The 57,671-nt window shown below is 64.3% G+C and carries 49 protein-coding genes (2 of these 49 running past the window's edge); 35 read left to right on the top strand and 14 right to left on the bottom strand.

Going from position 1 to position 57,671, the window contains the following annotated elements:
- The 5 genes from JN280_RS00765 to JN280_RS00745 form a co-directional block, all read left to right on the top strand.
- On the top strand, positions 1–1,514 hold the 3' portion of the coding sequence (locus JN280_RS00765; protein WP_202309647.1) for an AMP-dependent synthetase/ligase. The gene continues 328 nt to the left of window position 1, outside the view; the window shows 1,514 of its 1,842 coding nt (coding positions 329–1,842); its start codon lies beyond the left edge, outside the window; it ends in the stop codon at positions 1,512–1,514.
- On the top strand, positions 1,514–2,386 hold the full coding sequence (locus tag JN280_RS00760; protein WP_202309646.1) for a branched-chain amino acid ABC transporter permease: 873 nt from the start codon (positions 1,514–1,516) through the stop codon (positions 2,384–2,386). Before JN280_RS00765 ends, JN280_RS00760 begins: the two co-directional genes overlap by 1 nt.
- Before the next feature lie 29 nt (positions 2,387–2,415).
- Positions 2,416–3,435 carry a branched-chain amino acid ABC transporter permease gene (locus tag JN280_RS00755; RefSeq protein WP_244742754.1) on the top strand — a complete coding sequence of 340 codons (1,020 nt, stop codon included), beginning with the start codon at positions 2,416–2,418 and terminating at the stop codon, positions 3,433–3,435.
- 43 nt (positions 3,436–3,478) lie between these two features.
- A complete protein-coding gene (locus JN280_RS00750; RefSeq protein WP_202309644.1) occupies positions 3,479–4,648 on the top strand; it encodes an ABC transporter substrate-binding protein in 1,170 nt (389 codons plus the stop codon).
- Between the two features lie 61 nt (positions 4,649–4,709).
- Positions 4,710–5,654: an NAD(P)H-dependent flavin oxidoreductase gene (locus JN280_RS00745; RefSeq protein ID WP_202309643.1), complete on the top strand. Its 945-nt coding sequence runs from the start codon at positions 4,710–4,712 to the stop codon at positions 5,652–5,654.
- Positions 5,655–5,927: 273 nt separating this feature from the next.
- Here JN280_RS00745 and JN280_RS00740 read toward each other — a convergent pair whose 3' ends face one another.
- The 4 genes from JN280_RS00740 to JN280_RS00725 form a co-directional block, all read right to left on the bottom strand.
- Positions 5,928–6,875 (bottom strand): ring-cleaving dioxygenase, encoded by a 948-nt coding sequence (locus tag JN280_RS00740; protein WP_202309642.1) that lies wholly within the window; start codon positions 6,873–6,875, stop codon positions 5,928–5,930.
- A 186-nt stretch (positions 6,876–7,061) separates the two neighbouring features.
- Positions 7,062–7,946, bottom strand: a complete 885-nt coding sequence (locus JN280_RS00735; protein WP_202309641.1) for a carbohydrate ABC transporter permease — start codon at positions 7,944–7,946, stop codon at positions 7,062–7,064.
- A gap of 88 nt (positions 7,947–8,034) precedes the next feature.
- On the bottom strand, positions 8,035–8,922 hold the full coding sequence (locus tag JN280_RS00730; RefSeq protein ID WP_244743718.1) for a carbohydrate ABC transporter permease: 888 nt from the start codon (positions 8,920–8,922) through the stop codon (positions 8,035–8,037).
- A 202-nt stretch (positions 8,923–9,124) separates the two neighbouring features.
- Complete coding sequence (locus JN280_RS00725) at positions 9,125–10,447, bottom strand: ABC transporter substrate-binding protein (protein ID WP_202309639.1); 1,323 nt, start codon at positions 10,445–10,447, stop codon at positions 9,125–9,127.
- A gap of 395 nt (positions 10,448–10,842) precedes the next feature.
- Here JN280_RS00725 and JN280_RS00720 point away from each other — a divergent pair, with 395 nt between their 5' ends.
- Entirely contained in the window at positions 10,843–12,315 is a 1,473-nt protein-coding gene (locus JN280_RS00720; protein ID WP_202309638.1) for a hypothetical protein, read from the top strand.
- Between the two features lie 127 nt (positions 12,316–12,442).
- On the opposite strand, the gene JN280_RS00715 is transcribed toward JN280_RS00720, so the two are convergent.
- The 3 genes from JN280_RS00715 to JN280_RS00705 form a co-directional block, all read right to left on the bottom strand.
- Complete coding sequence (locus JN280_RS00715) at positions 12,443–13,816, bottom strand: aspartate aminotransferase family protein (RefSeq protein ID WP_202309637.1); 1,374 nt, start codon at positions 13,814–13,816, stop codon at positions 12,443–12,445.
- Positions 13,817–14,071: 255 nt separating this feature from the next.
- The gene (locus JN280_RS00710) at positions 14,072–15,565 is read right to left on the bottom strand and encodes an NAD-dependent succinate-semialdehyde dehydrogenase (RefSeq protein ID WP_202309636.1); all 1,494 of its coding nucleotides are present in this window, start codon (positions 15,563–15,565) and stop codon (positions 14,072–14,074) included.
- Between the two features lie 545 nt (positions 15,566–16,110).
- A complete protein-coding gene (locus JN280_RS00705; protein WP_202309635.1) occupies positions 16,111–16,608 on the bottom strand; it encodes an Lrp/AsnC family transcriptional regulator in 498 nt (165 codons plus the stop codon).
- An 86-nt stretch (positions 16,609–16,694) separates the two neighbouring features.
- On the opposite strand from JN280_RS00705, the gene ehuR reads away from it, so the two are divergent.
- The 27 genes from ehuR to JN280_RS00570 all read left to right on the top strand — a co-directional run bounded on the left by ehuR (position 16,695) and on the right by JN280_RS00570 (position 47,306).
- Positions 16,695–18,080 carry a MocR-like ectoine utilization transcription factor EhuR gene (ehuR, locus tag JN280_RS00700; protein WP_202309634.1) on the top strand — a complete coding sequence of 462 codons (1,386 nt, stop codon included), beginning with the start codon at positions 16,695–16,697 and terminating at the stop codon, positions 18,078–18,080.
- A gap of 122 nt (positions 18,081–18,202) precedes the next feature.
- Entirely contained in the window at positions 18,203–18,988 is a 786-nt protein-coding gene (gene ehuA, locus JN280_RS00695; protein WP_202309633.1) for an ectoine/hydroxyectoine ABC transporter ATP-binding protein EhuA, read from the top strand.
- 62 nt (positions 18,989–19,050) lie between these two features.
- Positions 19,051–19,908, top strand: a complete 858-nt coding sequence (gene ehuB / locus JN280_RS00690) for an ectoine/hydroxyectoine ABC transporter substrate-binding protein EhuB (protein ID WP_202309632.1) — start codon at positions 19,051–19,053, stop codon at positions 19,906–19,908.
- 159 nt (positions 19,909–20,067) lie between these two features.
- Positions 20,068–20,727 (top strand): ectoine/hydroxyectoine ABC transporter permease subunit EhuC, encoded by a 660-nt coding sequence (ehuC, locus tag JN280_RS00685; RefSeq protein ID WP_202309631.1) that lies wholly within the window; start codon positions 20,068–20,070, stop codon positions 20,725–20,727.
- 2 nt (positions 20,728–20,729) lie between these two features.
- Positions 20,730–21,389, top strand: coding sequence for an ectoine/hydroxyectoine ABC transporter permease subunit EhuD (gene ehuD / locus JN280_RS00680; RefSeq protein WP_202309630.1), 660 nt, complete (start codon positions 20,730–20,732; stop codon positions 21,387–21,389).
- Between the two features lie 5 nt (positions 21,390–21,394).
- Positions 21,395–22,168, top strand: coding sequence for an ectoine utilization protein EutA (eutA, locus tag JN280_RS00675; protein WP_202309629.1), 774 nt, complete (start codon positions 21,395–21,397; stop codon positions 22,166–22,168).
- Between the two features lie 8 nt (positions 22,169–22,176).
- A complete protein-coding gene (gene eutB, locus JN280_RS00670; RefSeq protein ID WP_202309628.1) occupies positions 22,177–23,163 on the top strand; it encodes a hydroxyectoine utilization dehydratase EutB in 987 nt (328 codons plus the stop codon).
- Entirely contained in the window at positions 23,160–24,146 is a 987-nt protein-coding gene (gene eutC / locus JN280_RS00665) for an ectoine utilization protein EutC (protein ID WP_202309627.1), read from the top strand. Before eutB ends, eutC begins: the two co-directional genes overlap by 4 nt.
- Positions 24,147–24,195: 49 nt before the next feature.
- Positions 24,196–25,377 carry an ectoine hydrolase DoeA gene (doeA, locus tag JN280_RS00660; RefSeq protein WP_202309626.1) on the top strand — a complete coding sequence of 394 codons (1,182 nt, stop codon included), beginning with the start codon at positions 24,196–24,198 and terminating at the stop codon, positions 25,375–25,377.
- 7 nt (positions 25,378–25,384) lie between these two features.
- Positions 25,385–26,392 (top strand): N(2)-acetyl-L-2,4-diaminobutanoate deacetylase DoeB, encoded by a 1,008-nt coding sequence (gene doeB / locus JN280_RS00655; RefSeq protein ID WP_202309625.1) that lies wholly within the window; start codon positions 25,385–25,387, stop codon positions 26,390–26,392.
- A 171-nt stretch (positions 26,393–26,563) separates the two neighbouring features.
- Complete coding sequence (locus tag JN280_RS00650) at positions 26,564–27,811, top strand: MFS transporter (RefSeq protein WP_446720706.1); 1,248 nt, start codon at positions 26,564–26,566, stop codon at positions 27,809–27,811.
- A 362-nt stretch (positions 27,812–28,173) separates the two neighbouring features.
- Positions 28,174–28,641 carry a 4-hydroxylaminobenzoate lyase gene (locus JN280_RS00645; RefSeq protein WP_202309624.1) on the top strand — a complete coding sequence of 156 codons (468 nt, stop codon included), beginning with the start codon at positions 28,174–28,176 and terminating at the stop codon, positions 28,639–28,641.
- Positions 28,642–28,693: 52 nt separating this feature from the next.
- The gene (locus JN280_RS00640; protein WP_202309623.1) at positions 28,694–30,232 is read left to right on the top strand and encodes a benzoate-CoA ligase family protein; all 1,539 of its coding nucleotides are present in this window, start codon (positions 28,694–28,696) and stop codon (positions 30,230–30,232) included.
- Positions 30,232–31,056, top strand: a complete 825-nt coding sequence (locus JN280_RS00635) for an alpha/beta fold hydrolase (RefSeq protein WP_202309622.1) — start codon at positions 30,232–30,234, stop codon at positions 31,054–31,056. The genes JN280_RS00640 and JN280_RS00635 overlap by 1 nt, the downstream gene beginning before the upstream one ends.
- Positions 31,053–32,606, top strand: a complete 1,554-nt coding sequence (locus JN280_RS00630; protein WP_202309621.1) for a 3,4-dehydroadipyl-CoA semialdehyde dehydrogenase — start codon at positions 31,053–31,055, stop codon at positions 32,604–32,606. The genes JN280_RS00635 and JN280_RS00630 overlap by 4 nt, the downstream gene beginning before the upstream one ends.
- Positions 32,607–32,638: 32 nt before the next feature.
- Positions 32,639–33,043 carry a DUF309 domain-containing protein gene (locus tag JN280_RS00625; RefSeq protein WP_210387829.1) on the top strand — a complete coding sequence of 135 codons (405 nt, stop codon included), beginning with the start codon at positions 32,639–32,641 and terminating at the stop codon, positions 33,041–33,043.
- Between the two features lie 170 nt (positions 33,044–33,213).
- On the top strand, positions 33,214–34,872 hold the full coding sequence (boxC, locus tag JN280_RS00620; RefSeq protein ID WP_202309619.1) for a 2,3-epoxybenzoyl-CoA dihydrolase: 1,659 nt from the start codon (positions 33,214–33,216) through the stop codon (positions 34,870–34,872).
- A 21-nt stretch (positions 34,873–34,893) separates the two neighbouring features.
- Complete coding sequence (gene boxB, locus JN280_RS00615) at positions 34,894–36,345, top strand: benzoyl-CoA 2,3-epoxidase subunit BoxB (protein ID WP_202309618.1); 1,452 nt, start codon at positions 34,894–34,896, stop codon at positions 36,343–36,345.
- A gap of 251 nt (positions 36,346–36,596) precedes the next feature.
- Entirely contained in the window at positions 36,597–37,778 is a 1,182-nt protein-coding gene (gene boxA, locus JN280_RS00610; protein ID WP_202309617.1) for a benzoyl-CoA 2,3-epoxidase subunit BoxA, read from the top strand.
- Positions 37,779–37,781: 3 nt separating this feature from the next.
- Positions 37,782–38,240, top strand: coding sequence for an acyl-CoA thioesterase (locus JN280_RS00605; protein WP_202309616.1), 459 nt, complete (start codon positions 37,782–37,784; stop codon positions 38,238–38,240).
- Between the two features lie 55 nt (positions 38,241–38,295).
- Positions 38,296–39,258, top strand: a complete 963-nt coding sequence (locus JN280_RS00600) for a helix-turn-helix transcriptional regulator (RefSeq protein WP_202309615.1) — start codon at positions 38,296–38,298, stop codon at positions 39,256–39,258.
- 186 nt (positions 39,259–39,444) lie between these two features.
- Positions 39,445–40,887, top strand: a complete 1,443-nt coding sequence (locus tag JN280_RS00595) for a 3-hydroxyacyl-CoA dehydrogenase (protein ID WP_202309614.1) — start codon at positions 39,445–39,447, stop codon at positions 40,885–40,887.
- Between the two features lie 162 nt (positions 40,888–41,049).
- Entirely contained in the window at positions 41,050–42,093 is a 1,044-nt protein-coding gene (locus JN280_RS00590) for a TRAP transporter substrate-binding protein (RefSeq protein ID WP_202309613.1), read from the top strand.
- A 60-nt stretch (positions 42,094–42,153) separates the two neighbouring features.
- Positions 42,154–42,747 carry a TRAP transporter small permease gene (locus JN280_RS00585; protein WP_202309612.1) on the top strand — a complete coding sequence of 198 codons (594 nt, stop codon included), beginning with the start codon at positions 42,154–42,156 and terminating at the stop codon, positions 42,745–42,747.
- Entirely contained in the window at positions 42,734–44,047 is a 1,314-nt protein-coding gene (locus JN280_RS00580) for a TRAP transporter large permease (protein ID WP_202309611.1), read from the top strand. Before JN280_RS00585 ends, JN280_RS00580 begins: the two co-directional genes overlap by 14 nt.
- Positions 44,048–44,263: 216 nt before the next feature.
- Positions 44,264–46,093, top strand: a complete 1,830-nt coding sequence (locus JN280_RS00575) for a feruloyl-CoA synthase (RefSeq protein WP_202309610.1) — start codon at positions 44,264–44,266, stop codon at positions 46,091–46,093.
- Positions 46,094–46,109: 16 nt separating this feature from the next.
- Complete coding sequence (locus JN280_RS00570; RefSeq protein ID WP_202309609.1) at positions 46,110–47,306, top strand: thiolase family protein; 1,197 nt, start codon at positions 46,110–46,112, stop codon at positions 47,304–47,306.
- A gap of 332 nt (positions 47,307–47,638) precedes the next feature.
- Here the strand turns inward: JN280_RS00570 and JN280_RS00565 are convergent, their stop codons facing one another.
- The 6 genes from JN280_RS00565 to JN280_RS00540 form a co-directional block, all read right to left on the bottom strand.
- Positions 47,639–48,739 carry an ABC transporter ATP-binding protein gene (locus JN280_RS00565; RefSeq protein ID WP_244742750.1) on the bottom strand — a complete coding sequence of 367 codons (1,101 nt, stop codon included), beginning with the start codon at positions 48,737–48,739 and terminating at the stop codon, positions 47,639–47,641.
- Between the two features lie 34 nt (positions 48,740–48,773).
- Positions 48,774–50,678 (bottom strand): glycoside hydrolase family 127 protein, encoded by a 1,905-nt coding sequence (locus JN280_RS00560; RefSeq protein ID WP_202309608.1) that lies wholly within the window; start codon positions 50,676–50,678, stop codon positions 48,774–48,776.
- Positions 50,679–50,709: 31 nt separating this feature from the next.
- Positions 50,710–51,720: a LacI family DNA-binding transcriptional regulator gene (locus tag JN280_RS00555; RefSeq protein WP_244742747.1), complete on the bottom strand. Its 1,011-nt coding sequence runs from the start codon at positions 51,718–51,720 to the stop codon at positions 50,710–50,712.
- A 58-nt stretch (positions 51,721–51,778) separates the two neighbouring features.
- The gene (locus tag JN280_RS00550) at positions 51,779–52,705 is read right to left on the bottom strand and encodes a carbohydrate ABC transporter permease (protein ID WP_244742744.1); all 927 of its coding nucleotides are present in this window, start codon (positions 52,703–52,705) and stop codon (positions 51,779–51,781) included.
- Positions 52,702–53,577, bottom strand: coding sequence for a carbohydrate ABC transporter permease (locus JN280_RS00545; protein ID WP_202309606.1), 876 nt, complete (start codon positions 53,575–53,577; stop codon positions 52,702–52,704). The genes JN280_RS00550 and JN280_RS00545 overlap by 4 nt, the downstream gene beginning before the upstream one ends.
- 106 nt (positions 53,578–53,683) lie before the next feature.
- The gene (locus JN280_RS00540; protein ID WP_202309605.1) at positions 53,684–54,940 is read right to left on the bottom strand and encodes an ABC transporter substrate-binding protein; all 1,257 of its coding nucleotides are present in this window, start codon (positions 54,938–54,940) and stop codon (positions 53,684–53,686) included.
- Between the two features lie 384 nt (positions 54,941–55,324).
- On the opposite strand from JN280_RS00540, the gene JN280_RS00535 reads away from it, so the two are divergent.
- Positions 55,325–55,648: a hypothetical protein gene (locus JN280_RS00535; RefSeq protein ID WP_202309604.1), complete on the top strand. Its 324-nt coding sequence runs from the start codon at positions 55,325–55,327 to the stop codon at positions 55,646–55,648.
- Between the two features lie 53 nt (positions 55,649–55,701).
- On the top strand, positions 55,702–56,373 hold the full coding sequence (gene msrA, locus JN280_RS00530; RefSeq protein WP_202309603.1) for a peptide-methionine (S)-S-oxide reductase MsrA: 672 nt from the start codon (positions 55,702–55,704) through the stop codon (positions 56,371–56,373).
- Between the two features lie 261 nt (positions 56,374–56,634).
- Here msrA and JN280_RS00525 read toward each other — a convergent pair whose 3' ends face one another.
- Positions 56,635–57,671, bottom strand: the 3' portion of a protein-coding gene (locus JN280_RS00525; protein ID WP_202309602.1) for an alanine racemase. Its footprint extends 112 nt past the window's final position; 1,037 of the gene's 1,149 nt are visible here — the last part of the coding sequence; its start codon lies beyond the right edge, outside the window; the stop codon is at positions 56,635–56,637.

Raw genomic sequence — 57,671 nt, 5'->3', positions numbered from 1 at the left:
GTGCCCGGATCGTCGTTTGCGGCGACCAGGAACAGACCGACAAGGTTCTCGAGGCGCGCCGCAACGACGGAGGGCTGCCTGACCTCGGGACTATCATCTGCGTCGACCTGAAGGGCATGCGCCACTATGCGCAGGAGGGGCTGATGTCCTTCGCCGAGGTGATGGAGCTCGGCGAAGCGAAGGAAGCCGAATTCGGCAGCGTGATCGACGCGGCGATCGCCGGCGGCAAACCCGACGACGTCGCCATCATCGTCTACACTTCGGGGACCACCGGCATGCCGAAGGGTGCGATGCTGACCCATCGCAACATGCTGCATTCCGCCGGCCAGGTCGTCTCGATCCACGGCCTCGACAGCGACAGCTATTCCGTTCTCTGCTACCTGCCGCTCTGTCATGTCGCGGAGCGCAGCTTCTCCACTGTCATGCAACTGGTGACGGGCTGCACGGTCAGCTTCGCCGAGTCGGTGGATACGGTCGTCGTCAACCTGCGAGAGATCGCGCCCAAGGGGTTCCTCGGCGTCCCGCGCATCTGGGAAAAGATGCAGCAGAGCATCCTCTATCGGGTCAAGGACACGACGCCCTTCCAGCGATGGGTGTTCGAGAAGTGCGTCGGCCTCGGCCGTCCCGTCGCCGAACGCCGCCTTGCCAATGGCGGCCGGCTCGCGGGTCTTTCCGACCGGCTCATGTTCGCGCTCCTGTGGCTGGTCTGCTTCCGCAGCCTGCAGCATTTCCTGGGGATCAACCGTGTGCGCGCGGGGTTCTGCGGCGGCGCGACCGTGTCGCCCGAAGTTCTGCTGTTCTTCTGGATCCTCGGGGTGCCGGTCTACCAGATCTACGGCATGACGGAGAGCGCCGGCGTCTCGCACACGCAGCGCCCCGGCGCCACGACGCTCGGCCGCTCGGGCAGGCTGATCGACGGGACGGAGCAGAAGCTGGCGCCCGACGGGGAACTCATGCTGCGCGGACGCAGCGTGTTCAAGGGCTATCTGTTCGACGAGCCCGCGACCGAACGCGCCTTCTCCGACGGCTGGCTGCATACGGGCGATATCGTCGAGGTCGAGGACGGCGGCGAAGTCCACGTGCTCGATCGCAAGAAGGACATACTGATCACCTCGGGCGGCAAGAACATCACCCCGTCGCTGATCGAAAACGCGCTGAAGGATTCGCCCTATATCAGGGAGGCGATCCTGCTCGGCGATGGCCGCAACTTCCTCGCGGCCCTGATCCAGATCGACCTCGAGACCACCGGCAAGTGGGCGCAGCAGCAGGACATCCAGTACACGACCTATCGTTCGCTCGCCCAGCACGAAAAGGTCAGGGATCTGGTCGGCGGCGAGGTCCGCCGCGTCAACGACCGTTTCGCCCGAGTCGAGAACGTCCGCAAATTCGTCATCCTCGCCAAGGAACTCGACCATGACGACGGCGAGCTGACCGCCACCATGAAGGTGCGCCGCAGGATCATCGAGGAAAAATTCCGCGAGGAGATCGCAATGATCTACGGGAGCGCCGCCTGATGGACTTCCTCGTCCTTCTCGTCTCGACCGGCCTCGTCTCCGGAGCCGCCTACGGTCTCATCGCGATGGGCTTCGCGCTGATCTACAAGTCGACAGGCGTGGTCAACTTCGCCCAGGGCGAACTGGTGATGCTGACAGCCTACATCGCCTATACCCTGTCGACGACCTTCGGCCTTTCCTTCGTGCCGCTGATGCTCCTCACAATCCCGATTTCGATGCTGCTCGGCCTGGTTCTCGAGCGGATCTTCATCCGTCCCATGCTCGGCGAGCCGATCTTCGCCATCGTCATGGTGACGGTCGGCCTGGCGGTGATCCTGCGCGGGGTCACCATCATGATCTGGGGCCCCGACCCGTTCAACTTCACTGCCGGCATTTCGACCGATGTCGTCTATATCGGCTCCGCCCCGTTCTACCCGGCGCAGCTCTACCTGATCGCCGCGCTCGCCGTGATGACCGCGATCGGCTGGGCGTTCCTGCGCTACAGCCGCATGGGCATCGCCATGCGCGCCGTGGCGGCCAACGAGACGGCGGCACTGCTCGTCGGCATCAGCGTCAGCCGCATCCATGCCGTGGCGTGGATGTTCTCCGCCGCGATCGCCTCGGTCGCCGGCGTGCTCTTCGCAGCCAACTTCAAGCTGGCGCCGGATCTCTGGTTCCAGGGCATGAAGTCCTTTCCGGCGGTCATCCTGGGCGGCATGGACTCCGTCATCGGCTCCGCCGCCGCGGGCCTCGCCATCGGCGTCATCGAGAACCTCTTCCAGGGCTATATCGGCCAGGGCCTGCGCGAGATCTCGGGCTTCATCGTCATCGTCATCGTGCTGATGGTCCGTCCCTACGGCCTGTTCGGCAGCAAGGAAATCGAGCGGGTCTGACCATGCGCACGGGACACTACAAGGAAACGATGGGCCAACTTGTCGCGCTGAGCGACAGCAAGGCGGTCTGGACGTGGACCGGCCTGCTCCTGGCCGCAGTGATCGTCGCGCCGTTCCTGCTCGGCAACTACCAGGTCACGCTGATGGTTTCGGCGCTGATCGCCATCATCGGCGCCGTCGGGCTCAACATGCTGACCGGCACCACCGGGCTGATTTCGCTTGGCCAGGCCGGCTTCCTCGCCGTCGGCGCCTATACCAACGCCATCCTGATGATGGATTACGGCTGGCCGGTCTGGCTGTCGATCCCGGCGGCGGGTCTCATGGCGGCGCTGATCAGCGTCTTCGTCGGCGTGCCGTCGCTGCGGCTCAAGGGGCTCTACCTCGCCATCACCACGCTCGCCTTCTCCTTCATCATCAATCACATCATCCTCTATGCCGAAGGCGTGACGCACGGTCCGAACGGCGTCTTCGTCTCCGGCGCCAAGGTCCTCGGCGTCGACCTGCAGCGTGGCAAGGCGCTCTATTTCCTGACGCTCGGCATCACCGTGGTCGTCATCCTCGCGGCGCTCAACATACAGCGCACGCGCATCGGCCGTGCCTGGATGGCGATCCGCGACCACGATATAGCGGCGCGGGTGATGGGCGTCGACCTCGTCCGCTACAAGCTGCTCGCCTTCGCGATCAGTTCCTTCATCGTCGGCATTGCCGGCGCGCTGATTTCGCTGCAGATCCGCTTCGTCAACATCGACGTGTTCGCCCTGATCCTGTCGATCGAGGCGCTCGCCATCATCATCCTGGGGGGGCTCGGGTCGATCGCCGGCGCGATCCTGGGCGCGATCTTCCTGTCTTTCCTGCCGGAGGCGATCCGGCTGTTCTTCGAAGCCTTCGCCGACCCGAATTCGACCCTCTACACGACCTATGTCTACGAGATCCGCGGCATCGCCTACGGCATCGTCATCGTCGCCTTCCTGCGCCTCAAGCCCGAAGGGCTGATCGGACTGTGGCGCGACATCCGCAAATACTGGAGCAACTGGCCGCTCGCCTATTAGCCGGCAACAGACCGGCGAGGCGGGCATCATAGGAGGAAACGGAATGAGAAACGGACTTATCGCATTTGCCGCCGCACTGCTGGCGTCGACAGCCGCCTACGCAGCCGACCCGGGCATCACCGACACCGAGATCAAGATCGGCGACGTCAACATCATGACCGGTCCCGCCTCCTTCATCGGCAAGGCGGTTTCGGTCGGCTCCAAGATTGCCGCCGGTGAGATCAACGAGAACGGCGGCGTCAACGGCCGCAAGATCACGGTCGTCACCGAGGACGACGGCTATGTTCCGGCCCGCTCCTTCCAGGCGCTGACCAAGCTCATCGAGGTCGACGGCATCTTCGCGCTGAACGGCACCTCCGGCACGGCCAATGTGCTGGCCATGATGCCGCTGATCGAGGAGCACAACCTGCCGACGGTTGTGACCACCGCGCCCAACGAACTGGTCTACGAACCGGTCCGTCCGTCGGTCTTCACCATCGGCGCGTCCTATTCCGACGCCTTCTACGGGCAACTGAAATATATCCACGACAACATGAAGGTGGAGAACCCCGTCTACGGCCTGATCCGCCAGGACGACGATTTCGGCGGCGCGATCGAGCAGGGCTACGAAAGGGCGGTGAAGGAATTCGGCGTCAAGGACGCGCTCCGCGTCCGCTTCAAGAAGGGCACGGCGAACTACGCGGCCGAGATGGCCCAGATGAAGCAGGCGGGCGTCAATGTGCTGGCCAATGGCGGCATCATTGCGGGCGCGGCCAACATCCTCGGCGAAGCGCGCAAGCTCGGCCTGGACCTCCAGGTCGCCGGCGTGTGGAGCGAGGACATGCCGCCCTCGGTCAATCTCTCGGCACCCGCCGGCTACGACTATCTGGTCGCCGATTATGTCGCGCTCGACGGCCCGGCCATCGACGCCTTCATGGAGAAGGCCAAGAAATATGCCACGCCCGAAGAGGTCGCCGCCATCAACCGCTATACCTACGTCACCTATGTCGGCCTGCATTCGCTGGCCGAGGCGATGAAGCGCTGCGGCCAGGAACTGACGCGCGAGTGCACGATCGAACGGCTCCGCGGCCTCAAGGATTTCGACACCCAGGGCGTAAGCGCGCCGATCAGCTTCGACAACGAGAAGCAGCTGTCCGGAACGGCGCTGAAGATCTACCAGCTCGATGCCAAGGACAAGACGTTCAAGACGCTGCAGGACTTTACCCAGTACTGACGAGCCAAGCCCGCCGGCAATGCGCCGGCGGGCCATCTTCCATCCAAGGAGTCTTGCCGCGATGCCGCTGCCTGCTGCCTGGGCCGGGCGCCTCAGCCTGCCCGTCGTGTCGGCCCCGATGTTCCTTATCTCCGGGCCGGACCTCGTCGTGGAAGCGTGCAAGGCCGGCGTCGTGGGCACCTTTCCGGCGCTCAACCAGCGCACGAGCGCCGGATACGGCGACTGGCTGGACGAGATATCGGGGCGTCTCGGCGCCGATGCGGCACCCCATGGGGTGAACCTCGTCGTGCATGGCAGCAATCCGCGCCTGGAAGCCGATCTCGCCATCACCATCGAGCGCAAGGTGCCGCTGGTCGTCACCTCGCTCGGCCTCAACCGCGACCTGATCCGCGACGTCCATGCCTATGGCGGGCTTGTCTTCCACGATGTGACGAACCTGAAACATGCGGAAAAGGCGGTCGAAGCCGGCGTCGACGGCCTGATCGCGGTGAGTTTCGGGGCCGGCGGCCATGCCGGGATGATCAGCCCTTTCGCCGCGCTGCACGAGATCAGGAGCATCTTCGACGGCACGCTGCTCCTGGGTGGGGCGATGTCGACCGGCGCCCAGATCGCCGCCGCGCGGATGATGGGCGCCGACCTCGCTTATGTCGGCACGCGTTTCATGGCGACCAGGGAGAGCCTGGCCGTGCAGCGCCAGAAACAGATGATCGTCGACGCCAAGGCTGCCGACATTGTCTATACGCCCGCGATCAGCGGCGTGCCGGGCAATTTCCTGCGCCCGAGCATAGAAGCCGCCGGCCGCGATCCGGACGACCTGACGCCGCCGTCGAGCTACAATTTCGGCACGACCGATGCCAAGGCCTGGCAGGACATCTGGGCGGCGGGCCAGGGCGTCGGGGCGATCGACGACGTGCCTGGCGTCGGTGAGCTGTGCGCCCGCATCGCCGCCGACTACCACGCTGCGGTGAGTGGGGCGGCCGGCGGGCTTGTGAGTGGGCTGCGGTAGATAGCCGTTCCTATCGAGGCGTGTCGGGGGGGGAGGTGGCTGGCCGACATCGTGGGAGCCAACCTAGACGACCGGTGCCGCCCCTCATCCGCCTGCCGGCACCTTCTCCCCGCAAGCGGGGAGAAGACCGGCTTCCGCGATGATGGTGCTCGTTCTGCACCGTTGACGGTTGGCGAAAGCCAGGGAGACATCAGTCTTCTCCCCGCTTGCGGGGAGAAGGTGCCGGCAGGCGGATGAGGGGCCGGCGCGACGGTCGGCGATTTCTCCCATCTGCTACATCAGCGGCTTCAGATTGGCCTCGATCTGGGCGCGCTTCGGCTCGAGGAAGGGCGGCAAGGCAAGGCTTTCGCCGAGCGTCTCCAGCGGCTCGTCGGCGGTGAAGCCCGGGCCGTCGGTCGCGATCTCGAACAGGATGCCGTTGGGCTCGCGGAAATAGAGCGAGCGGAAATAATAGCGCTCGACCTCGCCGCTGGAGGGAAGGCGGAACTCCTGCAGGCGTTCCGTCCATTTGTGCATCGCCTCGACGTCGGGTGTGCGGAAGGCGACGTGATGGACGCCTCCGGCGCCTTGCCGGGCAACCGGCAGGTCCGGCTGGACCGCGACATGAAGTTCGGCGGCGGGACCGCCTTGGCCCATGGAGAAGACATGGACCTCGCCGATGCCGTCGGGAGAGACATAGCTCCGCTGTTCCGCCATGTTCATCACATGCACGAGCACGAGGGCCGTGTTGGTGAGATCCGGCACGCTGAGCACGACCGGCCCCAGCCCCTTGATCTGGTGCCGCGCCGGCACCGGGCTCCTTTCCCAGGGATGCGCGGGGGCGGGGCCGCCGTCGTCGATGAGACGGAAACGCTGCCCTTCGCCATCCTCGAAGTCGAGCGAAGCGCGGCCGTCGATCTCGGCGATGTCGCCGGCAGTCACGCCCAGTTCAGTGAAGCGCGCTTTCCACCAGGCGAGCGTACCGGCGCCGGCAACCCTGAGGCCGGTGCGCGCGATGCTGTGGGTGCCGCGTCCTTCGCGGCCCACGGGCCAGTCGAAGAAGGTGAGGTCGGTGCCCGGCGTCGCCTGGCGGTCGGCGTAGAACAGGTGGTAGGCGCTGGTGTCGTCCTGGTTGACGGTCTTCTTGACCAGGCGCAGGCCGAGTACCTCGGTATAGAAGCGAAGGTTCTCGCGCGCATTGGCGGTGATCGCCGTCAGATGATGGATGCCGGTCAGTTGCATGGCTTTCCTCCGGATTTCTTCCTGGCGTCAATATCGGTCCTGGAAACGCGCTGAAGAAGTGCGCGATGCTGAACGGACAGTTCGACGGGACAGGCCTTTTCCACCCGCCGGACAGCCTCCGACGCGACCGAGCCAAGCAGGAGAAGGTCGGCGGGTGCGCGGAATTTGGCGCCTATTGAAGCGGTCTCACTCCTTCACGGCCCCTGTCAGGGACGACACGTAGTACTCCACGAAGAAGGAATAAAGGATGACCACCGGCAGCGATCCGATGAGGGCTCCGGCCATCAGCGCGCCCCACTCATAGACATCCGAACGCACGAGTTCGGTCAGCACGCCGACCGGAACGGTCTTGTTCTCCGAGGACTGGATGAAGGTCAGCGCGTAGATGAACTCGTTCCAGGAAAGCGTGAAGGCGAAGATGCCGGCCGAGATCAGGCCCGGCACGGAGAGCGGAAGTACGATCCGCGTCAGGATCTGCCAGCGCGTGGCGCCGTCGATGAGAGCGCATTCCTCGAGCTCGAAGGGGATCGAGCGGAAATAGCCCATCAGCAGCCAGGTGCAGAAGGGGATCAGGAATGTCGGATAGGTCAGGATCAGGGCAAAGCGCGTGTCGTAGAGTCCGAGATTGAACACCATCACGGCCAGCGGGATGAACAGGATCGAGGGCGGCACCAGATAAGCCAGGAAGATCGCCAGTCCGATCGACCGTGACCCGGTGAAGCGGAGACGCTCGATCGCGTAGGCCGCGAGCACCGAGGCGACCAGGGAGATGAAGGTGGCGGCGACCGATATGATGATCGTATTGATCAGCCAGCCGGGGTAGGAGGTCTCGAACAGCAGGTAGCGTATGTGCTGCAGCGTCGGGCGGACCACCCACAACGGGCTGTAGCTGCTGTAGTCGGTCATCTCGTCATTGGGCTTCAGCGCCGTGATGGTCATCCAGTAGAAGGGAAAGAGCAGCACGAACATGAAGACCGCGAGCGGGACATAGATCGTCACCACGCGCCGCGGCAGGCTCTGCAGATAGCCCATGCCGCCTTCGTCGCCTTTGGTCGTGCTTGAGGTGGTCATTCGAAGTCCTTGCGCGCTGGACCGGGTATTTTGGCCACGGGAAACGCCTTCTTCTCCTTCGACGGAAGGAGAAATGCCGATGGTTGCATCAATCCCTCCCTCCCTGCTGCCATCGCCGTCTTTGCAGCCCGAAATAGCTGAACAGGATGGCCGCGAGCAGAAACGGGATCATCGCCACCGCAATCGCCGCCCCCTCGCCGAGCTGGCCGCCGGAGATGCCGCGCTGGAAGGACAGGGTTGCCATCAGATGCGTCGCGTTCACCGGACCGCCGCGCGTCAGCACATAGATCAGCTGGAAATCGGTGAAGGTGAACAGCACCGAGAATGTCATGACGATGGCGATGATGGGGGTCAGCAGCGGCAGGGTGACGTGCCTGAACAGCTGCCACCGGTTCGCCCCGTCCAGCGTCGCTGCCTCGTAGAGAGAGGGCGAAATCGTCTGCAGACCGGCAAGCAAGGTGATAGCCACGAAGGGGATGCCGCGCCAGACATTGGCGGCGATCACCGAAGCACGGGCATTTTCGGGGTCGCCGAGAAAATTGATGCGGCCGTCGATCAGGCCGAGTTCCTGGAGCGCCCAGGAGATGATCGAGAATTGCGCGTCGTAGATCCACCAGAAGGCGATGGCCGACAGCACCGTCGGCACCACCCAGGGCAGCAGCACGACAGCGCGGAAGAACGATTTTAACGGCAGGCGCTGGTTGAGGATCAAAGCGAGCCAGAGCCCCAGTCCGAACTTCAGGACGGACGCAACGATGGTGTAGAGCAGCGTGTTGAAGACGGAGAGCCAGAAGACGCTGTCGTCCCACAACAGCTCGTAGTTCTCCAGGCCCACATAGATGCCGGGCCGACCGATACGCTCGTCCGTGAAGCCGAGCCAGACGCCGAGCCCAAGCGGATAGGTCAGGAACAGGAGCAGCAGCACGGCCGCCGGCACCATGAAGCCGAGGCCCAGCCAGTTATGGCTGTTGGTCATGCGCGACAGCGCCGAACCGCGCGGCTGGGCTTCGCTCAATTCCGAGGAGGTGGAGACCATCGAACCATCCCGTGTCACCTGGAGCGCCGCTCGCCCATTCCGCCCAAACTGCCAATCGTGCTTTCCGGTAATCAAGTACGACTCTCGGGCCGATGTGGCAGGCGTCGGGCGGCGCCGCAGCAGGACGCCGCCCGCGATGCGGTCAGACCCGGTAGTAGCGATTGGCCCGTTTCTCGGCCTCCTCGATTGCCTCCTGCGGCGTCGCCTGGCCGGTCACCGCCTTGGCGAACATGTCGACCAGGACATAGTCGGCCATGGTCGCCGCCGATGCATAGCCCAGCGGTCCGGCATAGCCGTTGGGCCGCAGTGTTTCGGATGCCTTGGCATAGGGCGCGTTGTTGGGATCGGCGCTCCAGACCGGATTGTCGGCGAAGCCCTTCAGCGTCTGGCAGCAATATCCGGCCGAGGATGTGATCCATTCCGACATCTGCGGCTGCTCGAACATGAACTGCAGATAGGCCTGCGCCGCATTCGGGTACTTCGTGTATTTGAAGATGACCGCCGTGGTGACCTGATAGAGTTCGACGGACTTGCCGATGGGGCCGATCGGCAGGTTGGTGGTACGGATGTCCTTGGCGATCTCGGCGAGCTTCGGATCCTTGTCCGGATTCATCTTGGCCGAGTAGTAGGCGGAAATGCCGTTGGCGATGACGGACAGTTCGCCGGCCAGGAAGGCGCGATTGTTGTTGACGTCGAGCCAGCTCTCGGTTCCGGGGATGAAGGTCTTGTAGAGCTCCATCGCGTAGTTGACGGCCGCCATCGTCTCGGGGCTGTTGATCACCACCTTGCCGCTCTCGTCGACCATCCTGCCGCCATGGCTCCAAAGCAGCCAATGGGCGTAGTTGTTGCCGTCGCCGACGCCGTGGCCATGGGTGAAGCCGGCGGGATGGCCGTTCTTCTGCAACGCCTTGCACAGCTCAAGGAACCCGGCCGTGTCCTTGGGGAACTCGGAGAAGCCTGCTTCCTTCACCCAGCTTTCGCGATAGACGATGGCGTTGCCGATCGTCGCCAGCGGCAGGCCGACCATGCGGCCTTCCCGCGTCGCATAGTCCTTGGGCCCGTCGTACCAGCCGCCAAATTTGCCGCCGAGATAGTCGCCGAGCTCGGTCACGTCGAGCAGCTTGTCAGGATATTGGTGGGGGTCGTCGAACCAGACGAGCATCAGATCGGGCCCCGAGCCGACATTGGCCGCCACCGCAGCCTTGGGCCGGATATCCTCCCAGCTCTCCTTGTCGACCCGGACCTCGACGCCGGTCGCTTCGGTGAAGCGCTTGGTGTTGGCCAGCCACTGGTCTTCGTCGCCCTTGACGAAGGGCGACCAGCGGAGAAGGCGCAATGTCGCGCCCTCTTCCGGCTTGTATTTGAGCTCCTGGGCGAAAGCCGGCCGATTGCCGAAACGGCTGCCGATGGCACCGGCAGCCAGTCCGGCTGCGGTCTGAATGACACCACGCCTGGTGAATTTCATGCTGTGCTTCCTCCGTTGATTGCAGTCCTCTGGTCGTATGCACTCCTTATGCGGCCGGCATTCAGCCGGCTAACGCTGGCGTAAGGAACTGAACCGTGCACGAGGCGATGCCGGTCAGGACGCTCGCCGCCGTCGCACATCGCCCGGGACAGGCTTCGTCCCGGGTCGGGGACTTTCCGCCCACGGTCGAGGGCGCCAAAACATCCTCCTCGCCGGACCGTTCCGGAAATGCTGCCCAGGGCACCGGGTGGAAGATGACATGGCAAGGCGGGGATGCCAACCCGTCTGCGCGAGCTTCGCGTGAACTTGACACGCAAAAGTTGTAGATGCGACTTGCCGGCACCTCCGCAATTGTCTACTAGTCTATATTCCCGCTCGAAGGTTTGGAGGGTTGCTTGCGTCTCCTGTTGCCGATCGTTTCCTGCTTCGTGCTCGCCACGCCGGCGCTCGCCCAGACCGTCGATGCGGATGGTGCGGCGCGTCTCACCGACAGTCTTTCGCGTTATGTCGGAAAGGACGCCTTCGACCGGAAGATCCTCGCGGTCGCGCCGGAAGCCGGCGCCTATCGCTTGAGCTTCGATATCGAGCCTCTCGCAGCGATGCTCCCGGCGAAAGCCAAGGTCAAGTTCGACATTTCTCCCTTTTCAGTTCTGGTGAAGCCGCTCTCCGACGGCAAATGGGACGTGGTCGGCGATACGATACCCGACGGGGCGCTCGAGACGGAAGGTCCGAACGGCCGCCAATCCATGAAGTGGACGGTCTCCGACGGGAGGTTCGCGGGCGTCTACGATCCCGCGCTGGCAGCCTTCCCGACCGCGTCGGGCTCGCATGCGGGCATGGCCGTGGCCTCGCGCGATGCCGCAGGCGACATGCAGTCGACCACGGGCGCCGGCACGTTCCGATCCACGGGGGTCGCGGCGCAAGGCGGCGGCGTCGACATCAGCTTCAACCAGTCCGTTGCCGATTTCGTTCAGAACATGCAGGTTGCGGCCGAGGCCGGCGGCGCCACGATGCCCGTCACGCTCAAGGCCGCAAGCCTTACCCTCGAAGGCACCGGCAAGGGCTATCGCACAAGCCAGCTTCTCGACCTCGTCGCCTTCGGCGTCGCCAATTCCGACGAGGCCAAGCTGAAGGCCAATCAGGCGGAATTGAAGAGGCTGCTGCTGACGGCGTTGCCGATGTGGAACAGGCTCGACGGAACCTACCGGTTCGGCGATCTCGATGTGACGACACCGGTCGGAAACTTCGGCGCCAAGACGGTGTCGTTCGGCTTCGGCATGGATGGCGTCGTCCAGAACGCGACCGTTTCCTACAAGATCGGATTGGCCAGCCTGGCCATCCCGACCGGCCTGCTGCCGGAGTGGAGCGCCACGCTGCTGCCGACCGATGTCGACCTCAATCTCGACGGTGTCGGTTTCGATTTCCAGGATATGGCAAAAAAGGTGATCGATAGTTTCGACCTCAATCGGGACGCGGTGGTGCCCGACGAGGTCGGCGCGGAGATCGCCGCGGATTTCCTGGCCAGGCCGCCCAAGCTGGTGATCGCGCCGAGTTCCATGAAGAACCGGGATACGCAGGTCTCGCTTGCCGGCGAAGTCACCTTCGTGGGGACGGAGCCGAATGCCGACGTGACGGTCGACGTCGCCGGTTTCGACAAGATGTTCGAGAATCTCCAGGCCGCCTCCAAACAGGCGCCGGAGCTTTCGCAATATCTTCCGATGGCTCTCATCGCCAAGGGCTTCGCCAAACCGCAGCCCGATGGCAGCCTGCGCTGGAAGGTCGTCCGGAAAGCCGACGGCTCGGTCAGTATCAACGACGTTCAGTTGAAGGGCCCCGACGCGCCGTCCGGCGAGGGGAACGCTCAATAGGGCCGACTGCCAGTGAGCGAGTAACGAATAGCGAATAGCGAATAGCCAGTAGCGAATAGGGGAAATGAGGGATTGCCGCCAGCGGCGGCTGGATTAGCCTACTCGCTACTCGCTACTCGCTACTCGCTCACCCCAGGACGGTTTTCACCGCCTCCACGGTCTTCGCCACGACGATGTCGGCTTCATCGCGTGTCAGGCAGAGCGGCGGGGCAAAGCCGAGTATGTCGCCTTGCGGCATGGCACGCCCGATAACGCCGCGCTCGGCGAGAGCTGCCGCCACCTGCGGTCCGACCTTCCTTGCTGCATCGAAGAACACGCGGTCGTCCTTGTCGGCGACGAATTCGACGGCCGCCAGCATGCCTTCGCCGCGGATGTCGCCGACATATTTGTGGTCGGCAAGCGCGGAAGCCAGGCCGGCACGAAGATAGGCGCCGGTCTCGCCGGCGTTCCGCACCAGGTCGAGTTCGTCGATCAGCTCCAGATTGGCGATGCCGGCGGCCGCGCAGATCGGATGCGCCGAGTAGGTCCAGCCGTGGCCGAACGAACCCAGCCGGTCGGATCCCTCGACGAGCTTCTGCCAAAGCTTCTCCGAGACGATCACGCCCGACAACGGTGCATAGGCCGAGGTCAGACCCTTGGCGATGGTGATGAGGTCGGGCTCCATACCGTAGTGGTCCGATCCGAACATGCTGCCGAGCCGTCCGAAGCCGGTCACGACCTCGTCGGCGACGAGCATGACGTCGTATTTGTTGAGCACCGCCTGGATCTTCTGCCAATAGCCGGCCGGTGGCGGAACGATGCCGCCGGTGCCGAGGACCGGCTCGCCGATGAAGGCGGCGACCGTGTCCGGTCCCTCGGCCAGGATCAGTTCCTCCAGCTTGTCGGCGCAATGCTGCGAGAACTGCCCCTCGCTCATGGAGCGATCGGCACGGCGGAAATAGTACGGTGCTTCGGTGTGGAGCACCGGCGCGCGCGGCAGGTCGAAGGCGTTGTGGAAGAGCTCCAGGCCGGTGAGCGAGCCCGTCATCACGCCGGAACCATGATAGCCGCGCCAGCGCGAGATCAGCTTCTTCTTCTCGGGGCGACCGAGCACATTGTTGGCGTACCAGATCAGCTTGATGTTGGTCTCGTTGGCGTCCGAACCCGACAGGCCGAAATAGACCCTACTCATGGTTTCGGGGGCGCGGTCGACGATCATCTTGGAAAGTCGGATCGAGGCTTCCGTGCCGTGCCCGACATAGGCGTGGTAGTAGGCGAGCCGGCCGGCCTGCTCGGCGATCGCATCGGCGATATTCTTGCGGCCGTAACCGACATTCACGCAGTAAAGGCCGGCAAAGGCATCGAGGCTCGTGCGCCCCGACGTGTCGGTGATGTAGACGCCCTCGCCACCGGCGATCACCCGGTTCGGCGTCTCGCCCCGCGCATGCATGCCCACATGGGTCGAAGGATGGAAGAAATGATCCCGGTCCCAGGCGGCGAGTTCGTTCGAATGGTCGAGCATGTCAGACACTCCGATGTGATGTTATGAGGGCAGGAACGCAAAGACCCCTCATCCAACCTCGCTTCGCGAGGCCACCTTCTCCCACAAGGGGAGAAGGGAAGGCTGCAGCGATGCTTCCGCTAGTTGTCGACGTCGATGATTTGCAGAACCGCTGAAGCCAGGCTCCAGCCTTCTCCCCTTGTGGGAGAAGGTGGCCTCGCGAAGCGAGGTCGGATGAGGGGTATGCCAGGGAAAGACGCATCGCAAGAGTCGCTCTCAAGCAGCGTCGAGGCAGAGATATTTGAGCTCGGTGAAGGCCTCCAGCCCATGGCGCGACCCTTCGCGGCCGAGGCCGGACTGCTTGACGCCCCCGAAGGGGATCGGCGCGCCCGTGATCTTCACCCGGTTGATCGCGACCATGCCGTAGTCGAGGGCGCGGCCCATGCGCAACTGGCGGGCGCCGTTCTCCGTCACGACATAGGCCACGAGGCCGTATTCGGTGTCGTTGGCGCGCGCCACCACTTCGGCTTCGTCGTCGAAGGGAACCACTGCGGCGACGGGCCCGAAGGTCTCTTCGCGCATGATCAGCGCGTCGTCGGGCACGTCGGCGAGCAGCGTCGGTTCGAAGAATAGTGGCCCGGCCGCATGGCGTCGGCCGCCTGCGAGCAGGCGTGCGCCTCGTGCCAGCGCATCGGCCACCTGCTGCTCGACCTTGGCAATGGCGCGCTCATGCATCAGCGGGCCGATATCAGCGCGCTCGTCGAGGCCCGGCGCCGTGTTCAGCTCCGCTATGGCCGCGGCGAAGTGCCGGCAGAATTCCTCATAGGCCGGGCGCTCGACATAGATGCGGTTGGCCGCCAGACAATCCTGGCCTGATGTCGCGAATTTCGCGTCGAGTGCGATGCTGATTGCCTTGGCGGGGTCGCTGTCGGCGAACACGATCAGCGGGGCATGGCCGCCGAGCTCCATGACCAGGCGTTTCATGGTCGGCGCGCATCGTCCCGCGATCAGCCGGCCGATGGCGGTGGAACCGGTGAAGCTCATCGCCCGCACCCGCGCGTCGTCGCACAGGCGGCCGACGATCGTCTCGGCCTCGCCGGTCACGACGTTGAAGACACCGGCGGGCAGGCCGGCGCGTCCGCCGAGCTCGGCGAGCGCGAGGGCGGAAAGCGGCGTCTCGGACGAGGGATGCGCGACCACCGTGCAGCCGGCGGCAAGTGCGGCGGCGGCCTTGCGGGTCAGCATCGCCGAAGGGAAGTTCCACGGTGTGACGAGACCGACGACGCCCAATGGCTCGCGGCGCACGATCATCTCGGCATGGGCGAGATGGCTGGTGACGCCTTCGGCGTTCGCCCGCTTTCCTTCCTCGGCATACCATTCCACGAAGGAGGCGGCGTAATCGATCTCGCCCAGCGCCTCCCTGAGCGGCTTCCCCTGCTCCAGCGTCATCAACAAAGCCAGGTCGTCCCGCGCGGACATGATCAGTTCGAACCAGTCGCGCAGGATGCGCGCGCGGTCCTGCGCGGCCATGCTGCGCCAGGCCGGGAAGGCGCGCGCGGCCGCATCGATCGCGGCGCCGGTCTCGGCGGTGTCCAATCCTGCCACCCAGCCGACCAACTCGCCGCCGGCCGGATCGCGCACCTCGAAGCCCCGTCCGGCCGCGCCGGCCGTCCATTGGCCGTCGACATAAGCGAGTTCGCGCAGCAGCCGGCGGTCGGCCAGCCGGTCGAGAGCGTCATGACGGTGCATGCGGGCGAAATGCGCGGACATCGAAAGGGGCCTCCCGTTCGGCTTCGGAACGAGACTACGCGGCGGCGGCCGGAAAGGGTGGCTGTTTGGCGTGGCTGCGATGGAGAGATTGGCTGAATTGCGGTCGCGGAGGAGAGAGATTGTCTTTCCGGGATGTCTTGCCCGCGAGAGCCCTGCCCATGGTAGCCGTGCACAGAGGCAATGACGGGTTGGCTTGGATCTTGGGTGCGTCCTTCGAGGCTCGCTGCGCTCGCACCTCAGGATGAGGGAGGCTGGCGCTATACACCCAGGATGAGGGAGGTTGGAGCTACACGCCCCAGGATGAATGAGGCTGGCGCTATACACCCAGGATGAGGGAGGTTGGAGCTACACGCCCCAGGATGAATGAGGCTGGCGCTATACACCCAGGATGAGGGAGGTTGGAGCTACACGCCCCAGGGCAAGTGAGATTGGCACTACGCACGTCTGAACGAGGAAGGCGGCACGACGTCCCTCATCCTGAGGTGCGAGCGCAGCGAGCCTCGAAGGACGCACCGAATGTCAGCCCCAATCACCGTACAGAAATGCTATTTTGGGATTTCCGCTTGCGTCAGCGCCGCCACCGGCAGCACGACATTCTCCTTCACCGCCTTGGTGACGATGTAGGTGAAATAGCGGTCGATGCCGATCTCGCGCTCAAGCAGCCGATCGACGAGCCGCTGATAGGCGTCGATGTCACGGGTCATGACCTTGAGGATGTAGTCGACGCCGCCGCCAACCGCCCAGCAGGCGACGATGTCAGGAATGTCGCGCACGGCCTTTTCGAAGCGGTCGAAATCCGCCTGGCGGTGGTTGCCGAGCGTCACTTCCATCAGAACGGTCGTCACCGGAGCCACATGGCGCATTGCGATCCTGGCGTGATAGCCGGCGACGATGCCGGCCTTTTCGAGTTTCCTCAGCCGCATCCAGCAGGGCGTCGGCGAGAGGCCGACCTTCTCGGCGAGCGCCAGCTTGGTGATGCGCCCGTCGCGCTGGATCGCGTCGAGGATCTTCAGGTCGATCGGGTCCAGCCTGGCACCGGTCATGATTCCGTTCCGTGATTGCCGTGCGATCCACATGACGCGGCAAGATTTCGATTGTCAATTGCACTGATTTCGATCTCATATGGATCATGACATTGTGGCGCCCCGACCCAGCCCTGATCCGCCGCCCGGCATATCTCTCGCTCGCCGATCAGTTCGCGCGCGCGATCCATGACGGGCGCTTGCCGAACGGCATGAGGCTGCCGACGCATCGGCGACTTGCGGAGGAGCTTGCGCTGTCGGTCCAGACGGTGAGCCGCGCCTATGAGGAACTGATCCGCCGCGGTCTCGTCTCCGGCGAGATCGGTCGCGGCAGTTTCGTGCAGGCCCGGCGCAGTGAGCCCGAACCTCCCTATCTGCCGGAGCGACCCGGCGAGGTGATCGACCTCTCGATCCTGAAACCGGTCTGCGAGCCGATGCATCATCAGCGCCTCAAGGAGGCGCTTGCCTGGCTGGCGGAAACGCTGCCGTCGAGCTCGGCCTTGTCGTTCCGGCCGAACGTCGTCTTCCCGCGCCATCGAGCCGTGGCCGTCGAATGGCTGAAGGAGTGCGGCCTGGCCGTCTCCCCGCAAAATGTCAGCCTGACCAACGGCGCCACGGCCGGCATGACGGTGGCGCTGATGAGCGTGGCGCCGCCGGGTTCGACGGTTGCGACCGAGGCGATCGGGCACCACACGCTCGTGCCGCTTGCGACCTATCTCGGCTTCAATCTCGAAGGACTTCCGATCGATCGCGACGGGCTGGTCCCGGAAGCACTCGACGAGGCCTGCAGCCGGTCCGACATCCGCGCGGTCTTCGTCCAACCGTCGGTCATCAACCCCACCGCGACCCTGATGAGTGCCGGGCGGCGCGAAGCGGTCGTCGCGGTGGCACGCAAGCACGACATCGCGATCATCGAGAACGACGTGCTGGGGCCGCTGGTCGAGGGCCGGGCACCGCCGCTGGCGGCCTATGCGCCCGAACGTACGCTCTATGTGACGAGCTTCACCAAGGTCACCGTGCCGGGGCTGCGCATCGGCTATCTCGCAGCACCCGACCGCTATGTGGCGGCGGTCGCCAATCGCCACCTGGTGTCGAACTGGATGGCGACGCCGATGGTCGCCGAGATCGCCACGCGCTGGGTGGCTGACGGCACCGCGATGGAACTGGTCCGCTGGCAACGCGCAGCACTCGCCCGCCGTCACGACATCGCCGACGATGTGCTGCAGGGCATGACATATCTCGCGCATCGAAGCGGGCTGCATGTCTGGCTGCCGCTGCCCGGTGATCGCACCGAGGAGGGTTTTGTCGCCCAGGCTCGGCTGCAGGGGGTCGCGATCGCGCCCGGGCTGTCGTTCCGAACCTCCGACGCGCCCTGGCAGCCGGCCGTGCGCATCTCGCTCGGCTCGACCACCGAGGGGGAACTGCGGGCCGGTCTCGGCATCGTGGCCAAGCTTTTGCACGGGGATCCGGAGCCGCTGCTGCTCGCGATCTGAACGATCGATTTGGCAAAGTGTTGCGGATCTGGAATTATTGTCATGATATTATTTTACCAATTGACATGATTTGAAGACTTCCCCATCGTCAAGGGCATCGGCTCTCCAGGGCGGAGACAGGCATGTCCACACCCATCATCGACATTGACGGCATCACCAAGAGCTTCGGCGCATTCAAGGTGCTGGACGGACTGTCGATGAAGGTCATGCCGGGCGAAAAGCTGGCACTGATCGGACCGTCGGGCTCGGGCAAGACGACGATCCTGCGCATTCTGATGACGCTGGAGCGGATCGACGGCGGCCATATCCGCATCGGGGGCGAGCAGCTCTATCACATGGAGCGCGAGGGACGGCTGGTGCCCGCCGACGAGCGCCATCTGACCAGGATGCGCCGGAAGATCGGCATGGTCTTCCAGCTGTTCAATCTTTTTCCCCACAAATGCGTGCTCGACAATGTCACCCTGGCGCCGATGCTGACCAAGGGCATCGCGCGCCCGGCGGCCGAGAAGCGGGCAATGGAACTTCTCGACATGGTCGGGCTGGCCGACAAGGCCAAGGCCATGCCGGCGCAGCTTTCGGGAGGGCAGAAGCAGCGCGTCGCCATCGCCCGGGCTCTCGCCTTGTCGCCCGAAATCATGCTCTTCGACGAGGTGACCTCGGCGCTCGACCCCGAACTCGTGGAGGAAGTGCTCACCGTCATGCGCAGGCTCGCCGCCGAGACCGACATGACCATGCTGCTCGTCACCCACGAAATGGGATTCGCTCACGATTTCGCGGACCGGGTTCTGTTCTTCGATCGCGGTCGCATCGTCGAGGAAGGCAAGCCCGACGAGATATTCCGCCATCCCACGCAGGAGCGAACGCAGGCCTTCCTGCGAAAGATCATCGCGGCCGGACATCGCGTCTGACCGCCATGCCGCGGCGGTGTCGCCGCCAACATAACCGGAAGAACCACAGGAGTTTGGGAACAATGAGGAAGATTTTCGGAATTCTGGCCGGCGGGGCAGGAGCGGCGGCGGTCGCCGGAATATTGCTGGCGTCGGGGCCGAGCTCGGCCGACGGCGACAAGCTGGAAGAATTGAAGGCGCAAGGTTTCGCCCGTGTCGCCATAGCCAACGAGCCGCCCTTCACCGCCGTCGCCGCCGACGGCAAGGTCTCGGGCGCGGCTCCCGATGTGGCGCGGGAGATCTTCAAGCGCCTCGGCGTGCCGGAGATCGTGGCCTCGATCTCCGAATATGGCGCGATGATTCCGGGCCTGCAGGCCGGCCGCCATGACGTCGTCACGGCGGGGCTCTTCATGAAGCCGGAACGCTGTGCGGCCGTCGCCTATTCGGAGCCGGTGCTGTGCGACGCGGAGGCTTTTCTCCTGAAGAAAGGCAATCCGAAGGGGTTCAAGAGCTATGCCGACATCGCCAAGGATCCGACCGGCACGATCGGCGCACCGGGCGGGGGCACCGAAGAGAAGCTGGCCCTCGAGGCCGGTGTTCCGCGCGACCGGGTGATCGTCGTTCCTGACGGCCAGAGCGGCCTGAAAATGGTCCAGGACGGGCGCATCGATGTCTATTCGCTGCCGGTGCTTTCGATCAACGATCTCGTCGAGAAGGCAAATGACCCCGGCCTCGAAGTGGTTGCCCCGGTCGTCGGCGCGCCGGTCTATTGCGACGGAGCCGCCTTCAAAAAGGGCGATGAAGCGCTTCGTGACGCCTACGACGTCGAGCTTGCCAAGATGAAGGACTCCGGCGAGTTCGCCAAGATCATCGAACCCTACGGCTTTTCGGCGGCGGCGGCCATGTCGACCACGCGCGAAAAGCTCTGCGCGGCGAAGTGAGCTGAGCGCGAAGTCCTCCCGCCTCAGAAGGGGCCGGGCGAAAACGAAGGGCGACGGCTCACCGGCCTTGTCTTGCTTCGCTCGGCACTTTCCGTCGAGCGGGGGAGGGCGCCCGGCTGGGTCCTCCTCGGCATAGACTTCACGGAGTACGGCTACCGCATGACCCAATGGTCCGGCTATCTCGGTCTGATCGTCGACGGCGCGCTCGTGACCATCCAACTGACGGTCATGGGCTCGGCGCTGGCCCTGGTCGTGGCCTTCCTTGCGGGCCTTGGACGACTGTCGCGTTTCTTCGCGGTGCGGGCGCTCGCGACCGCCTATATTGAATTCTTCCGCGGCACTTCGATCTTCGTCCAGCTGTTCTGGGCCTATTTCGTCTTGCCTTTTGCCGGGTTCAGCCTGACGCCATTGCAGGCCGGCGTGTTGGCGCTAGGGCTGAATGTCGGGGCCTATGGCGCCGAGGTGGTGCGCGGCGCCGTCCAGTCGATCGGCAAGGAACAATATGAGGCCTGCGTGGCGCTCAATCTGGGACGCTGGCAATCGATGCGCCACGTCATCCTGCCGCAGGCCTTGCTGGTCATGCTGCCGACCTTCGGCAACAACGCCATCGAGCTGCTCAAGGCGACCTCGGTCGTTTCGCTGATCTCGCTCGCGGACATGACCTTTCAGGCGCAGATCGTGCGCGCCCAGACCGGAAACACGCTGGTGCCCTTTGCCACGATCCTGGTGCTGTACTTCATCATGTCGCTGGCCATCTCGCAGGCCATGCGGTGGCTCGAGCGCCGAATGGCCCGCGGCCTCGACGGCGTGAGGGCCTGACCATGGAATGGGACTGGGATTTCGTCCGGCAGATCCTCCCGACCCTGATCGAGGGCGTGAAGATCACCATCCTGGCGACGTTGCTCGGCGCGGTGCTCGCGGCCGCCATCGGCCTGGCGATCGCTCTGGCCCGCCGCTCGCCGAACCGGCTGGTGTCGCGGGGCGTCGGCTTCTTCGCCGAATTCATCCGCGGCACGCCGCTGCTCGTGCAGCTCTACTTCATCTTCTATGTGCTGCCCGATTTCGGCGTCCTGCTGCCGCCCCTGGCGGCCGGGGTGATAGGGCTAGGCCTGCATTATGGGACATATGTCGCCGAGGTCTATCGCGCCGGGATAGACAATGTGCCGCGCGGCCAGTGGGAGGCGGCCAAGGCGTGCAATCTCAGCGCTGCCCAGACCTGGACGAGGATCATCCTGCCGCAGGCGATCCCGCCGATGATTCCGGCGCTGGCCAACTATTTCATCGCCATGTTCAAGGAAACTCCCCTGCTCTCGGCGATCACCGTGCTGGAACTGATGAACCAGGCCAAGAGCGTTGCCAACAGCTATTATCGCTACATCGAACCGATGACCCTGGTTGGTGTCTTCTTCCTCGTCATCAGCCTGTCTTCCGTCGTCCTGCTGCGCTGGCTCGAGCGGCGCTACGGAAAGATCGAGTATTGAGCGCCATGGATATCGACATTCGCCTCAGCCCCCAAAAGCCGGCGCTGGAAGCGCGTCCGCTCGAGAAAAGGGTGGGCCTGATCGTCCTTGCCACCGATCATACGACCGAACCCGACTTCCGCCGCATGGTGGCGAGCGAGCGCATCGGCGTCTATGTCGCCCGCATCTTCTACGCGAATCCGACGACGCCGGAGAATCTGCGGCGGATGCAGCCGGCGCTTACGGAAGGCGCCCGCCTCATCCTGCCGGGCGAAACGCTGGATGCGATCTGCTACTCCTGCACCTCGGCTTCCGTCGTCATCGGCGACGCCGAAATCGAGGCGGTGGTCAAGGAGGCCAAACCTGCCTCGATCGTGGTGACGCCGCCCTTGGCCGCGATGCGAGGGCTGAAGGCTTTCGGGGCGAAGCGGATCAGCATCCTCACGCCCTATACGGTCGAGACCAGCCGGCCGATGGCCGACTATTTTGCAGGTCGCGGCTTCGAGATTGCGAGCTTCACCTGTCTGGGATTCGACGACGACCGTGAGATGGCCCGAATCCCGCCCGCGTCCCTCCTCGCCCTCGCGCAGGCGGCGACGGCACCCGATGCCCAGGCGCTGTTCATCTCCTGCACGGCTCTGCGGGCCGCCCTTGCAGCGCCGGCGATCGAACTGGCGATTGGCCGACCGGTCGTGACGAGCAACCAGGCAACCGCGTGGAACTGCCTGCGGCTTTGCGGCGACGAGAAGCCGCGGCCGGAATTCGGCCGGTTGATGACGATGCAGCTGGCAGCCGAGTGAGAACCGCCGTGGGCTCCGTCTCCCTTCCCGATGTCAATGCTGCGCGTGATCGCATCGTCGGCAGGATCGTGCCGACGCAGATGGTCCTGTCGCGCTCGCTCTCCGATGCGATGGGTGTGCCTGTCCACCTGAAGCTGGAACACCGGCAGACGACAGGGAGCTTCAAGCTGCGCGGCGCCTCCAATGCGGTGGCAATGCTGAAGCTGGCGGAGAAGGCGCGTGGCGTCGTTGCCGCCTCGACCGGCAATCACGGTCGGGCGCTGGCGCATGCGGCGAAGCTCGAAGGGCTGCGCGCGGTGATCTGCATGTCGCGCCTGGTGCCGGCCAACAAGCTCGAAGAAATCAGGCGGCTCGGCGCGGAGGTTCTCATCGTCGGAAACAGCCAGGACGATGCCCAGGAAGAGGTCGACCGCCTTGTCGCGGAGGAAGGGCTCACCATGGTGCCGCCCTTCGATCATCCTGGTGTCATCGCCGGCCAGGGCACGCTCGGGCTGGAGATGCTGGAGGATGTTCCCGATGCCGGCACGATCCTGGTGCCGTTGTCCGGTGGCGGTCTGGCGGCCGGCATTGCGGCGGCGGCGAAGGCGACGAAGCCGGAGATCAAAGTAGTCGGCGTCTCCATGGCACGCGGGGCCGCCATGAAGGCGAGCCTCGATGCGGGTCGGCCGGTATCGGTCGAGGAGGTGCCTACGCTGGCCGATTCACTCGGCGGAGGCATCGGCCTCGACAACCGCCTGACTTTCTCGATGTGCCGCGACCTCCTCGACGACGTGGTGCTGTTGTCCGAGGAAGAGATCGCGGCCGGCATCCTTCATGCCTACGGCCAGGAGCGCGAGGTGGTCGAGGGTGCGGGCGCGGTCGCCATCGGCGCCCTGCTTTCCGGGAAAGTGCGGCCGGTTGGTCCGACCGTGCTGCTCCTGTCCGGCCGCAACATCGACATGGTGCGGCATCGGGCCATCGTCTGCGCCCAGCCTGTCGAAGGGACGACCAAATGAACCGGATGACCGTGCTCACCGAAGCCGAGTTGCGCAGGATCGTAAGGCTCGATCTCGACGCCGTTGCCTGCGTGGAGAACGCGTTCCGGGCGTTGGCAACGCTGCCGGTCGTCATGCCGCCGATCCTCAGGCTGGACATCCCCGAGCATCATGGCGAAGTCGACGTGAAGACCGCTTATGTACCCGGGCTCGACGGCCTCGCCGTTAAGGTCAGCTCCGGCTTCTTCGACAATCCGAAACTCGGCCTGCCCAGCGGCAACGGCATGATGATGCTCCTGTCCGCCAGGACCGGTCTGGTGGAGGCGCTGCTGCTCGACAATGGCTACCTCACGGATGTGCGCACGGCGGCGGCAGGAGCGGTGGCGGCCAAACATCTGTCGCGCGAGGACTCCTCCGTCGCCGCGATCCTCGGCGCAGGCCTGCAAGCCGCGCTTCAACTGGAGGCGCTGATGCTCGTCCGGCCGATCAGGGAGGCCAGGATCTGGGCACGCGATCCGGCCAAGGCTGAAGTCGCGGCCGCGAAGCTCAGTGAAAGGCTCGGCACTGCCGTCCGCGCAGAACGTGATCCGCAACGGACAGTCGCCGGCGCCGACATCGTTGTGACCACGACGCCGTCGAGCGAGCCGTTGCTGACTGGCGTCGAGGCCGGGCAGCACGTCACCGCCATGGGCTCGGACGCGGAGCACAAGAACGAGATCGCTCCGCCGATCCTGAAGCGCGCCGATCCTTATGTCGCCGACAGCGCGAAGCAGACGCGACGTCTGGGCGAACTGCACCATGCCATCGCGGCCGGTCTGATGGCAGCCGATGAAGACGTGACCGAACTCGGCGACGTGATTGCGGGCCTGCGTCCCGGCCGCCCTTCGGCCGATGCGGTGACGCTGGCCGACCTGACCGGCACTGGCGTGCAGGACACGGCGATCGCCATTCTCGCCCGCGATCGCGCGAGGGCTGCCGCGGCGGGCACGGCTTTCGACAACTAGCCCCAAGCATCCGGCCGAGGCGACCCAAGAAACGAGGACCCAGCGACAGATGACCATGTCCGATCTCAAATTCTCGCGGCAAGAATATGCGGACCGCCTCGCAAAGACCCGGCGCGCCATGGAAGCGAGAGGCATCGACCTCCTTGTCGTCAGCGACCCCTCGAACATGGCCTGGCTCACCGGCTATGACGGATGGTCGTTCTACGTCCATCAGGCGGTCATCGTGCCGCCCATCGGCGAGCCGGTCTGGTTCGGGCGCGGGCAGGATGCAGCCGGGGCGAAACGGACAGCCTATCTGGGCCACGACAACATCGTCGGTTACGCCGACAACTATGTGCAGTCGACCGAGCGCCATCCGATGGATTTCCTCTCGCAGGTGCTGGCCGGCCGGGGCTGGGACAAGCTCGCCATCGGCGTGGAGATGGACAATTACTGGTTTTCGGCCGCCGCCTTCGCGTCGCTGACGAAACATCTGCCGAATGCCCGATTCAGCGACGCCACGGCGCTCGTCAACTGGCAGCGCGCGATAAAGAGCCCGACGGAGATCGACTATATGCGCAAGGCGGCGCGGATCGTCGAGGCCATGCATGCCCGCATCGTCGACAAGGTCGAGGTCGGCATGCGCAAATGCGACCTCGTCGCCGAGATCTATGACGCCGGCACGCGCGGCGTCGGAGGGATCGGCGGCGACTATCCGGCGATCGTGCCGCTTATGCCGTCCGGCGCCGATGCGGCCGCCCCGCATCTGACCTGGGACGACAGGCCGATGCGGGCGGACGAAGGCACCTTTTTCGAGATCGCCGGCTGCTACAACCGCTATCACTGCCCGCTGTCGCGCACCGTCTTTCTCGGCAAGCCGACCCAGGCCTTCCTCGACGCGGAAAAGGCGACGCTCGAAGGCATGGAAGCGGGGCTGGCGGCGGCGAAGCCCGGCAACACCTGCGAGGACATCGCCAACGCCTTCTTCGCGGTCCTGCGCAAATACGGGATCGTCAAGGACAACCGCACCGGCTACCCGATCGGGCTCTCCTATCCACCGGATTGGGGCGAAAGGACGATGAGCCTGCGTCCCGGCGACCGCACCGAGCTGAAACCCGGCATGACCTTCCACTTCATGACCGGCCTATGGCTGGAGACGATGGGGCTGGAGATCACCGAGAGCATCCTGATCACCGAGACCGGTGTCGAATGCCTGGCGAACGTGCCGCGGAAGCTTTTCGTCAAGGACTGAGGTTGTGATGTCGGCCAACGCATTCCGACCCTCGCCTGTCGTGCCGACGGTCGACTTCGATCACGATGGCAAGCAGCATGGTTTCCTGCGCCTTCCTTATAGCCGCGACGATTCCGCCTGGGGCTCGGTCATGATCCCGATCGCCGTGGTGAAGAACGGCAACGGCCCGACGGCCCTGCTCACCGGCGGCAACCATGGTGACGAATACGAAGGTCCATTGGCACTGTTCGAACTCGCCCGCACCCTCGAGGCAGCGGACGTGTCAGGCACGGTGATTATCGTGCCGGCGATGAACTATCCTGCCTTCCGCGCGGGCACGCGCACCTCGCCGATCGACAAGGGCAATATGAACCGCAGCTTTCCAGGGCGTCCCGACGGCACGATCACGGAAAAGATCGCCGACTATTTCCAGCGTGAGCTCCTGCCGCGCGCCGACATCGTGCTCGATTTTCATTCGGGCGGCAGGACACTCGATTTCGTGCCGTTTTGCGCCGCGCACATCCTTGCCGACAAGGCGCTGGAAGCTCGGGCCTTCGAGGCCGTCACGGCCTTCTCCGCACCTTTCTCCATGAAGATGCTGGAGATCGATGCCGTCGGCATGTTCGACACCGCGGCCGAAGAGATGGGCAAGGTCTTCGTCACGACCGAACTCGGCGGCGGCGGCACCGCACGCGCCGAAACGGTGCGTATCGCGCGGCGCGGGGTCCTGAATGTGCTTTGCCATGCCGGCATCGCCGCCGGCGCTCCGGAGCTGCAGCCGACGCGCTGGCTCGACATGCCGTCGGGCGATTGTTTCTCCTTCGCCGAAGACGACGGGATGATCGAGCCGATGGCCGACCTCGGCGAGATGGTTGCGCGGGGACAGGTTATCGCCCGTATCCATGGCGTCGCTCGTACCGGCACAAAGCCCTGTGAAATGCGGGCGAAGATGTCAGGCATGCTTGCCGCAAGGCATTTTCCGGGCCTGGTGAACGCAGGCGACTGTGCGGCCGTGGTTGCAGCCGTGCTGGAGTGAGGCCGCGCCAGGGAATGTGTCCCATTCGCCCCTGAGCTTGCGAGGCGAGGCCGGATGGCGGATTGGCTCCGGCCTGCCCTGTCCTTGGCGCCATGAAAGCGTGCCCGTGGCGCTGCCGCGGCGACGCCGAACCACGGAGACTGCGCGGCCTCAGTCAGGGAAAAGCCCGCCATGGACATGAAGGTCGCCAGTCAGCACATCGGGGATCGCCACGGCGCGGCCGATATCGACGGCCGCTATGCCTGGACGCGGCTCGCGGTCTCGCTGGTGCTCGCCACGATCGGCGGGGTCGGCATGTGGGCGGTGGTCGTGGTGCTGCCCGCGGTGCAGGCGGAGTTCGGCGTCGATCGCGCCGACGCGTCGCTTCCCTACACGGCGACCATGGTCGGCTTCGCTCTCGGTAATGTGCTCATCGGCCGCGCGATCGACCGCATGGGCTACTGGCGCCCGGCCCTGATCGCGTCGGTGGCGATGGGCGCGGGTTTTGTGCTGGCGTCGCTGGCGAACTCGATCCTCATGTTCTCGGTCGCGCAGGGCCTCCTCATCGGTGTCGGTTCTTCCGCGATCTTCGGGCCGCTGATCGCCGACATATCGCACTGGTTCGACCGCCGGCGCGGCCTCGCGGTGTCGGTCGCCGCGGCCGGCAACTATCTGGCAGGCGCCGTCTGGCCGGTGGCCATGTCTTACACCATGGAGGCCGGCGGCTGGCGTTTCGCCTATGCTCTGATTGGCATCGTCTGCCTCGTCTGCATGGTCCCGCTCGTCTTCCTCTTGCGGCGTCCGGCGCCGATCGGTGCCGACGGAGGGGTTCACGGTGGGCAGGCGCCCAAGCGCTCAATCCCGCTGTCGCCGGCAGCGCTGCAATGGTTGCTCGTCGTCGCCGGCCTCGGTTGCTGCGTGGCCATGTCGATGCCGCAGGTGCACATCGTCGCCTATTGCATGGACCTCGGCTTCGGCGTGGCGCGCGGCTCGGAGATGCTGGCGATCATGCTGGCGGGGGGCATCGTCAGCCGCATCGCTTCCGGTTTCGTCGCCGACCGCATCGGCGGCGTGAAGACGCTGCTCGTCGGTTCCGTTCTGCAATGTCTGTCGCTGTTTTTCTACTTGCCCTTCAACGGGCTGGCCTCGCTCTACGTCGTGTCTTTGCTTTTTGGTCTTTCGCAGGGCGGCATCGTGCCGTGCTACGCCATCGTCGTGCGCGAATACATGCCGGCCGCGGAGGCCGGCCGGCGCGTCGGCATCGTGATCATGGCGACCGTGGTCGGCATGGCGCTGGGCGGCTGGATGTCGGGCTGGATCTACGACCTGACCGGCTCCTATGCGGCCGCCTTCCTGAACGGCATCGCCTGGAACCTGCTCAATATCGGCGCCGTCCTCCTGCTGCTCTGGCGGTCGCGGCCGGGACCGGTCGCCGCCTGAGCCGCTGCGTCGGTCGCTTGCCTTGGAGCGTCCTTGCGCGGCCATTTGGACGCGCAAGGACGCGCTTTCCTCGACGATGCGCTCATGCGCGCGCCTGAGCGGAGCGAGTTGCTGCGGATCGGCGGCGTCACCGTCGACTTTTGAAGGATGTGCTTCCGGTTGGTTCTGCGCTGAACGCCGAAACGGTCCGCAACCCCACACAATTTGGTGCTCCCCTGGATGGCGGCCTCCGGCAGCGCATGCGGCTTGCCCTGCAGGCATGTGCAAAAAAATGCACCTGCCATACCATCGTTGTTGCTTGCGTCATCGATTTATGCATTATAACACACAGTCGGGAGAATTATGGATCCGGGAGGAGTTTCATGTCGCGAGAGCGTTTCAATGAGCTGGTCGGCGAAATCGCCGGCACGATTGCCGGCAGGCCGCTCGACGCTTCGCTGGCCGGCTTTCTCAACCGGACATATCCCGTCGACGCGCCGGTCTTCGCGGAACTCAGGGCACTCTGCGAAGAGGGTGAGGAGAATGGCTGGCTGATGTCCCGGGAAGCCGGCGGCATCAAGTTCGGCAGGGCCGTCAAGCCCGGCCAGTCGGCTGGCGATTTCAGCGTCGATGTGGTGCGCATGAAGGATGTGCGGGGACCCCATCACATCCATCCCAACGGCGAAATCGGCGCGGTGTTGGGAATATCAGGCGTCCCGACCTTCGATGCCTTCACGGAAGGGTGGTACGTCTACGGGCCGGGTTCGGATCACCATCCGACCGTCTCGGGCGGCGATGCCTATGTGCTCTATCTGCTGCCGAACGGCGCGATCGAATTCACCGGCCACTGACAGCCCCACATCGACCGTCAGAGTCGGACAGGCTGGATACTGGGAGGGAAAGATGAACGAAAACGCGGCGATCTACTTCGTTGATCGTCATGGCGCCGAGGGTCGGGCCGGAAAGGTCGCCTTCCGCGAAGCCGACGGCGCGAAACGGTCGATCACCTATGGCGAACTGGCCGAGCAGACATCGCGGTTTGCGGGCGCGCTCTCCCGCAGCGGCGTGCGACGCGAGGAGCGCCTCGCGATGCTGGTGCTGGATCAGATCGAGTTCCCGGTGATTTTCTGGGGCGCGCTCAAGGCCGGCGTGGTTCCTGTTGCTCTCAATACGCTTCTGTCGGCGTCGGTCTACCAGTCGATATTGAGCGATTCCCGCGCCTCCGTGCTGGTCGTCTCGGCGCCGCTGTGGGAGACGGTCAGGCCCGCGATCGAAGGCAGCCGTTTCCTGCGCAAGGTGGTGGTGATCGGAGCATCCCCGGAAGGGGCGCAAAGCTATCTCGATTTCGTCAGGGACGCTTCGTGTGAGGACGCGGTCGACACGGTCGGAGACGAACAGGCGTTCTGGCTTTATTCGTCCGGATCCACCGGTGCCCCGAAGGGCGTGCGCCACGTCCATTCCAGCCTGAAGGCGACCGCCGACACGTTCGGGGCGCGGGTGCTCGGGGTGCGGGAGGACGACGTGGTCTTCTCCGCGGCGAAGATGTTCTTCGCCTATGGGCTTGGCAACGCGATGTCCTTTCCTATGGCTGCAGGGGCGACCACGGTGCTCTACGGTGGACGCCCGACGCCCGATGCTGTCCTGGCCATCATGGCGCATGAGCGCCCGACCATCTATTGCGGCGTTCCGACCCTCTATGCCGCGCTTGTCGCGCTGCAGGAGAAGCTGGCCGAGGCGCCTGATCACTGCGTGAGGCTCTGCCTCTCCGCCGGCGAGGCGCTGCCGCGCGAGATCGGCGAACGCTGGCAGAAGATCTGGAACGCGGAGATCATCGACGGCGTCGGTTCCACGGAGATGCTGCACATCTTCCTCTCCAACCGGCCCGGCGAAGTCGTCTACGGAACGTCCGGCACGCCTGTTCCTGGCTACGAGGTGCGCCTCGTAGATGAGCACGATGAGGATGTGGCCGACGGCGAGGTCGGCGAGCTTCTCGTGCGCGGACCGTCCAGCGCGGACGGCTACTGGAACCGCCGCGACAAATCGAGATGGACGTTTGCCGGATACTGGACCCGGACCGGCGACAAGTATGAACGGACCGTGGACGGCCGCTACGTCTACTGCGGTCGCGCCGACGACATGTTCAAGGTTTCCGGCATCTGGCTGTCGCCTTTCGAAGTCGAACAGGCGCTTGTGGAGCACCCGGCGGTGCTGGAGGCCGCGGTGGTGGCGAGGGAAGACGACGACGGGCTGACAAAGCCGGCCGCCTACATTGTTCTCAAGGGCGGGGTCGACCCGGCGGTCGTCGGCGAACTCAAGGAGTTCGTCAAGGACAAGATCGGCAAGTGGAAATATCCGCGCTGGATCGAGTTGGTCGATCAACTCCCCAAGACCGCGACCGGCAAGATCCAGCGCTTCAAGCTGCGTGAAAGGGAGTTGGCCTGATGGCGGTGAGCCGCACGGAGAGTTCGGGACGGCTGGTCGCCGGGGGAAAGTCTTTAGAATGGGCCGCCTGGTGGCGCGAATCCGCGGAAGATGCGCCAGTCATCGTGATGCTGCATGAGGGGCTCGGCTGCCTGTCGCTGTGGCGCGGCTTTCCGGGCCAGATCGCCGACGCGACGGGTCTGCCGGTGTTTGCCTATTCCCGGGCCGGGTACGGCCAGTCGGATCCGGCCGAGCTGCCACGCCCGCCAGACTATATGACGCGGGAAGCGATCGACGTGCTTCCCGCTGTCCTCGATGCGATCGGCGCCCGGAACTACATCCTTCTCGGGCATTCGGACGGAGCGACGATCGCCGCGATCCATGCAGGTAGCGTGGGCGATTTCAGGATACGCGGGGCGGTTCTGATGGCGCCGCATTTCTTCACCGAACCCATGGGGCTGGCCGAGATCGCCAAGGCCAAGGAAGCCTTCGCGACGACCGATCTCAGGCAGCGCATGGCCAGGCATCACCGCGATCCCGAGGCGACCTTCCGCGGGTGGAACGATGCATGGCTCGATCCCGGCTTCGTGTCCTGGAATGTCGCCGATGTGATCGATTACCTGCGCGTCCCGGTGCTGGTGATCCAAGGCGAACACGACCAGTACGGAACCGTCGCCCAGATCGAAGAGATCGAGAACCGCAGCTCCGCTCCGGTGGACGTGGTCCTTCTCGAAGACTGCCGGCATTCGCCGCAATTCGATCAGCCTGAGCGGACAATCGAGGCGGTGCGCGAATTCGCCGCTCGGCTGGTCAGGATCGAAGCCGCCGAGGTAGTGGTCGCATGAGGCTCCAAAGCTATCTTGCGGGCAGGTGGCAGTCGGGCACCGGCGCTGGTCGCCCGCTGGTGAATGCCACAACCGGGGTGGAGATCGCTCGCGCCGACGTGACGGGTCTCGATATCCGGGGCGCGCTCGACCATGCGCGGGAAAAAGGGGGCGCGGCCCTGCGTGCCATGACCTTTGCGCAACGCGGCGCCCTGTTGAAGGCCGTGGCCGATGCGCTGCAGGCCAGACGTGATGAGTACGGGGCGATTGCACGGGAGAATTCCGGCAACACCGCGGCGGATGCGTCGGTGGATATCGACGGCGGCATCTTCACGCTGAAGACCTATGCGCGCCTGGGGCAGCTTCTCGGCGACACAACCCGGATCCTCGAACCAGGTCAGGAACAGCTTGCCCGAGATCCGGTCTTCTTCGCGCGCCACGTCTGGGCGACCCGTCCCGGCGTGTCCGTGCAGATCAATGCGTTCAATTTTCCATCATGGGGCATGTGGGAGAAGGTCGCCCAAGCCACCCTTGCCGGCGTGCCGAGCCTGGCAAAGCCGGCGGTGGCGACGGCGCTGCTGTCGGAGGCAATGGTTCGCGACGTCGTGGCCGCCCGCGTGGTGCCGGATGGGGTTTTGTCGCTGGTCTGCGGCAGTGGAGAGGGGCTGGTCGAAGCGCTCGGGCCAATGGATTCGGTCGCTTTCACCGGCTCGTCCGCGACGGCGATGGTGCTGCGGATCCAGGTGGCCGGCATGGCCGCCGCACCGCGGCTGACGGTCGAGGCAGACAGTGTCAATGCGACGATCCTCGGGCCGGATGTCAAGCCTGGGCAAGCGGTGTTCGATCTCGCGCTGCGCGAAGCGGTCAAGGCGCTGTCCGTCAAGGCGGGCCAGCTTTGCACCAACATCCGCCGCATCCTCGTGCCGGCGGAGATAGAGCAGGAGTTCACCGGCGCACTGGCGGCAATGGTCTCGGCACTCAGGGTCGGCGACCCCGCGGACGAAAGCACGCGCGTGGGTCCGCTGATCAATGTTGCGCAGCGCGAGGAGGCGTTGCGCAACATCGACCGGCTTTCCGCCGAGACGAAGGTCGTCGCCCAAGCAGTCCTCCCGGACGTGGCCGAGAGTTCCGGTTTCGTGGCGCCGACCCTGCTTCGCTGCGCCGAGCCGGCTTCCGGCAGCGCCGTGCACGAACTCGAAGTCTTCGGCCCCTGCGCAACGGTACTTGCCTATCGCGACCTCACAGAGGCAATCGTGCTGGCCACGAAGGCGGAGGGCTCGCTGGCGCTGAGCCTCTTCTCCGAGGATGCCGGAGTGCAAGCCCGGGCGGTCGCCGAACTCGGTCCCTGGCACGGGCGCCTCATGCTTGTCGACGGCGAGGTCGGCAAGGCGCATACCGGGCATGCGATCGTCATGCCGCAATGCGTGCACGGTGGGCCGGGGCGCGCCGGCGGAGGCGAGGAACTCGGCGGCCTGCGCGGATTGCGGTTCCACATGCAGCGCAGCGCCGTTCAGGGCGGTCCCCGGATGCTGGCGACGATCGCTGAACATGCGGCAGAACAGGCTCTCTGACGATGACGCACGCGGGAGATGCCTACCCCGCAGTGGCCTACATTCCCGGTCGTGGCGAGCGGCCGGGCGAAACCGCGTTCGAGGTCTACAAAGAGGGGCTTTCCGAGAGCTGCTCGATCGCCGACATCGCAGCAAGCCGCGCGTTCCGTGGTGGTTTGGAATTTTACGAGACCGGTTACTACTGGGAGGCCCATGAGCTATGGGAGGCGGTCTGGATGTGCCTTCCGCAGGCAAGCGCTGAACGCCATCTGTTACGTGGGATCATCCAGCTCGCAAATGCCGGCCTGAAGCGCGCGATGGACCGGCCGGCGGCTGCGGAGCGTATCCTGGCTCTGGCCGACTCGGCTCTGGCTGAGGCATTTCTCCATCGTTCCGACTGCCTGATGGGCTTGTCGAATGACGACGTTATGGCTCTTCGTGAGCGAATTGCTTCATAAATATGTAATATAATGCATATACCGGCATTGGTTGGCTGGAGGATCAAACCACATGGCGGCCAAAATGGCGAAAAATATGCAAAAAATTGCAATATTTGGCTTTACCTCGGCTTGCTGCGGCACTATCGTGCATCGGTCAGAAGATGGAGGGCCTGTTCGAGGGAGCGCATATGAGCAAGATCATCGACTTTCAGACCGATCCATCCAAATACCGTCACTGGCGCGCCGAATATGACGGCGATGTCGCAACCGTCTATATGGACGTCGACGAGAATGCCGGCCTGTTCGAGGGGTACCAGCTCAAGCTGAATTCCTACGATCTCGGGGTCGACATCGAACTCGCCGACCTCGTTCAGCGGATGCGGTTCGAGCATCCGGAAATCAAAGTTGTGGTTCTACGGTCCGGTAAGGACCGGGTCTTCTGCGCTGGCGCGAACATCCGCATGCTCGGCGGGGCAAGCCACGCGCACAAGGTGAATTTCTGCAAGTTCACCAACGAGACCCGCAACACCTACGAGGCTGCTGAAGCCGACTCCGGTCAGAAGTATATCGCGGCCATCAAGGGTGCCTGCGCGGGCGGCGGCTACGAGCTGGCCCTCGCCTGCAATCACATCATGCTGACCGACGACAACACATCCGCGGTGGCGCTGCCGGAAGTGCCGCTGCTCGCGGTGCTGCCGGGCACCGGCGGTCTGACCCGCGTCACCGACAAGCGCAAGGTGCGCAGGGACCTCGCCGACGTCTTCTGCTCGATCGAGGAGGGGGTCAAGGGAAAGCGCGCCGTGGACTGGCGCCTGGTGGACGAAGTGGTTTCCAACGCTAAATTCGACGAGATCGTCAAGGAGCGGGCGAAGGAGTTCGCCGCCGCATCCGGCAAGGTGACGGGTACGGGCATCAAGCTGGGACCGCTTTCGCGCACCTTCGGTGACGACGGCTCGGTGACCTACTCGCTGGTTGAGGTCGCGATCGACCGTGCCGGCAGGCGGGCAACGGTCACATTGTCCGGTCCGGATGGCGATGCGCCGACGAGCGTCGAGACGCTGCATGCCCTGGGAGACCAGAGCTATCTGCTGCGCCTGGCGCGCGAGCTTGACGACGCGATCCTCCATTTGCGCCTCAACGAGATGGAACTCGGTCTCGTGGTATTCCGCAGCCAGGGCGATCCGGCCGCGGTGCTCGCGCACGAAAAGCTCCTGCTGGACAACGGTGGCGACTGGCTGGTCAACGAAATCCTGGCCTATTGGAAACGGGTGCTCAAGCGGGTCGACATGACCTCGCGCAGCCTCGTGGCGATCGTCGAGCACGGCTCGTGCTTCGCGGGCGTGCTCGCCGAGCTCATCTGGGCGGTGGACCGCTCATATATGATGCAGGGCGAGTTCGAGGGCGACAACCGTCCGCTGGCCGCCGTCACGCTGACGGAATCCAATTTCGGCAGGTACCCGATGGGCAACGGCCTGACCCGACTGCAGACCCGCTTCCTCGGCAACCCGGAGGCCGTCGAAGCGCTCAGGGGGCATGTCGGGGAAGCCCTTGATGCGGAAAAGGCGGAAAAGCTTGGCCTCGTTACCTTCGCCTTCGACGACATCGACTGGGAAGACGAGGTGCGCATTTTCATGGAGGAGCGCGCTTCCTTCAGCCCGGACGCCATGACGGGCATGGAGGCGAACCTTCGCTTCGCCGGGCCGGAAACCATGGAAACCAGGATCTTCGGCCGTCTGACAGCCTGGCAGAACTGGATATTCAACAGGCCAAACGCTACCGGCCCGGACGGGGCCCTGCAGCGCTACGGCACCGGCGTGCGTGGCGACTACAACATGCAGCGCGTGTGATTTCTCAGAAGGACCAAGGCGATGCTCGACCTCATCAATGTCAATTACGACACCCAGATTCCGAACAATGTCGGCCTGTCCTCGGACAAGCGCGTGCTCAAGGCGCTCGAGAAGTGGCATCCCGGCTACATCAACTGGTGGAACGACCTGATCCCCGACAATTTCCAGCAGTCGCTTGTCTATCTGCGCACGGCCGTGTCGGTCGATCCCAAGGGGTGGGCGAAGTTCGACTATGTGAAGATGCCGGAATATCGCTGGGGCGTACTTCTGGCGCCGCAGATGGAAGACCGCCGGATTCCCTGCGGCGAGCATGCCGGACAACCGGCCTGGCAGGAGGTGCCGGGCGAGTACCGCAACATGCTCAAGCGCCTGATCGTGATCCAGGGCGACACCGAGCCGGCGTCCGTCGAGCAGCAGCGGTTTCTCGCGCTGTCGGCCCCATCGCTCTACGACATGCGCAATCTTTTCCAGGTGAATGTGGAGGAAGGGCGGCACCTGTGGGCCATGGTCTATCTGTTGCACAAGTATTTCGGCGCGGATGGCCGCGAGGAAGCCGACGATTTGCTGCGCCGCTCGTCCGGCTCGGAGGAGGCACCGCGCATGTTGGGCGCCTTCAACGAAGAAACGCCTGACTGGCTGTCCTTCTTCATGTTCACCTATTTCACCGACCGCGACGGCAAGATGCAGCTGGAGTCCCTGGCGCAGTCGGGCTTCGATCCATTGTCGCGGACTTGCCGCTTCATGCTGACCGAAGAGGCGCACCACATGTTCGTCGGCGAGACCGGCGTGGGAAGAACCATCGAGCGCACCTGTCAGGCGATGAACGAGAACGGCATTGCCGATCCGTACGACATCAACCGGATCCGCGACTTGGGGGTCATCGACCTCCCCACCATCCAGAAGAAGCTGAATCTGCACTACACGCTATCGCTGGACCTGTTCGGCCAGGAGGTCTCGACCAACGCGGCCAATGCCTTCAACGCCGGCATCAAGGGTCGCTACATGGAGCACAGGATCGAGGATGATCACCAGCTCAAGGGCGATACGTACCACGTCTGCGTACTCGAGGAGGGTCGTGTCGTGCGCAAGGACGTTCCCGCCCTCACGGCGATCAACATGCGGCTGCGCGACGACTACACCCGTGACGCCGAAGGCGGGGTAGGCCGCTGGAACAAGATCGTCGAGAAGGCCGGCATCGATTTCCGCATGAAGCTGCCGCATGAGGCGTTCCACCGCCAGATCGGCGTCTTCGCCGCGGGCACATTCGATCCGGAAGGAAACCCCATTTCGAAGGCGGAGTACGATGCCAAGGTGGACGAATGGCTACCGACCCGCGCGGACGGCGACTTCATCCAGTCGCTGATGAAGCCGGTCTACGAGCCCGGCAAATATGCGGGGTGGATCGCGCCGCCGAAGGTGGGCATCGACAACAAGCCGGGCGACTTCGAATACGTGAAGCTGCACGTCGCCTGATGCCATTCGTTTGGCCGATCTCGGGACTTTTTGCCCGGGGTCGACCAGCAAAAGATGGGGATGAGGACGATGCTGGTTGTTCGTGAAGCCAAACCGTTCCGTGAGCCGCGTTTCGATGCCGAAAGCTGCCTTGGCTGCGCAGACTGCAATGGAGCCTGCCGCGAGATTCTCCAATTGCTCGCCGCTCCTTCGCCGAGTTTGAACAGGGAAGCGACGGGCCTAGGCGAGGAGCCGTGCAGAGGCATTCAGCAATGAACCAGCCGCTCAAGCAGCACCTGATCGATCCCGAGATATGCATCCGCTGCTATACCTGCGAGATGACGTGTCCGGTGGGCGCGATCACGCATGACGACAACAACGTTGTGGTCGATGCGGCCAACTGCAATTTCTGCATGGATTGCATTCCGGTCTGTCCTACAGGTTCCATCGACGAATGGCGCGTCGTTACGGTCCCGTATTCCCTCGAAGAGCAGTTTTCCTGGGCGGAACTGCCCGTGCAGCAGGACGTGGGATCGGAGAGCGAGCAGATTGAAGCCCTCGACGAGGTGATGGCGGCGCTGCTGGCCGACGCGCACAAGGGGGCAGGTGGCAAGGCGAAAGCGCCGGCGAGCGCCGCGAAGCCCTCGGTCAACCTTTACAACATCGGCAAGCCCGCCATCGCCAAAGTGCAGGGGAGCTATCGACTGACGTCGGAGGATTCGGGCACTGAGGTCCGCCACATCATTCTCGATTTCGGCGCCCAGCCGTTTCCGGTGCTCGAAGGGCAGTCGATCGGGATCATTCCGCCCGGCGTCGGGGCCGACGGCAAGCCGCATCTGCCGCGACTCTATTCAGTGTCCAGCCCGCGCGACGGCGAACGACCAAACTACAACAACATCGCCCTCACCGTGAAGCGTGAAGAGCGCGGCACCTGCTCGAACTATGTGTGCAATCTCCGGAAGGGCGACGAGGTGAGCGTGGCAGGTCCGTTCGGCGCAACCTTCCTGATGCCGGACGATCCTTCGGCGCGGCTGCTGATGATTTGCACCGGCACTGGCTCGGCACCATTTCGCGCCTTCACGATGCGCCGCCAGCGAATGGCGGCATCGTCCGGCGACATGATGATCTTCTTCGGCGCCCGGACCCCCGACAGCCTTCCCTATTTCGGCCCTCTCAACAAGGTTCCGGAACGGTTGCTGAAGAAGCACCTCGTTTTCAGCCGTCTTCCCGGTGCCGAGAAGGAGTACGTGCAGGACCGCATGATGGCCGAGCAGGAGGCCATCACCGAACTGCTTGCCGATCCCGATACCCATATCTACATTTGCGGCCTGCGCGGCATGGAGGAAGGGGTCGAGCGCGCGTTTTCCCAGATTGCCGAGGGCATTGGCGAATACTGGGAAACGATGCGGGATGCCATGCGCGTCGCCGGGCGATATCACGTAGAGACATATTAGATCATGGCATTCGAGCACGAGATCCGTGTTACCTGGGGTGACTGCGACCCCGCGAGGATCGCCTACACGGCGCGCATACCGTCGTTTGCCCTCGATGCGATCAATGCCTGGTGGGAAGACGTCGGCGGAGCGGGCTGGTACCAGATGGAACTGGATCACAACGTCGGAACGCCGTTCGTCCATATGAGTCTGGATTTTCGCGCGCCGGTGACGCCGCGGCACAGGCTCGTCTGCCGTGTCTGGCCGAATCGCCTCGGCGAATCGTCGGTGGGCTTCCGGGTAGATGGCTATCAGAATGGCGAGCTTTGTTTCGAGGGACGGTTCGTCTGCGTCTTCACGATTGCCGATGCGTTCCGAAAGAGCCCTCCGCCTGTGCAAATCCGCGATCTGGTCGCGTCGCATCTCGTGCCTGATGAGTGGAAAACCACCGGGGATTTGCCCGCGTTGAAGGAAACCAATTGAAATCCGCGCACAACGTTCCTACGCTTGTGCATTATAATTCACAAGTGTTGCCGTTATGAGCGAGATCACCAACTTCAAGGGTGAAGCGACACGCGTCGAGCCGCATGACGGGCTCGAAGTCGCCGTCGACAGGCTGATTTCCAGGGTCGGCGAGCGCGTGCGCAAGGCGCGGGAACTGAAGGGGCTTCCCCGCCGCGTGGTCTCCGAGATTTCGGGCGTGTCCCCAAGATACCTTGCGCAACTCGAGGCCGGCGAGGGCAACATCTCGATCGGCCTGCTCGAGCGCGTGGCAATCGCCCTCGATCACAGGATCGAGTGGCTCGTGGGCGAAGAGGATCCTTGGACGTCTGAGGCCGTGCGCGTCGCCGACCTCTTCCGCTCGTCGCCCGCGGACGTGCGGCGTCGGGTGCTCGATGTCCTCAATCCCGCCCCGCCCGAAAGCCTGCGGGCGCACCGCATTTGTCTCGTCGGTCTCAGGGGGGCCGGCAAATCCACACTCGGAGATCTCGCAAGCAAGGCTCTGAACATCCCGTTCGTGGAGCTCAACCACGATATCGAGGAACAGTCGGGCATGCCCGTCAACGAAGTGATGGCTCTTTACGGCCAGGAGGGCTATCGCAGGCTGGAGGCCCAGGCCGTCAGCCGCATCATCGCCACGCATGATACGATGATCCTTGCGGTTGCGGGCGGCATAGTCGCCGAGCCTGACACCTACAAGACGCTTCTGTCGCATTTCCATACGGTCTGGATCAAGGCCAGTCCGGAGGAGCACATGGGAAGGGTGCGTGCCCAGGGTGACACCCGTCCGATGGCCGGCAATCCCGAGGCAATGGAGCAGCTCAAATCCATCCTCCACAGCCGCGAAGCCTTGTACGAAAAGGCTTCCGCCAAGCTCGATACGTCCAACAGGACGCTGGAAACCTCGCTTCAGGATCTCCTTCGGCTGATCCGCGAGGAAGGATTCCTCGACGAGCTGAAGCCGATCGGCCCTGGAGGCCGGAACGCGATCCGCGCGTGACTTGATCACATTTGCGACCAGCCGGGCGAGCGGGCGGGAGACCGGCCGATGCCGGAGCCTGCGCCCCATTCCGAGCCGTCGCCGTCAGCTTCGCGATCCGGACGGGTTTCTCGGGGGGCGCTGAATTCTGTTGTTGCATTATACTACACAATATGCGTTATATAGCAAACAAGGGAGGAGACGCGGATGACTGTTTCGTTGCCTGAAGGGGGGATATCCGGACATGCGCAGTCCGACGATGCTCTCGTGGAGGCGAGCGTTCAGTCCCGTGCCCTGCATCACGTGCTCGTCGCGGAGCGTGGTGCCGGGATGCCGGACCGGCTGCGGCACCTGGCTGCGCATGATCTTCCCGGCATCGCCGTTGTCGGTGGCGGGACGATGGGCGCGGGGATCGCCTTTGCGCTCCTTTCGGCGGGCTGTTCGGTCACTGTTCTCGAAGCGGACGATGAGGGGGCGTCACGCGCCGAAGCCAATCTGGCAAAACTCGTGGAAGTAGGGCTTGGGCGCGGGTTCCTGACATCCGGGTCGGTAGAGGCGCTGCGCAGCAGGTTGACCGTCACGACCGACTATTCCCGGGCATCCGGCTGCGGCCTGGCGATCGAGGCCGCGTTCGAGAGCATGGACGTCAAGCGACAGGTGCTTCTTGCACTTGAAGCCGCTCTGCCGCGCGACGCGGTGCTGGCCACGAATACGTCCTACCTCGACATCGATACGATGGCCGAGGTGCTGGACGATCCCGCGCGTCTCGTGGGACTGCATTTCTTCGCACCAGCGCACATCATGAAGCTGCTGGAGATCGTCCAGGGCAGGAAGAGTTCGGACGCGGCGGTCGCGCTCGGCTTTGCGCTGGCCGGGAGGCTGCGCAAGGTCCCGGTCCTGGCCGGCGTCTGTGACGGATTTATCGGGAACCGCATCCTCGCGCGCTACAGGGAGGCGGCGGATACGCTTCTGATGGACGGGTCGACCCCATGGGATATCGACGAGGCCATGGTCGATTTCGGCTATCGCATGGGCCCCTACGAAGCTCAGGACCTGTCGGGGCTCGACATCGCCCATGCAAACCGCCGGCGCCAGGACGCGACACGCGACCGTAACCGCCGCTACATCCCGATTGCCGACAGGATGGTGGCGGAGGGCCGTTTCGGACGCAAAGCGGCGGTCGGCTGGTATCGTTATCCGGGCGGCGGCGGCAAGGTGATCGATCCACTGGTCGAGGACCTGGTGCGGGAGGAGGCGTATTTTGCCAAGGTGACGCGGCGAACCTTCACCGCCGACGACATACGCCACCGCCTGCTCCTTGCCATGATCAACGAGGCGGCGGAGATCCTGTTCGAGGGGATCGCCGCCTCCGCGTCGGACATCGATCTCGTTACGATACACGGTTACGGCTTCCCGCGCTGGCGCGGCGGGCTGATGCACTATGCGGAAACTTTGGGAGCCGAGGAAATCCTGGCGGCGCTTCACGAACTTGCAAAGGAGGATCCTGTCGTCTGGCGACCAAGCCGGATGATCGTGGATTGCGTCGGCCGCGGTGTGACGTTTGCGGAATGGCGCAGGAGGGAGGCCGTCCCGTCCCTCGCGCCAGCAGGGCAGTCTGCGCCTTTTTCTGGATCGCCGGGCGCCCTGTGACAATGCCGACGTGGGCAACATAAAAAGATATATCTAGTAATAATTATCATACATAACTAATATGGGTTCGGAGGCCCGAGCACGAGGAAACCCGATCCCGCCGGCGGGGCGGGAATGATGCGTTTGACCTGACCAGAAAATGGTCCTGAGTGGGAGGAGACTATGACGACACGCAGAACGATTGTGGGACTGATAGGCGGTGCCGCGGCAGCTGCAATGATAGGCCTCGGCGCAACGGCCGCGCTCGCGCAGGAAGTCACGCTGAGGCTGCACCACTTCCTGCCGGCACAGTCAAACGTGCCGCGCCTGGTGCTGGATGTCTGGGCGGACAAGGTGGAAAAGGACTCGGGCGGCCGCATCAAGATCGAGCGTTTCGCCTCGATGTCGCTCGGCGGCACGCCGCCGGAGCTCATCGATCAGGCGATCGACGGCGTCGCGGACATCGTCTGGACGCTACCCGGTTACACGCCGGGCCGCTTCCCGTCGACGGAGGTCTTCGAACTGCCGTTCTTCGTTTCGGACGCCCGTGCCGCTTCCAGCGCCTACTGGCAGCTGTTCGAAAAGCATATGAAGGATGGGGAATTCGCCGATCTGAAGATCCTGGCCACCTGGGTCCATGGTCCCGGCATGTTCCACACCAACAAGCCGGTAACGAAGCCCGCGGACCTGCAGGGCATGAAGATCCGCGGCGGCTCGCGCCTGGTCAACCAACTGCTCGACCTTGTCGGGGCGACACCTGTCGGCATGCCGGTCCCGGCGGTGTCGGAGGCGCTCTCGAAGGGCGTGATCGACGGCACGACCATTCCGTGGGAGGTGACGTCCGCGCTGAAGGTGCCGGAACTGGTCACGAACCACACCGAGTTCGAGGGCCCGGCCCTCTATACGCTCACCTTCGTGCTCGCGATGAACAAAGCGAAATACGACAGCCTGCCGGATGACCTGAAGGCGGTCATCGACCAGAATTCCGGTCTGGAATTCTCCATCTTTGCCGGCGGCACACAGGCGGACGCTGACGGCCCGGCCCGCCAGGTCGCCGTCGATCGTGGAAACAACATCGTCACGGTTCACCAAGCCGACACCCAGGAGTGGAAGGACCTCGTCCAGCCCATTTATGAGAGCTGGGTCGCCAACGTTAAGGGGGCGAATGTGGACGGTCAGGCGCTGATAGGCAATGCCCGTGCGCTGATGGATGCGTACGGCAAGTAGTCTCCTCGCTCGGGCCGCCGCATACGCCAGGCGGCGGCCCTTCGACTGAATGGTGACGCCATGCATCGATTCTTCGTCGGATTGTCACGCCTGATGGCCGCGTTGGGCGGGCTGGTTCTGAGCGGGCTGATTCTGCTTATGTGCCTGTCCGTCGTCGGCCGTACCCTCAATACCGTACTCCATGCGGCCGCCGTTCAGGCACTGATGCCGGGATTTGCGGATTGGGCGCTGTCAACCGGAATAGGACCCATCGAGGGCGACTTCGAACTGGTCGAAGCGGGTATCGCGTTCTCGATATTCGCTTTCATGCCCTACTGCCACATCACTCTCGGCCATGCTTCGGTCGACATCTTCACGAGCTGGTTCTCCGAAAGGGCGCAAAAGATACAGGGCGTCCTGATCGAGATGCTTTTCGCCGTCGTGCTGGTCGTGATCGCGGTCCAACTCGAAGCGGGAATGCAAAGCAAGATGCGTAGCGGCCAGACGACCTTCCTGCTGCAGTTTCCGATCTGGTGGGCCTACGCGCTCAGCTTCTTCGGCGCCGCGGTCGCGGCGATCGTCGGAATATACATGGCCATCGTTCGGGTGGTCGAACTGGCCAGCGGAAAAACGCTCATCGGCGATGCGATCGGGGACGACATTGAGCAATCTTGAGATCGGCTTCGTTTCGTTTCCCGCTCTCCTGGTCCTCATATTTCTGAGGGTGCCGATCGGGTTGGCCATGTTCGCGGTCGGCTTTGCGGGACTCGCTTTGGTCAACGGCAACATCGCCATCGCGCTCGCGAAACTGAAGTCGGAGACCTTCACGACCTTCTCCAGCTATTCGCTGTCGATCGTTCCGATGTTCCTGCTCATGGGATATTTCGCCACGCTCGGCGGGATGAGCCAGGCGCTGTTTCGCGCGGCCGAGTCATGGCTCGGACATCGCCGCGGGGGCGTGGCGATGGCGGCTATCGGTGCATGCGCCGGCTTCGGGGCCATCTGCGGGTCGTCGTTGGCGACCGCGGCGACCATGGGACGGGTCGCGCTGCCCGAATTGCGCAAATACGGCTATGAAGGAGGGTTTGCGACCGCCGCTCTTGCCGCAGGCGGCACTCTGGGCATTCTCATCCCTCCCTCGATCGTCCTGGTCATCTATGCGATCCTGACCGAGCAGAACATCGCCAAGCTGTTCCTGGCCGCGTTCGTGCCGGGCGTGCTGGCCGCAATCGGCTACGTCATCACGATTTCGGTCTATGTCCGGCTGAATCCCGAAGCCGCCGGCTTGCGCGAGCGCATGCCCTATGGCGAGCGGTTTCGCTCACTCCTCGACGTCTGGCCGGTCTTGCTGGTGTTCCTCGCGGTCGTTGGCGGCATCTATGCTGGCGTCTTCACGCCGACGGAAGGCGCGGCAGTCGGCGCCTTCGGTACCGGACTGATTGCCTGGCTCAATGGCGGCCTGACGTTTGGCAGCCTGTTCGCCAGCTTCCTTTCCACCGGCCGATCAACGGCGATGATCTTCTTCATTGTGCTCGGTGCCGCCTTCTACAACGGTTTCCTCGCGCTGACGCAGGTCCCCCAGGAGCTCTCGGCCTTCGTAGTAGACCAAGGCCTCAGCCCCTGGATGGTGCTGTCGATCGTGCTGCTGTTCTATCTCGTGTTCGGCTGCCTGATGGACAGCCTGTCGATGATCCTGCTCACCATCCCGATCTTCTTTCCGGTGATATCCGGCCTCGACTTCGGCATGAGCGCGGAACATGTCGCGATATGGTTCGGCATCCTCGTGCTGATCGTCGTGGAGGTGGGGCTGATCACGCCGCCCGTCGGGATGATCCTCTTCATCATCAATACGATGGAGAAGGCCACGCCGATCATCGAGACCTACAAGGCGGTGATGTATTTCGTGTTGTCCGACATCGTGCGTGTCGTCATCCTGATGCTCTTTCCGGCCATCACGCTGTTTCTAATCCCCTGAGCTCCCGATGATGTTCGGCAAGGGTCCAGAATGCGCGACAATAGATATGAATCATAACTATACCGTCCCTCATGCAGGTGGAGAAGAACGGCAGGAATACCGCGGGCGGCGAGGGGCCGGTCGCGGCTAGCGGCGCATGGCCTGTCCGGGTGGCACGGGTCCGCCGGACGGCGCTTCGCCGGAGGAATCAGGACATGCTCGGAGGAGATCGACTCGATGCGCAAAGACGGGGCAAATCGGCTGTTTGCCGAAGTGGACGTGCGGCGCCGCGACACTGGTAACGGCGTCACATATCTGGAATCCGGCATCGCGCTGCCGCAGTCGGTCCCCTGCGTCGGCGCGTGGCTTGAACGCTGGGCTTCCGAACGGCCTGACGCGACTTGTGTGGCCGAGCGCGCGGGCGATGGCTGGCGTCGGGTAAGCTATGGGGAAGCGCTGCGGCGGGTCAGGGAGATCGCCGGCTGGCTGCTTCATGCAGGAGCGGGACAGGACAGGCCGGTTGCCATCCTCTCCGAGAATTCGGTCGACCACTGGCTGATGGCATTCGCGGCCATGCATGTCGGTGTGCCCGTCGCGACGATCTCGACCGCCTATTCGCTGATGTCGTCGGATCACGAGAAGCTGAAGGCGATGATCGAGCTTGTCACGCCGGCCGTCATCATGGTCTCCGACGCTGGCCGGTATGGCGCTGCGCTGAAGGCGATCGAGGGGCGGCACGCCGCGGTCGTTGTCGCGAGCGCCGGTGCGTCGACAACCATGGTCGCATTTGCCGATGCCAAAGCCAGCGGGCGCGACAGCGACGTCGCCGAGCGCTTTGCCGCGATCACGCCGGACACGACCGCCCGCCTGCTCTTCACCTCCGGATCGACCGGCACGCCGAAGGCGGTCATCAACACGCATCTTATGCTCACCTCGAACCAGGAGGCGAATGGCGCAGTCTGCCCGTTCCTGTCGGAAACGCCGCCCCGCATCGTCGACTGGCTGCCGTGGAGCCACACATTCGGTGCGAATTTCACGTCGAACATGTTGCTTCGCAACGGCGGCGAACTCTATATCGACGAGGGCAAGCCGGCGCCGGGCCTGATCGAACATACGATCAGGAACATGATCGAGATCCGTCCGACCATGTGTTTCAACGTGCCTCGCGGCTACGAGATGCTGCTGCGGGCGGCAGAGACCGATGCGGACTTCCGCGAGGCGCTGTTCGGCGTGGAGTTCATATTCTATGCCGCCGCGGCGCTGCCGGGATCGATCTGGAGCCGCTTGATCGAGCTCTCGGCCGACACCAAGGGTAAGGCGACGCCGATGGTCGCGGCCTGGGGGTCGACCGAGACGGCGCCGCTGGCGACCTATTGTCATTTTCAAGCCGAGCGCACCGGAAATATCGGCGTGCCGGTGCCCGGCACGGCGCTCAAGCTCCTGCCGAACGGTGGCAAGCTGGAGGTCCGCGTCAAGGGTCCCCAGGTGACGCCGGGCTATTTCCGCAATCCGGAAATGACCAGCAGGGCCTTCGACGCGGAAGGCTTCTACATCATGGGCGATGCGGTCCGCTTCGCGGATCCCGACGATCCCGCCAGGGGCCTTTTTTTCGACGGGCGTGTCAGCGAGGACTTCAAGCTGACGTCGGGCACCTGGGTCAGCGTCGGCGAACTGCGCATCGCGGGCATAGACGCCCTGTCGCCGGTGGCGCAGGATATCGTCGTGGCTGGGCACGACCGCGACGCGGTCGCCTTCCTGATCTTCCCGAACGAAGCTGCATGCCGCAATCTGGCCGGGCTCCAGGAAGCGCCGTTCGGCCAGGTGCTCGACCATCCGGCCGTGCGCGGCCACGTGGCCGACGGGCTGAAGGCGCTGAAGATGTCGGGCGGTGGCTCCTCGCGCTACGCCGTGCGCGCGCGATTTCTTGCTTCGCCGCCCGATCCCGACCGGGGCGAGATCACCGACAAGGGCTATATCAACCAGCGCCAGACGCTTGCCAATCGCCAGGCTGATCTGGAACGGCTCTACGGGGACGACCCTGACAGCTTCATCTTCCCGGCGAATTGACATCAAGGAGCATACCGTGCCCGCCTACATTCCATACGGAGCCTACTGGTCCACGCCGTTCGCGCGCTGGCAGACGGAGCTCGCCCATCTCCATTCCATGAAGTTCGCCGCCCATGTCGCGCAGGCCGCTTTACGCGTACGTGACATTCCCGTCGACGCGTTCGACTTCGCCGCCTATGGCATGACGGTGCCGCAGCATCGAAGCTTCTACGGAACCCCCTGGGTCACGGCGATGCTGGGCGCCGAACGGCTGCCCGGGCCGCTGGTGAACCAGGCCTGCGCGACCGGCACCCGTCTGCTGGCGATGGTCTGCGCTGAAATGGCCGCCGGAGCGGCGAGCTGCGCGCTGGCGCTCTCCGGCGACCGGACTTCCAACAGCCCGCATGTCTACTACCCCGCTCCCTCCGGCCCGGGCGGGACGGGCGAGAGCGAGAACATCGTCCTCGACAGCTTCAACAGCGACCCGTGGGCGAGGTGCGCCATGGTCGATACCGCCGAAAACGTGGCGCGTCGCGAAGGCATCACCATGGAGGAGCAGCATGAGGTCGTCCTCCACCGCTCGCGGCAATATGCCGATGCACTGGCCGGGGACCGCGCCTTCCAGAAGCGCTACATGCCGGCACGGCTCGATGTGCCGGATGCCGGGTTCCGCAGGACAGTCTCGACCCTCGAGGGCGATGGCGGAGTCCATCCAACGGATCCGGAAAAACTGTCGAAACTGAAGCCGGTGCGCGAGGGCGGTACCGTCACCTATGCGGCGCAGACGCATCCCGCCGACGGCAATGCGGGGATCGTCGTCACCGCCGATGCCGCCAAGGCCCGCGACCTGGCCGGCGACGGCAGCATTGCGGTGGAGATCCTCGCGTGGGGGTCGGGTCGCGAGGAGAAGGGCTTCATGCCGGCGGCGCCGATCGAGGCATCGCGAAAGGCGCTCTCCATGGCGGGACTTGGAATCGGCGACCTGGACGCGATCAAGACACACAACCCGTTCGCCGTGAACGACATCGCCTTCGCGCGCGCTTTCGGTCTCGACTGGCGCGGCATGAACAATTTCGGCTGCTCGCTGATCTGGGGGCACCCGCAGGGCCCGACCGCCCTGCGATCCGTGATCGAGCTCATCGAGGAGCTTGCATCGAAGGGCGGCGGGCACGGCCTGTTCACGGGTTGCGCGGCGGGCGATTCCGGCATGGCCCTTGTCCTGAGGGTAGGCTGACGAGGTGGATCGGCCGGGCTGGCGCCTGAAGCGCCACATCATCTTTGATGACACGATGCCGGCGGTGGGCGGCTGGCGCGGTCGAGTCCACGGCAAGCATCGGGCACGAATTTCGGGCCGATGCGGTAGGTGGCCTGCCGCTCCGGCGTGGCCAATTCCGAAGCCTGTTGCAGATGCCGCCGCCGCAGCGCCTCGGCCCACTCCATCTCGTCAGGAAGCGGTTGCCGGAACAGACCGCCAGCGTTTCGTGGAAGGCCGCGTTGATGCGAACTGGTCATCGCCGCCCGTCGAGGCGTTGGCGTCAGGGGGTGACCGCCCGCCGATGTAACCAATCAGATCACGCGGCCGTCCGCGTCGAACATGTGCGTGCGGGATCGATCGAAAACCAGCCCGACGACGTCGTCGGCATGAATCGCCAGTTCGCCGTCGCCCTGGATCACAAGCAGCCCGGCGCCTGTCTCGACATAGCCGATCGTCAGATTGCCGAGCCGCTCGACCAACTGGACGGCGCCGGTGAGATCCGAACGGGTGTCGGAAAAGTCGGTGATGGCGATGTGTTCCGGGCGGATCCCGATCTCCGAGGGGGCCGGCCCGTGGGTGTCGGGCCGTCGGCGTGCCGCGACGGAGAATTCTCCCTTGTCGGGCCCGCCGGGCCGATCGAAAGCCAGCGTGATGTCGATGCCGTCGATGCGCCTTGTCGCCACCGGAAGGAAGTTCATCGTCGGCGAACCGATGAAAGAGGCGACAAACTTGTTCTCCGGCTTCGCATAGAGCTCGAGCGGCGCGCCGACCTGGGCGACCACGCCCTGGTCGAGCACGACGATGCGGTCGGCGAGCGTCATCGCCTCGACCTGGTCGTGCGTGACGTAGATCATCGTGCTGCCCAGCGTCTTGTGAAGCCTTGCCAGTTCGATGCGCATCTGCACCCGCAGCATGGCATCCAGATTGGAGAGCGGCTCGTCGAAAAGGAAGACTTCCGGCTCGCGCACGAGCGCGCGCCCGATGGCGACGCGCTGTCGTTGTCCGCCGGACAGTTGTGCGGGTTTGCGATCCATAAGATCGTCGAGTTGCAGCAACGCGGCAATCTCGTCGGCGCGCTTGGTCTGCACCTGGCGGGGTGCTCCGGCGACCGAGAGCGAAAAGGCGATGTTCTGGCGGACCGTGAGGTGCGGATAGAGTGCATAGGACTGGAACACCATGGCCATGCGGCGCTTGGCCGGATGCACTCTGGTGACATCGACGCCGTTGATGAAGATCGACCCGGCACTCACCTCCTCGAGCCCGGCGATCATGCGCAGCATCGTCGACTTGCCGCAGCCCGACGGTCCCAGCAAAGCGCAGAATTCGCCCTTGTCGACTGCCAGGTCGAGATTCCGGATCGCGGTGAACTCGCCGTATCGCTTGCTGACGGCGCGCATTTCAACGTGGTGCAAGGATCGCTCCGTCCATTCGTTCATTTCGATCGGTTCAGGCTTCGGCGAGCCAGACCGTCATGGATCCCTTTTCCCGGTTGCTCCAGAGATAGTAGGGAAGCGCGGTCAGCGTCACCCTTTCCTCGGCCGGAGGCTCGCGGCGATAGAGCGTGTCGCTCCATTCGCGATCGTCGAGGCGCAATGCCTCGGCGGCGAGGACGACTATGCCGTCGAAGAGATCGCTACGCCGCTTTATCCCGACCTTCGACCGCCGCGGCAGTCTCAGCCGCTGCACCGGACCTTCAGCATTGTCGACCTGCTCCACGCAATAGACGAGTGGCCCGCGCTTCAGCGCAACGCGTCCGACATCCATGCGCACGGAAGGATGCGCGTAAACGCGCTCCGGCGGCATCGGCAGGTCTAGCTCCACGACGTCGCCGGCCTGCCATTTCCGTGAGATCGAGAGGTAGCCGTTCGTTGTCGACGGCTCGACGGCGATCGCCTGTCCGTTGACCGATGCCTTCGCCGCGCGCGACCAGCCCGGTATGCGCAGCTTGAGCGTGAACTCCGCCGCCTGCTCCGGCTCGAGCTCGATCCTGATATCGCCGGACCAGGGATAGTCGCTCGTCTCGCGCAAGGTGACCTTGCCCGACTTCAAGGTGACCGACGTAGCGATGCCGCCATAGAGATGGAAGGCGATCGCGTCGTCGCTGTGCGAAACGAAGTAGCCGCCGACCGACGCCACGAGGCGCGAGGCATTCATCGTGCAGCAGGGGCAGGTGTGCCAGGCCCAGCGTCTGTGCCGCCCGTCGCTGTCCAGCGGGTTCGAGTAGAAATAGTGCTCGCCATCCCGGGACAGGCCGGTGAGCGCGCCGTTGAACAAGGCCTGCTCCAGCACATCCGCGTATTTGCCGTCGAGGTCGAGATGCAGCATGCGCTGCGCCCAGAAGATGAGAGCCACCGACGCGCAGGTCTCCGCATAGGCCGTGTCGTTGGGCAGGTCGTAGGCCTCGGTGAAGCCCTCATTGGCCGCGGCCGGACCGAGGCCCGAGGTGATGTAGATCTTCGAGGCCATGACATCCTGCCACAGCAACTCGCAGGCGCGTTTCAGACTGTCGTCGGACAGCTCGGCCGCGAGATCGGCCATGGCCGAGTACATATACATGGCGCGAACCGCGTGGCCGACGACCCTGTCCTGTTCGCGCACCGGCTTGTGCGACTGGTTGTACTCATAGCTCTTCGCCCAGAATTTCTTTGGATCGTCGCCGCGGTCGGCGGCTTCCTGGTCGAAATAGTGGGGTTGCCGGCCGCGCTCGTCGATGAAGTAGCTGGCAAGCTCGAGATGCTTCCGTTCGCCGGTCAGGCGGTAGAGCCGGACCAGCGCGAGCTCGATTTCCTGATGCCCGCAATAGCCGCGTTTCTGGCCCGCTCCCGGTCCGAACGTCTCGCGCACATGGTCGACATAGCGTTCCAGCATGGTCAGGAGGCGCCGCCGTCCGGTTGCCAGGAAGTAGGCGATGGCGCCTTCGAGCAGGTGACCGAGATTGTAGAGCTCGTGATTGTCCCGCAGATTGGTCCAGCGTTTTTCCGGCTCGCGCTGCAGGTACCAGCAATTGAGATAGCCGTCCGGCGCCTGGGCCTTTTCGAGATCGTCGATTATGGTCTCGATCTTCGCTTCGATTTCAGGATCCCGGCGATGGGACAGGGCATAGGAAGCCGCTTCGATCCATTTGCCGACATCGGAGTCCCAGAACACCTGGACGGTGAAGTTGTGCTCGTTGCGGGGAAAACGCAGAGGCGGCGGCGGTTTGGGCAGCGTCAGCGATTCCAGGATGCCGTGCTCGGCGAGTTGGACATGCTGGCTGGGTATCGTGCGGGCAAGGACCGTTTCGAGCCGTTCGCGCCAGAACCGGCCTTCGATATGCACATCCACGAACCGCATCGGCACAAACCGGCTCATTCCAGGTTCCCTTTCACTCGCATCCACTCTCTCAGCCGCCTGATGACTGCCTCACCACAAGCGAACAGGGCCGGCGGCTGACCCCGCTCACCCGCTTGCCCGACATCATGTCGATCAGTCGGTCGCCGGCCTCGCGCCCGAGGGCTTTCAGATTCATGTCGACGCTGGTGAGCGGCGGCCGCGCCGCCAGCGTCATGACGTCCCAGTTGTCGAAGCCGACGATTGCCACATCGGTGGGAACGCCTATGCCCCGCTCGCGCAGCGCGTCGGCCAAGCCCCTGGCGATCTGATCGTTGCCGCAGAACAACGCGTCGGGGTGAACGGAGCCTTTTGCAAAGATCCTGTCCGCGGCTTCGCGGCCCCAGGCCTCGGACCAGACGCCGGAGAGATAGAAGCCATCGATTGCCGGAAGTCCCGCCGCCGACAGCGCCGAAAGGTAGCCGTTCCGGCGCAGGCGTACGGCTTCGAAATGCTCCGGGCCGGTGACATGGGCGATGCGACGGCGGCCGAGCCGGGCAAGGTGCTCGACTGCGAGCACCGCGCCGCCCTCGTCGTCGGGCAGCAACGAAAGGCCGTCCGGGTCGTCCGCCTGACTGAACACGTAGACGACCGGCAGCCCATGGACGAGGGGACCGATAGGCGGCCGCTTGTCGGCGCGCCGCGCGGTCACCACCAGGCCGTCGACGCGCTTGCCGAGCAACTGGTCCAGATGCTGGCGCTCGCGGCCGGGGTCGTCGGTGGCGTTGCACATGAACACCGCGATGCGTTCATCGGCAAGGCGCTCCTCCAGCGCTTCGACGATCGGGAAGGTGAAACGCCCGAAACTGTCGTTGGAGATGATGCCGATCGTCCGCGATTTCGCGCGATGCAGGCTCTGGGCGAGGTCGTTCGGGCGATAGCCGATCTCCCGGGCAATTCGCAGGACCTTTTCGCGCGTCTCCTTGCTCAGCCGGCCGCCGGCGTTGAGCGCCTTGGAGGCTGTGCCGATGGAGACACCTGCGATTCGCGCCAGGTCGCGGATGGTCGGCGTGCCGCGCTGCAAGGGGGCGACCTTTTCCGGAGGGCTCGGTGAAGGAGGAGGGGGCGTATCCATGCTTCGCCTATTTGACTGCGCCGCTGAGGAGGCCGGCGACATAGTATTTCTGCAGCAGCAGATAGAATGCCATGCAGGGTATGATCGAGATGGTGATGCCGGCCTGCAGCATGCCCCAGTCGGTTCCGCCGATGCTCGTCTGTTGCCGGGAGGCGGCAAGGATCAGCGGGAGTGTGAAGCTCGAATCCTTGTTCATGATGACGAGCGCGGCAAGCAACTCGTTCCATGACGTGATGAAGGCGAACAGCGAGACCGTGATGACGGCGGGCACGATCGCCGGCAAGAACACCCGTATGAGAACCTGCCAGCTGTTGCAGCCGTCGATCACCGCTGCCTCCTCGAGTTCCTTCGGCACGGCTTCGAACGCGTTGCGCATCACATAGATGCTGAATGGCAGCTGGATCGCCGTATGCACGATGGCAAGCCCGACCAGCGAATTGTGCAGCCTGAGCTGGACGAACATGAAGAACAGCGGCGTGAGCAGCGCCTGATAGGGAATGATGAGGCCGAGGAGCAGGAGGACGAAGAAGAATTCCTTGCCCGGCACGGGAAAGCGCGCCAGCGCATAGCCGGCCGGGATGGTGAGCCCGAGGCAGAACAGGATCGTCAACAGCGCAGCACCTGCGCTGTTGACGAGATAGGTCGGGAGCCCGGCCTGGAAATTCCACAGCCGCCGGTAGCTGTCGAGGCTCAAGGCGTGCGGGAAATAGGTCGGCGGCACCGCGGCAGCTTCCGTGGTGGACTTGAGCGACGCCAGCACCGAGGCGAGCAGGGGCAAAAGCATGACGGCGCACAACAGCACGCAGACGGCGGCGGTCAGATATTTCCTGCGGCCGTCGAACATGCGCTCGGCAAGGCCGCGCCACGTTGCCGACGCAGCCGGAAGGTCACGAAAGTAGCCCATATCAAGGCGGGTTTCGGGCTGCGCTTTCAACGGTAACTTCTCCTGGTCAGGGCGATCTGGAGGATGGTGCAGGCGAGGATGACCGCAGCCAGGATCAGCGACAGGGCCGAACCGTAGCCCAGCTTCAGATAGGGAAATGAATTCAGATAGATGAGAAGGACCGATGTGGTGGTCAGGTTGCGTGGCTGGCCGGCGGTCATGATGTAGAACTGGTCGAAGGCGAGCAGCGAGCCGATGGCGCTCACCAGCGTGACCAGCAGGACCGTGCGGGCCGTCAGCGGCAGCGTGATGCGGCGCACCCGTTGCCAGTAGCTCGCTCCGTCGACCATCGTGGCCTCGTTGATCTCGCCCGGCACGGCCTGGATCGCGGCGACGAAGAGGATGGTGCCGAAGCCGAGAACCTTCCACAAGATCGACGCGATGACCGCCCACATCGAAAGATCGGCGTCGGCCCCGAACCAGAGGACCGGCTTTGATACGACACCGAGGTCGATCAGCCCCCGGTTCACCAGCCCGAAATCGTAGCTGAACAGCCAGTACCAGAGCAGGCTCGATGCGCCGAGACCGATGACCACGGGCGCAAAGACCACACCGCGTGTGATCTGACGCAGCGGCGTGTTGGCCGAGGTCAGCAAGGCGATCGCGAAACCGAGGATCATGAGGATCGGCGTGATCAGCAGCGTGTATTTGAGGGTGAAGCCGAGCGAGACCCAGAACTGCGGATCGTGCCAGGCCTTCACGAAATTGCCGACGCCGACAAATTTCTTTTCGGCGATCAGCGACCAGTTGTGAAGCGACATCCAGACCATCTGCATCAGGGGATAGACGGTGAACGCCGTTACGAATGCGAGCGCCGGCGCGAGGTAGAGGAACCCGACGAACCTGCCGTTTATGGAATGCATGCTGCCTTCGCCTTCCGATCCGCCCTGCAGGAACTGCGCCTTGATCGCATCTTGAAAAAGGAGGCCGCGGGTCCGGCAAGACCTCGCGCCGCGGCCCGGGGAGAGCCTATTCCGCGGCAATCGCCTTCATCTGGGCCTTGGCGTCCGCGATGATCGTGTCGATGTCGGTGTCTTCATAATAGGCGCGCTGCAGCATCTGGAGCCATGGCCCCTGCGGCGAGTTGATCAGTTCGAAGAACTTCAGCGTGTAGGGCGTGCGCGCAACGGCGATCGCCTTGGCCACGTCCTGCACCTTGGGGTTCTCGCGGAAGTATTTGTTGTCCGCCATGTCGCCGCGTGTCGTCATGTTGAGCATCTTGGCGTAGCCCTCGACCTGCGTATCGTCGGAGAGCAGGAACTTCATGAAGTCGATGGCGTCGTCGACCCGCTTGCTGCCTTTGGGAATGGTGACGATATCGCCGCCGGCGAAGGACGAGACCTCTCCGCTTTTCACGCCGGGCAGGAGCGCAATGCCGAAATCCATGGTCGGGTTCTGCTCCTTGGCGAGCGTGATGTTGAAGTTGCCCGTGCCCATCATGCCGACTTTTCCCGAGCCGAAGCGCAGATGAAAGGTTTCGCCGTTCTCGGCGCGGGCGTCGTCATGCACATTCCCGGCTTTGATCATGTCGCGCGCCCACTGCAGGACCTCCTTCACGCCTTCGCCCTGGAGCGGTTCGTCATTGGCGTCCTTTGGTTCGATGGTGGCGCCGCTCGCCCACATCAGCGGGCCGACCGTGAAGATGTTGCAGCCCGCGCATGAGCCCGGCAGGAAGTAGCCCTTCACATCGCCGCCGAGCGCGGTGATCTTGTCGGCATATTCCCTGATCTCGGCGAGGCTCGTTGGCGGCTTCTCGGGATCGAGGCCGGCCTTGCGGAACAGGTCCTTGTTGTAGAAGAGGGCCGAGACGTCCGCGTAGAGCGGCACGCCGTAGAGGCGACCGTCATAGGTGGACACCGCCATATGGCCCGGGCTCGCGGTCTTGAGCGCGGGATCGCTGCCGATCAGGTCGGTGATATCGACCAGTTGTCCGGCGGCTTCGAACTGCGGGCCGTAGATCAGATCCATGCCCATCAAATCCGGAACCTCCCCACTGGCAATCGCCTGGGCGATCTTGGGCACCATCTCGGTGTGCGGAATGTAGGTCAGGTTTATCTTGCGGTCCGGGTTCTTCTCGTTCCAGCGGGCGACAAGGGCATCGACCATGCCCGCATTGCCGCCTGTTCGCTCCCACATCTGCATTTCCTGGGACAAGGCCGGAAGCGCGACCGCTGTGAGCAGCGCCGCCAGGACCAGCCGGCATTTCTTGAAGCTTGGCAAACTCATCGGTTTCCTCCCTGAGCCAACCTTTGGCCGGGTTCCTCCCGGTCTGGGAAAAGCTTTTCCTTGATTCGCGCCTGCTTTGATCGCAGGTTTCGGTATCGAGGTTGGGAAAAGCTTTTCTCAACCCAGTCTGCACGTATTTTTCAATGTCGACAAGCGGTAAAATGACAGGCCGTGGAGGGTGACGCATGTCCACAACTGCCGTTCCAATGGTTCGGCGGCCAATAGGTCGGCGGATCGTCTCTGCCGAAGATTTGGCCACGTCCAGCGTCGCCGCCTAGGACGGGCGTTCAATTTCGTCCGCTGACGATTGCAGAACGCCGCCCGCCGCCATATGTCTGGGGCGCCCCGGCGGACGACTCCCGCCGGTGACGGACAAGGACCAGCATGCTGCGCTTTCTGTTCCGCTTCCTTTCGACCGTATCCCTGGCGGTCGCGGTGGTGATGGCCGTGCTCGACGCGACGCGCAGCGTGGCATCCTCGGCGCTGGTGACGACGCCGCTCGGCCGAAGCTGGCAGGGGGTCTCGCCCGACACGCTGGCCGCCACCCAGGAGTTCATCGAGACGACGCTGCATCCGCTGCTGTGGGATCCGGTCGCGCTCGGCATCCTGCAGTTGCCCGGCTTCGTGGTGTTCGGCCTGCTGGCGCTGATCCTCTATGCCGTCGGTTACCGGCCCGAGCGCCGCGACGGCTTCGCAACCGGAAGCTGATCGTCCGATCCGCCGGCCTTTGCCCGACATGAAGACGAAGGGAGAATTGCCTGATGTTTTTCCTGAGCGACATGCTGAACAAGAAGCTCCAACTGCCGAAGCCCGGCGAAGCCTTGCCGGGCCGCAGCCGCGCCATTCCGACTGCGTCGAAGCACTTCGTCTCCAAGCGCCCGCTCAAGGGACCCTATCCTGAAGGCCTCGAGACGGCGATGTTCGGCATGGGCTGCTTCTGGGGTGCGGAGCGTTTGTTCTGGCAGACCGAGGGCGTGTGGGTGACGGCGGTCGGTTATGCCGGAGGCCAGACGCCGAACCCGACCTACCAGGAGACCTGCACCGGCCTGACCGGCCATGCCGAGGTCGTGCTGGTGGTCTATGACCCCAGGATCGTTTCCTATGCCGAACTGCTGAAGCTGTTCTGGGAGAGCCATGACCCGACGCAGGGCATGCGCCAGGGCAACGACGTCGGCACGACCTATCGCTCGACAATCTACACGTTCGGCGAGGCCCAGCAGAATGCCGCGCGCGCCTCGCGGGACGCCTACGAAACCGAACTGCGCAAGGCGGGGCGCGGCAAGATCACAACGGAGATCGCGCCGGCGCCGGCGTTCTACTTCGCCGAAGGGGACCACCAGCAGTATCTCGCCAAGAATCCCTATGGCTATTGCGGACTGAAAGGCACCGGCGTCGCCTGCGCCGTGCCCACCGCCGCGGCCGCCACCGCCTGATACCTGGTCACGCTAGGCCCTTGTGACTCTTTGTGTTTTTTGGGGGGTGACGTTCGGTGCGTCCTTCGAGGCTCGCTGCGCTCGCACCTCAGGATGAGGGACGTAGTGCCCGGCTCCCTCATCTTGAGGCGTAGTGCCAGCCTCACTCATCTTGAGTGCGTAGCGCCAGCATCCCCCATCCTGAGGTGCGAGCGCAGCGAGCCTCGAAGGACGCACCAAAGAAGGTTCAATCCAACCTGTCATTTCCTTTGTGCAGAGGCACTAGTCCGAACGCCCTCGACCTTCTATCGGCCAGATCGCCTCCAGCGCATCGCCGCGCACCAGGTGGATTGCGTCGTGCAAATTGACCGTAGGGTCGCAATGCGGCACCGTGCATTCGATGCGCGTTCCCGCAGGAGGCGGGGCAATCCCGGGATGCGTCTTCAGCCGGCCGAACTCGTCGCCGGCCCAAAGGATCAGCCCCAATTCCCTGCCGTCGAGAAAAGCCCGCGGCGGCGGGCCGTCCACGGCGAAGCTCTTTGTGCCGCCATCGGTGATCGCCTCGCCGCTGGCGCTATGGCCGATCACCGTCACAGCGACGAGCAGGGCGAATTCGAATATGTCCGCGCCGGTCCCATGCAGGTCCACGGGTCGATAGGCTTCGTCCATGAACACATAGGAGCCTGCCTGCACCTCGGTCAGCAGCTTGTCTTCGAAGTCCAGCAGGTGGCTGCCGGTGCCGCCGCCGCTGACGACGGCGGGTGCAAGACCGGCCGCCCGAAGTGCCGTGATGATGGTCTTCAATCGCTCATTGGCCGCACGATTGGCCACGCGACGTTCCTCAAGGCCGAAGACATGCTGCACGTGACCGGCATAGGCCTGAATGCCGGCATAGACCAGACAGTCCTCGGAGCGGATGGCTCGCGCCAGCGCGACCGCCGCTTCCGGTTCGGCCACGCCGGTCCTGCCCAGCCCGGTGTCGCAGTCGACCAGCACCGCGATCCGCCCGCCCGCTTCCCGCGCGGCCGCGCCATAGGCGGCGACCAGTTCCACTCGGTCGACGACCACCGTGAGGTCGGCCCCTCGCGCCGCGGCCGCCGCAAGGCGGTCGATCTTGAGCCGGCTCGCGACCGGAGCCGTCAACATCAGTTTGTTGACATCAGCGTCGAACAAAGCGAGCAATTCGCCCGGCTTGGCGCAGGCGATGCCGAGCGCCCCTGCCGCCATCTGTCGCTGGGCGATGCCGGCACATTTGTGGGTCTTGGCGTGCGGACGCAGGCCGAGCCCGTTGGCCGCGGCCAGATCTGCCAGGATGCGTA

Source organism: Mesorhizobium sp. L-8-10 (assembly GCF_016756635.1).
Classification (GTDB): Bacteria; Pseudomonadota; Alphaproteobacteria; order Rhizobiales; family Rhizobiaceae.
This window is presented reverse-complemented; position numbering and strand designations above follow the sequence as displayed.

What these genes read in the sequence shown, in the direction of transcription:
- JN280_RS00755 (WP_244742754.1), top strand. Translation starts at nt 2,416, where the DNA reads ATGGGCCAACTTGTCGCGCTGAGCGACAGCAAGGCGGTCTGGACGTGG.
- ehuD (WP_202309630.1), top strand. Translation starts at nt 20,730, where the DNA reads ATGGAATGGGACTGGGATTTCGTCCGGCAGATCCTCCCGACCCTGATC.
- JN280_RS00705 (WP_202309635.1), bottom strand. Translation starts at nt 16,608, where the DNA reads ATGACCGGTGCCAGGCTGGACCCGATCGACCTGAAGATCCTCGACGCG.
- ehuR (WP_202309634.1), top strand. Translation starts at nt 16,695, where the DNA reads ATGACATTGTGGCGCCCCGACCCAGCCCTGATCCGCCGCCCGGCATAT.
- JN280_RS00750 (WP_202309644.1), top strand. Translation starts at nt 3,479, where the DNA reads ATGAGAAACGGACTTATCGCATTTGCCGCCGCACTGCTGGCGTCGACA.
- JN280_RS00735 (WP_202309641.1), bottom strand. Translation starts at nt 7,946, where the DNA reads ATGACCACCTCAAGCACGACCAAAGGCGACGAAGGCGGCATGGGCTAT.
- JN280_RS00575 (WP_202309610.1), top strand. Translation starts at nt 44,264, where the DNA reads ATGCGCAAAGACGGGGCAAATCGGCTGTTTGCCGAAGTGGACGTGCGG.
- JN280_RS00540 (WP_202309605.1), bottom strand. Translation starts at nt 54,940, where the DNA reads ATGAGTTTGCCAAGCTTCAAGAAATGCCGGCTGGTCCTGGCGGCGCTG.
- boxB (WP_202309618.1), top strand. Translation starts at nt 34,894, where the DNA reads ATGCTCGACCTCATCAATGTCAATTACGACACCCAGATTCCGAACAAT.
- JN280_RS00740 (WP_202309642.1), bottom strand. Translation starts at nt 6,875, where the DNA reads ATGCAACTGACCGGCATCCATCATCTGACGGCGATCACCGCCAATGCG.
- eutC (WP_202309627.1), top strand. Translation starts at nt 23,160, where the DNA reads ATGAACCGGATGACCGTGCTCACCGAAGCCGAGTTGCGCAGGATCGTA.
- doeA (WP_202309626.1), top strand. Translation starts at nt 24,196, where the DNA reads ATGACCATGTCCGATCTCAAATTCTCGCGGCAAGAATATGCGGACCGC.
- JN280_RS00635 (WP_202309622.1), top strand. Translation starts at nt 30,232, where the DNA reads ATGGCGGTGAGCCGCACGGAGAGTTCGGGACGGCTGGTCGCCGGGGGA.
- JN280_RS00760 (WP_202309646.1), top strand. Translation starts at nt 1,514, where the DNA reads ATGGACTTCCTCGTCCTTCTCGTCTCGACCGGCCTCGTCTCCGGAGCC.
- doeB (WP_202309625.1), top strand. Translation starts at nt 25,385, where the DNA reads ATGTCGGCCAACGCATTCCGACCCTCGCCTGTCGTGCCGACGGTCGAC.
- JN280_RS00730 (WP_244743718.1), bottom strand. Translation starts at nt 8,922, where the DNA reads ATGACCAACAGCCATAACTGGCTGGGCCTCGGCTTCATGGTGCCGGCG.
- JN280_RS00640 (WP_202309623.1), top strand. Translation starts at nt 28,694, where the DNA reads ATGAACGAAAACGCGGCGATCTACTTCGTTGATCGTCATGGCGCCGAG.
- JN280_RS00650 (WP_446720706.1), top strand. Translation starts at nt 26,564, where the DNA reads ATGGACATGAAGGTCGCCAGTCAGCACATCGGGGATCGCCACGGCGCG.
- JN280_RS00630 (WP_202309621.1), top strand. Translation starts at nt 31,053, where the DNA reads ATGAGGCTCCAAAGCTATCTTGCGGGCAGGTGGCAGTCGGGCACCGGC.
- JN280_RS00600 (WP_202309615.1), top strand. Translation starts at nt 38,296, where the DNA reads ATGAGCGAGATCACCAACTTCAAGGGTGAAGCGACACGCGTCGAGCCG.
- ehuB (WP_202309632.1), top strand. Translation starts at nt 19,051, where the DNA reads ATGAGGAAGATTTTCGGAATTCTGGCCGGCGGGGCAGGAGCGGCGGCG.
- JN280_RS00710 (WP_202309636.1), bottom strand. Translation starts at nt 15,565, where the DNA reads ATGTCCGCGCATTTCGCCCGCATGCACCGTCATGACGCTCTCGACCGG.
- ehuC (WP_202309631.1), top strand. Translation starts at nt 20,068, where the DNA reads ATGACCCAATGGTCCGGCTATCTCGGTCTGATCGTCGACGGCGCGCTC.
- boxC (WP_202309619.1), top strand. Translation starts at nt 33,214, where the DNA reads ATGAGCAAGATCATCGACTTTCAGACCGATCCATCCAAATACCGTCAC.
- eutA (WP_202309629.1), top strand. Translation starts at nt 21,395, where the DNA reads ATGGATATCGACATTCGCCTCAGCCCCCAAAAGCCGGCGCTGGAAGCG.
- boxA (WP_202309617.1), top strand. Translation starts at nt 36,597, where the DNA reads ATGAACCAGCCGCTCAAGCAGCACCTGATCGATCCCGAGATATGCATC.
- JN280_RS00585 (WP_202309612.1), top strand. Translation starts at nt 42,154, where the DNA reads ATGCATCGATTCTTCGTCGGATTGTCACGCCTGATGGCCGCGTTGGGC.
- JN280_RS00595 (WP_202309614.1), top strand. Translation starts at nt 39,445, where the DNA reads ATGACTGTTTCGTTGCCTGAAGGGGGGATATCCGGACATGCGCAGTCC.
- JN280_RS00725 (WP_202309639.1), bottom strand. Translation starts at nt 10,447, where the DNA reads ATGAAATTCACCAGGCGTGGTGTCATTCAGACCGCAGCCGGACTGGCT.
- JN280_RS00560 (WP_202309608.1), bottom strand. Translation starts at nt 50,678, where the DNA reads ATGAGCCGGTTTGTGCCGATGCGGTTCGTGGATGTGCATATCGAAGGC.
- JN280_RS00605 (WP_202309616.1), top strand. Translation starts at nt 37,782, where the DNA reads ATGGCATTCGAGCACGAGATCCGTGTTACCTGGGGTGACTGCGACCCC.
- JN280_RS00545 (WP_202309606.1), bottom strand. Translation starts at nt 53,577, where the DNA reads ATGCATTCCATAAACGGCAGGTTCGTCGGGTTCCTCTACCTCGCGCCG.
- msrA (WP_202309603.1), top strand. Translation starts at nt 55,702, where the DNA reads ATGTTTTTCCTGAGCGACATGCTGAACAAGAAGCTCCAACTGCCGAAG.
- ehuA (WP_202309633.1), top strand. Translation starts at nt 18,203, where the DNA reads ATGTCCACACCCATCATCGACATTGACGGCATCACCAAGAGCTTCGGC.
- JN280_RS00535 (WP_202309604.1), top strand. Translation starts at nt 55,325, where the DNA reads ATGCTGCGCTTTCTGTTCCGCTTCCTTTCGACCGTATCCCTGGCGGTC.
- JN280_RS00645 (WP_202309624.1), top strand. Translation starts at nt 28,174, where the DNA reads ATGTCGCGAGAGCGTTTCAATGAGCTGGTCGGCGAAATCGCCGGCACG.
- JN280_RS00715 (WP_202309637.1), bottom strand. Translation starts at nt 13,816, where the DNA reads ATGCTCGACCATTCGAACGAACTCGCCGCCTGGGACCGGGATCATTTC.
- JN280_RS00590 (WP_202309613.1), top strand. Translation starts at nt 41,050, where the DNA reads ATGACGACACGCAGAACGATTGTGGGACTGATAGGCGGTGCCGCGGCA.
- JN280_RS00745 (WP_202309643.1), top strand. Translation starts at nt 4,710, where the DNA reads ATGCCGCTGCCTGCTGCCTGGGCCGGGCGCCTCAGCCTGCCCGTCGTG.